We start from the raw sequence: 51,619 nt of genomic DNA, 5'->3' as shown, positions 1-51,619 counted from the left end.
CAGGGCGTGATGCGCCACGGTCTGCGCGCACAGGGCGTATTCGGTGGCCTGGATGATGGTGTCTTCGAGGGAGTGGTGGTTGTGGGGTGGATCGGGGACTATCTTTAGCATCTTCTTATTCCTTATTGGGACTGCCACCTTTCTGCTGTCAAACAGAAGGGTGGCAGCTGTACGTGGGTTGACAGACCGGCGGAATAAGCAAAGTTCCGGCGCACGCAAGCGTGCCCGCACGTACAGCTACCATTGAGGGCTAGCCGTATGCTTAATACCGTTGCGACCTGTCAAAGTCGATCGCTGATTTCAGCGACTTGCTGAGACTAGGCGGATGCCAGGGTGGCCGCAACGAAAAAAAGGCGTTGAGAGGATATTTGGGAAATGGACTACAAGGAAGAGGGTAAGTCTGATTTATGTTGTTTTTATGTGGATTTGCAGTATGCCTGATCTTTGTATGGTTCAAGTAAATATGTTCAGCTTTACCAATAGTTTGCAAAGGTTGGTTGGAATTATTGCACCTCCATCGAAGCCGCCGTTGTTTTTTCCTAGTCCGGCGTTTACGAATGTAAGCAAGAGGGATTCATCCATTTTTACTGATTCTTGAATCGTTGCCTTGGAAAATGGTATTAGCTTGTCAAAATCGAATGATGGGAGTCGCTCGAGGGCAAACAAGATGCGTCGAAGCTCTTCGAATGAAATTTCATCTTTCGCATAAGCTGAAAATGCTTTGGCGGCAATTTCCGGCTTTTTTGCGCTTTCCATTCTGTCTAGAACTTCAATGATGACGGAGCCAGCTTTCCCAGCGAATTTGTCATCTTCATTCAGTTTGTCTGTCATTGCTATCCGCTCTTTGGTTGAAAGCTCGGATAGCTGATTGATAAATCTGATTATTTTTGAAGTAAGCAGGGAGTCTCTTATCGTGCCTGCAAAGCTGAACAATCCAACAACGGTGTTCACAATCGGGATGTCTCGAAGGATGCCCGACTCAAGTGCGGAGTCTAACCCGATCTCTGCATAGTCTTTGCCTATGCTTTTCAAAGAGTCCGATCGTATGGTGTCGACGATGGTTGAGCCACGTGCGGTGTCTTTCTTGTTCATCATGCCCCCTTGGCGGTCGCATTCACTTCCAAAAACGCCGCCTCCAACAACTGCCTCGTATACCCATGCTTCGGCTCCTGAAATATAGCCCCCGCATCCCCCTGTTCCACCACCTGCCCATGCTTGATCACCATCAACTGATGACTCAACGCCTTGACCACCGCCAGGTCATGGCTGATGAACAGGTAGGTGAGGTTGTACTTAACCTGCAAATTCCGCAAAAGCTCCACCACCTGCCGCTGCACCGTCCGATCCAGCGCCGAAGTCGGCTCATCCAGCAAAATCAGCGCGGGCTTCAACACCAACGCCCGAGCAATCGCAATCCGCTGCCGCTGCCCCCCAGAAAACTCATGGGGATACCGATGCCGCGTCCTCGGATCCAGCCCCACTTCCTCCAACGCCGCAATAATTGCCGCTTCTTGCTCAGCCGGTGTACCGATCTTGTGAATCCGTAACCCCTCGCCAACGATATCCGCCACGCACATGCGCGGGCTCAAGCTGCCAAAGGGATCCTGAAACACCACCTGCATCTCCCGCCGCAGCGGTCGCACGGCTTTCTGGTTCAGCCCTTCAAGACTCTGCCCACGGAAGCGAATCCCACCCTGGCTGGAAATCAACCGCAAGATGGCCAACCCCAAGGTGGACTTGCCCGACCCACTCTCGCCAACAATCCCCAGCGTCTGCCCCTGGGGCAGGCTGAAGTTCACTCCATCCACCGCCTTCACATGGTCCACGGTCCGGCGCAGCAGCCCCTTCTTGATCGGGAACCACACCTTCAGATCCTTGACCTCCAGCAACGGCGCTCCTTCGGCGTTCGCGGCGGGCGCGCCACTGGGCTCGGCGTTGATCAGCATCTGCGTATATGGATGCTGCGGCTTGCTGAACAACGTGGCGCAATCGGCCTGCTCGACGATCTTGCCGCACTGCATCACGCACACGCGGTGGGCGATACGGCGCACCAGGTTGAGGTCGTGGCTGATCAACAGCAGGGCCATGCCGAGGCGCGCCTGCAGCTCCTTGAGCAGGTCGAGGATCTTCAACTGCACGGTCACGTCGAGCGCCGTGGTTGGCTCGTCGGCAATCAGCAGTTCGGGCTCGTTGGCCAGGGCCATGGCGATCATCACCCGCTGGCGCTGGCCACCGGACAGTTCATGGGGCAGGGCTTTCAGACGCTTTTGGGGCTCGGGAATACCAACCAGCTCCAGCAGCTCCAGCGTGCGCGCAGTGGCGGCCTTGCCGGTCAGCCCCTTGTGCAGCAACAGGATCTCGTTGATCTGCTTCTCGATGCTGTGCAGCGGGTTCAGCGAGGTCATCGGCTCCTGGAAGATCATCGCGATGCGGTTGCCGCGAATCCGCTGCATGGGCTTCTCGCCCAGGTGCAGCAGGTCCTTGCCGCCGTACTGGATGGTGCCGGAAGGATGCCGCGCCAGTGGGTAGGGCAGCAGGCGCAAAATCGAATGCGCGGTCACCGACTTACCCGAGCCGCTTTCGCCCACCAGAGCCAGGGTCTCGCCCTTGCGGATGTCGAAGCTGATGCCGTCGACCACGCGGTTGACCTGCTCGCCAGTGACGAACTCCACCGCCAGGTCGCGGACTTCGATCAGGGTGTCTTGGCTCATGTCATTTCCTCGGGTCGAAGGCGTCGCGGGCGGATTCGCCGATGAATACCAGCAGGCTCAGCATCACCGCCAGCACGGCGAAGGCGCTGATGCCCAGCCAGGGGGCTTGCAGGTTGGACTTGCCCTGGGCGACCAGTTCGCCCAGCGACGGCGAACCGGCGGGGAGGCCGAAACCGAGGAAGTCCAGGGCGGTGAGGGTGCCGATGGCGCCGGTGAGGATGAACGGCATGAAGGTCATGGTCGAGATCATGGCGTTGGGCAGGATGTGGCGGAACATGATCGGGCCGTTGCGCATGCCGAGCGCGCGGGCGGCGCGCACGTACTCGAGGTTGCGCCCACGGAGGAACTCGGCGCGCACCACGTCCACCAGGCTCATCCACGAGAACAGCAGCATGATGCCCAGCAACCACCAGAAGTTGGGCTGCACGAAGCTGGCAAGGATGATCAGCAGGTACAGCACAGGCAGGCCGGACCAGATCTCCAAAAAGCGCTGGCCGGCCAGGTCGACCCAGCCGCCATAGAAGCCCTGCAAGGCGCCGGCGATCACGCCGACGATGGAGCTGGCAATGGTCAGCGTCAGGGCGAACAGCACCGAGATACGGAAGCCATAGATCACCCGTGCCAGCACGTCGCGGCCCTGGTCGTCGGTGCCCAGCAGGTTGTCGGTGGAGGGCGGCGCGGGGGCAGGCACCTTCAGGTCGTAGTTGATGCTCTGGTAGCTGTAGGGGATCGGCGCCCACAGCACGAAGGCGTCCTTTTTCTCCAGCAGCTCGCGGATGTATGGGCTCTTGTAGTTGGCCTCCAGCGGGAACTCGCCGCCGAACGTCGTCTCGGGGTAGCGCTTGAAGGCGGGGAAGTACCACTCGCCGTCGTAGCGCACGGCAATCGGCTTGTCGTTGGCGATGAACTCGGCGCCCAGGCTCAGCACGAACAGCACCAGGAAGATCCACAGCGACCACCAGCCGCGGCGGTTGGCCTTGAAGCGCTCGAAGCGCCGGCGATTGAGGGGGGACAGGGCCATGTCAGTGCTCCCGGCTGGCGAAGTCGATGCGTGGATCGACCAGGGTGTAGGTGAGGTCGCCGATCAGCTTCACCACCAGCCCGAGCAGGGTGAAGATGAACAAGGTGCCGAACACCACCGGGTAGTCGCGGTTGATCGCCGCTTCGAAACTCATCAGGCCCAGGCCGTCGAGGCTGAAGATCACCTCGATCAGCAGGGAGCCGGTGAAGAAGATGCCGATGAACGCCGAAGGGAAGCCGGCGATCACCAGCAGCATGGCGTTGCGGAACACATGGCCGTACAGCACGCGGGTGCGGCTCAGGCCCTTGGCCTTGGCGGTAACCACGTACTGCTTGTTGATTTCGTCGAGGAAGCTGTTCTTGGTCAGCAGGGTCATGGTGGCGAAGTTGCCGATCACCAGCGCGGTGATCGGCAGCACCAGGTGCCAGAAGTAGTCGAGCACCTTGCCGGTGGTGCTCAGCTCGTCGAAGTTGTTGGAGGTCAGCCCGCGCAGCGGGAACCAGTCGAAGTAGCTGCCGCCGGCGAACAGCACGATCAGCAGGATGGCGAAGAGGAACGCGGGGATGGCGTAGCCGACGATGATCGCCGAGCTGGTCCACACGTCGAAATGGCTGCCGTGGCGCACGGCCTTGGCGATCCCCAGGGGGATCGACACCAGGTACATGATCAGCGTGCTCCATAGCCCTAGCGAAATGGACACGGGCATCTTCTCGGCGATCAGGTCGATAACCTTGGCGTCGCGGAAGAAGCTGTTGCCGAAGTCCAGCTGGGCGTAGTTCTTGACCATGATCCACAGCCGCTCGGGCGCCGACTTGTCGAAGCCGTACATGCGCTCGATCTCGGCGATCAGCGCCGGGTCCAGGCCTTGCGCGCCGCGGTAGTTGGAGCCGGCCACCGAGACCTCGGCACCGCCGCCGGCGATGCGGCTGGTGGCGCCTTCGAAGCCTTCGAGCTTGGCGATCATTTGTTCGACCGGGCCACCAGGGGCGGCCTGGACGATGATGAAGTTGATGATGAGGATGCCGAACAGGGTCGGGATGATCAGCAGCAGGCGCCGCAGGATATAGGCCAGCATGTCAGTGGGCCTCTTCCGTCACGGGGGCGGCGGTGACGGCGGGCGTCACGTTGGGTTTGATCCACCAGGTGTCGATGCCGATGTCGTACTTGGGCGACTTCTCCGGGTGGCCGATGTGGTTCCAGTAGGCCACGCGGGAGGTCTTGATGTGCCAGTTGGGGATCACGTAGTAGCCCCACAGCAGCACCCGGTCCAGGGCGCGGCAGTGGTCGACCAGGCTCTGGCGCGAATCGGCGTTGATCAGTTCTTCAACCAGTTGGTCGATGGCGGGGTCGCGCAGGCCGATGAAGTTGCGGCTGCCGGGGTTGTCGGCGGCGGCGCTGTTCCAGTATTCACGCTGCTCGTTGCCGGGCGAGTTCGATTGCGCGAAGCCGCCGACGATCATGTCGTAGTCCCGCGAGCGCAGGCGAGTGATGTACTGCGACACGTCCACGCGGCGGATCTCGAGGTTGATGCCCAGGTCCGCGAGGTTGCGCTTGAACGGCAGCAGCACGCGCTCGAACTGGGTCTGGGCCAGCAGGAACTCGATAGTCAGCGGTTTGCCGTCCTTGTCGACCATCTTGTCGTCGACGATCTTCCAGCCGGCTTCCTGCAGCAGTTTGTACGCTTGGCGCTGCTGGTCGCGGATCATGCCGCTGCCGTCGGTGACGGGGTTGTGGAAGGCGTCGTTGAACACCTCATCGGGCACCTTGCCGCGCAGCGGTTCGAGGATCTTCAGCTCGGCGGGCGTGGGCAGGCCGCTGGCGGCCATCTCGGAGTTCTCGAAGTAGCTGCCGGTGCGGGTGTAGGCGCCGTTGAACAGCTGCTTGTTGGTCCACTCGAAGTCCATCAGCAGGCTGATGGCGTGGCGCACGCGGGCGTCCTGGAACATGGGTTTGCGCAGGTTGAAGATGAAGCCCTGCATGCCCACCGGGTTGCCGTTGGGGATCTCTTCCTTGATCAGCCGGCCGTCGCGCACGGCGGGCACGTCGTAGGCGGTGGCCCAGTTCTTCGCGCTGACTTCCAGGGCGTAGTCGAACTGGCCGGCCTTGAGCGCTTCGAGGGCGACGGTGTTGTCGCGGTACGAGTCGAAGGTCATCACATCGAAGTTGTAGAAGCCGCGGTTGATCGGCAGGTCCTTGGCCCAGTAGTCCTTCACCCGCTCGTAGCGGATCGAGCGGCCGGCCTTCACCTCGGCGACCTTGTACGGGCCACTGCCCAGCGGGATTTCCAGGTTGCCGCGGTTGAAGTCGCGGTTTGCATACCAGTGCTTGGGCAGCACCGGCAGCTGGCCGAGGATCAGCGGCAGTTCGCGGTTGTTGGTGTGCTTGAACTTGAACAGCACCTTGAGCGGGTCTTCGGCGACCACTTCGGCGACGTCGGCGTAGTACTGGCGGTACAGCGGCGCGCCGTCCTTGATCAGGGCGTTGAAGGTGAACACCACGTCTTCGGCGCGCATCGGGTGGCCGTCGTGGAAGCGCGCCTCGGGGCGCAGGTAGAAGCGCACCCAGCTGTTGTCGGGGGCCTTCTCGATCTTGCCGGCCACCAGGCCGTACTCGGTGAAGGGCTCGTCCAGGCTCTGGCGCATCAGGGTGTCGTAGATGCTGCCGACGTTGTCGGCGGGCACGCCCTTGTTGATGAACGGGTTGAGGCTGTCGAAGCCGCCGAAGCTGGACTGGCGGAAGGTGCCGCCCTTGGGCGCGTCGGGGTTGACGAAGTCGAAGTGCTGGAAGTTGGCCGGGTATTTTGGCGCCTCGCCGTACAGGGTCAGGGCGTGTTGCGGGGCGGCCACGGCCGGGAGCGTGAGGCAGGCCAGCAGCAGGCTGGCGGCCAGGCGGCGCAGGGTGGGCGTCATTTGGCTTTCTCCGAAGTCTTCTTGATCCACCAGCTGTTCAACCCGAGGGTGTAGGGCGGCGTGGTGACGAAGGCGAACCGGTTGCGGTAGGCCAGGCGGTGATTGTCGAGGTACCAGTTGGGGATCATGTAGTACTGCCATGAGAGCACGCGGTCCAGGGCGCGCGCGGCGGCGATCTGGTCATCGCGGCTGCGGGCGGCGAGCAGGGTGTCGAGCAGGTGGTCGACCACTGGGTCCTTCACGCCAGCATAGTTCTTGCTGCCCTTGGTGGCGGCTTGGCTGGAGTGGAAGTACAACCATTGCTCGAGGCCCGGGCTCAGGGTCTGGTTCAGGGTCATCAGGATCATGTCGAAATCGAACTGGTCGAGCCGTTGTTTGTACTGGGCGCGGTCGACGGTGCGCAAGCGCGCATCGATGCCGATGCTGGCCAGATTTTCGACATAAGGTTGCAGGATGCGTTCGAGGTTGGGGTTCACCAACAGCAGCTCCATGCGGAACTGCTGGCCCTTGCCGTCCACCAGGCGCTGGCCGTTGAGCTTCCAGCCGGCCTGGGCGAACAGGCCGAGGGCCTGGCGCAGGGCCGGGCGGCTGATGCCGCTGCCGTCGGTGTGGCTGACCTGGTAGGGCTGGGTGAACAGTTTTTCCGGCAACTGGTCGCGGAACGGCTTGAGCAGCAGCCACTCCTTGCCGGTGGGCAGGCCGCTGGCGGTGAACTCGCTGTTGGGGTAGTAGCTGGTGGCGCGCCGGTAGGCACCGTTGAACAGGGCGCGGTTGGTCCACTCGAAGTCGAGCATCAGGCCCAGCGCCTGGCGTACCCGTGGGTCGCTGAAGGCGGCGCGGCGGCTGTTCATGAACAGGCCTTGGGTTTGCGTGGGGATCTGGTGCGGGATCTGCGCCTTGATCACCTCGCCCCGGCGCACGGCGGGGAAGGTGTAGCCGTTGGCCCAGTTCTTCGCCTGGTGCTCGATGTAGATGTCGAACTCACCGGCCTTGAAGGCTTCGAAGGCCACGGTGGTGTCGCGGTAGAACTCGTACTCGACGCGGTTGAAGTTGTACTTGCCGCGGTTCACGGCCAGGTCCTTGCCCCAGTAGTCCTTCACCCGTTCGAACACCACGCGCCGGCCGGGCTGTACTTCGGTGATGCGGTAGGGGCCGCTGCCCAGTGGCGGTTCGAAGGTGGTGGCCTTGAAGTCGCGCTTTGCCCAGTAGTGCTTGGGCAGCACCGGCATCTCGCCCAGGCGCAGGATCAGCAGCGGGTTGCCGGCGCGCTTGAACACGAAGCGAATGCGCAGCGGGTTGAGGATGTCGACCCGGGCCACTTCCTGCAGGTTGGTGCGGTAGATCGGGTGGCCGTCCTTGAGCAGGGTGCGGTAGCTGAAGGCGACGTCGGCCGAGGTAATCGGCGTGCCGTCATGGAAGCGCGCTTCAGGGCGCAGGTTGAACACCACCCAGCTGCGGTCCTCGCTGTACTCGACGGAGCGGGCGATCAGGCCGTAGCTGGAGGTGGGTTCGTCGCCGGAGGGGTCGTACATTCCGGTGCCGACCATCAGCGTCTCGTTCAGCTCGCTGATGCCGTACTGCAGGAAATTGGGCGTGGTGACCGGGCTCGAGCCCTTGAAAGTGTAGGGGTTGAGCGTGTCGAAGGTGCCGAACGCCATGGCCCGCAAGGTGCCGCCTTTCGGGGCTTGCGGGTTGACCCAGTCGAAGTGGGTGAAGGTGGCTGGGTACTTGAGCGTGCCGAACTGCGCGTATCCGTGGCTTTCGCTCACCATCGCGACGGCGGGGAAGCTCAAGGCCAGGCTGAGAGACAGCAGGAGGGGACGTATCACGTCGGCATCCGATCCAGAGGGCGTTGGGCTTGGTCGGGGTACAGTAACAGCTTGTACAGGCTCGAAAAAGAGTCGTTCCCTATTGCGGGGCGAGCTTGGCAGGGGCGTGGTTTGGGGGCGCTTTGCGCCCCATCGCCGGCAAGCCGGCTCCTACAGGTAAAACGGCGGTCGCCGTGCCGTAGGAGCCGGCTTGCCGGCGAACATTCCGATCAATGCGACAGGTAGACGGTCAGGGTCTGGCCCGGCTTGAGGGCATGCCCGCTGCGCGGGTTCCAGCGCTTGAGGTGCTTCATCTCGACATTGAAACGCTTGGCGACGAGGTAGTACGAATCGCCCTGGCGCACCTTGTACTGGGTGGCGCGCTGTTTCGAATCGGCGCTGCGGTTGGCTGCTGGGCTTGGTGCGTTGCCGCCGCGCAGGGCGAGCACCTGGCCGACTTTCACGTTCTTGCCAGACAGGCGGTTCCAGCGCTGGATGTCCTTGACCGCCACGCGGTTGGCCTTGGCGATGCTGCCCAGGTTGTCGCCACGCTTGACCCGGTAGCTGCGCGAAGCCGGCGCTTTGTTCTCAGCCAGCGCGGCCTGGAACACGGCCTTGTTCGGTTGCAGGCTGACCAATTCCTCGGGCTTGAGGTTGGACATGCGGTCGGTCAGCAGTTGCGCCTTGGCGGTCGGTACCAGCAGTTGCTGCGGGCCGTCCACGGTCATGCGTTTCTTGAACGCGGGGTTGAGCTGGATCAGCTCGTCTTCGTCGATGTCGGCGAAGGCCGCCACGCGCGACAGGTCGAGGCGGTCGTTGATGGCGACGGCTTCGAAGTAGGGCTCGTTGGCGATCGGGTTCAGGTTGATGCCATAGGCGTCAGGCGTGCTGACCACCTGCGACAGGGCCAGCAGCTTGGGCACGTAGTCGCGGGTTTCCTGCGGCAGCGGCAGGTTCCAGTAGTCGGTGGGCAGGCCCAGGCGCTCGTTGCGCTCGATGGCGCGGCTGACAGTACCTTCGCCGGCGTTGTAGGCCGCCAGGGCGAGCAGCCAGTCGCCGTTGAACATGTCGTGCAGGCGGTTCAGGTAGTCCAGCGCGGCGTTGGTCGACGCGGTGATGTCGCGGCGGCCGTCGTAGAAATTCGTCTGGCGCAGGTTGAAGTGGCGCCCGGTGGACGGGATGAACTGCCACATGCCGGCGGCATGCGCGCGCGAGTAGGCCATCGGGTTGTAGGCGCTCTCGATGGCCGGCAGCAGCGCGAGCTCCAGCGGCATGTCGCGTTCTTCGAGGCGCTCGACGATATAGTGCAGGTAGAGGCTGCCACGCTCGCCGGCGTTCTCGAGGAACGACGGGTTGCTGGCGAACCACAGGCGCTGCTGCTCGATACGCGGGTTGACGTCGATGCCGTCCTGCAGGGCGAAGCCCTGGCGCATGCGCTCCCAGACGTCCTGCGGCGGTGCCTGCTCCTTCGGTTTGACCACCAGCGGCGCGGGTTTGTGCTTGATCCGCGCCTGGTAGTTGTGCGCGCGAACGCTGTCTGCTTCGTCGAGCTGACGGGTGCTCTGGCAGCCGACCAGGGTGGCGGCCAGCGCCAGTGCACTGATCTGGGCCAGTCGCGTCAAAGCGACCGAATGAGAGGTTCTGCGGCTACGGGAAGACATCGGCTGGGACGGGTATCCGGGCAAAAAAGTTCGGCGATTCTAAAAACCGGCCCCGGCCTGGTCAACCTTTGCGCTCATGGCGCGATATATCTTGAGGTTATCAAAAGACGTCTTTCCAAGACCTCAAGGCAGCAAAAACAGAGGCTTGGGTGGGGTTGGAATGCCCCTTCCATTCGTCTGCTTTTTGTTTAACGGATGTTTCAGCTGTGCGAAGAAATGGATTCGTCTGGCGTTCGATACCGATGGTCGAAGGCAGGCTGATGCGGTTCTCGGCACGCAGTCGGGTGACCGCTTCGAAGCGTTGTTGCACGGGCTCGCTGTGCGGCTCGACGGCCTTGGCAAAGCGCAGGTTGCTCAGGGTGTACTCGTGGGCGCAGTACACCTGGGTCTGCTCGGGCAGGGCGGCCAGGCGCTGCAGCGAATGGTGCATCTGCTCCGGGGTGCCCTCGAACAGGCGCCCGCAGCCGGCGGCGAACAGGGTGTCGCCACTGAACAGTAGCGGCGTGGTCGATTGCGCAGTGTAATAGGCGATGTGCCCGAGGGTGTGGCCTGGCATGGCCAGGACGTCGAACGCCAGGCCCAGCACGTGCGCCTGGGCGCCGTCCTCGAGGGCGACATTGCGGGCCGGAATGCGCTCGTTGGCCGGGCCGAACACTTGGGCGCCGGTGGCCTGCTTCAGGGCCTCGACGCCACCGACGTGGTCGTGGTGATGGTGGGTGACCAGGATTGCTTCCAGCACCCAGCCGGGATGCTTGCCCAGCCAATCGAGCACCGGGGCGGCGTCGCCGGGGTCGACCACCGCGCAGCGGCGATTGGCAGTATCCTGTAACAACCAGATGTAGTTGTCGGAGAAAGCGGGTAGGGCGTCGATCTGTATCATGGTGCGGATTCGCCAAGCCTGGACATTGAGGGCATCTTAGCCGCGATGGCGCGGCCGGAGAACCTTCGAGGGAGAACGCAATGACCGACCAAGCCTTTGCCCAGGCCGACCCCGACTGGGTCGAACTGATCAGCCTGGCCCGCGACTGGTTCGAGGGCCCTCTTGGGCAGTTGATGCTCAAGGAAGAGGAAAAGTTGCTCGAAGAAGAGCTGCGGCGTTTCTTCGGCGGTTACCTCGTGCACTACGGCTCTTGCGCCGAACCCCCGCCCAGCGCCCCGCAGGTGCAGCGCAATGTGCGCCTGGGGGCGCCGCTGCCGGGGGTGGAGATCGTCTGCGAGGAGCAGGCTTGGCCGCTCTCGGAGCACGCCGCCGACGTGGTGGTGTTGCAGCATGGCCTGGATTTCAGCCTTTCACCCCACGGGCTGCTGCGCGAAGCGGCCAGCGCCGTGCGCCCGGGCGGGCACCTGCTGATCGTCGGGATCAACCCCTGGAGCGGTTGGGGCATTCGCCACCTCTTCAGCCATGGTGCCTTGCGCAAGGCCCGTTGCATCTCGCCGTCGCGGGTCGGCGACTGGCTCAACCTGCTGGGCTTCGCGCTGGAGAAACGCCGTTTCGGGTGTTATCGTCCGCCGCTTGCCTCGCCCGCCTGGCAGCAGCGCCTGGCCGGTTGGGAGCGGGTGGCTGGGGGCTGGCAGAGCGCCGGTGGCGGCGTCTACCTGCTGGTGGCGCGCAAGATGGTGGTCGGCCTGCGGCCCCTGCGCCTGGAGCGCCGCGAGCCCATGGGCAAGCTGCTGCCGTTGCCGCTGGCCAAGGTCAACCGCACGGCCAGCAATCCCGATACTGACAAGCACTGAACATGAGTGGTACATGAGCGATAGCGTCGAGATCTACACCGATGGTGCCTGCAAGGGCAACCCTGGCCCGGGTGGCTGGGGTGTGCTGATGGTTTTCAAGGGCGTCGAGAAGGAGCTGTGGGGCGGCGAGCGCGAAACAACCAACAACCGCATGGAACTGATGGCCGCGATCGAAGGCCTGAAGGCGCTCAAGCGCGAGTGCGAGGTGGTGCTGACCACCGACTCGCAGTACGTGATGAAGGGCATCAACGAGTGGATGGTCAACTGGAAGAAGCGTGGCTGGAAGACCGCCGCGAAGGAGCCGGTGAAGAACGCCGACCTGTGGATGGCCCTCGATGAACAGGTCAACCGGCACAAGGTGACCTGGAAGTGGGTGCGCGGGCATATCGGCCACCCGGGTAACGAGCGGGCCGACCAGTTGGCCAACCGTGGGGTCGACGAGGTTCGGGCGCAGCGTTGATCCGATTGGGGCTGCGGTGCAGCCCATCGCGGCTGAAGCCGCTCCTACCCGGTTCCGCGCGGCCTCTGTAGGAGCGGCTTCAGCCGCGATGGGCCGCAAAGCGGCCCCGATTCCGGTATACTCCCGCGCCATATTCAAGCAGCGCAAAGTTGGAGTCACCCCGTGGAGCAGCAGCAAGATCAACGGCTGGTCATTCTCGATACCGAAACCACCGGTATGCCGGTGGGTGATGGCCACCGCATCATCGAGATCGGTTGCGTCGAGGTCATGGGCCGGCGCCTGACCGGGCGGCACTTCCACGTCTACCTGCAACCAGACCGCGAGAGCGACGAGGGCGCCATCGGCGTCCACGGCATCACCGACGCCTTCCTGGTCGGCAAGCCGCGCTTCGGCGACGTAGCCCAGGAGTTCTTCGAGTTCATCGAAGGCGCCACCCTGGTCATCCACAACGCGGCGTTCGACGTCGGTTTCATCAACAACGAGTTCGCCCTGCTGGGCCAGCACGATCGCGCCGACATCTCGCAGCACTGCAGCATCCTCGACACCCTGATGATGGCGCGCTCGCGCCATCCGGGGCAGCGCAACAGCCTCGACGCGTTGTGCAAACGCTACGGTATCGACAACTCCGGCCGTGAGCTGCACGGCGCATTGCTCGACTCGGAACTGCTGGCCGACGTCTACCTGGCGATGACCGGCGGGCAGACCAGCCTGTCGCTGGCGGGCGATGGCGCGCAGAGCGAGGATGGGCAGGGTGGCACGGGCAGCGAGATCCGACGGATTACCGGGCGTGCGGCCGGGCGGGTGATCATGGCCAATGAGGAAGAACTGGAAGCTCACGCCGAACGGTTGGCGGCCATCGCCAAGTCGGCGGGTGGGCCGGCGATGTGGCAGGCATTGACCGAGCCTGCCGCCAGTTGATGTGAACGCAGTGCGGGCCCTTTCGCCGGCAAGCCGGCTCCTACAGAGGGCTCGTAGGGCCCTGGCGAATGGGCTTGATCAACTACCCTGTGGGAAAAGCCCCCGCAGAGGTAGCCGCCCGATGTACAAGGACCTCAAGTTCCCCATACTGATCGTCCACCGGGCCATCAAGGCCGACAGCGTCGCCGGCGAGCGGGTGCGCGGCATCGCCGATGAACTGGCCCAGGACGGCTTCGCCATCCTCGCCGCCGCCGACCAGGCTGAAGCCCGCCTGGTCGCCGCCACTCACCACGGCCTGGCCTGCATGCTGATCGCCGCCGAAGGCGCTGGTGACAATTCTCACTTGCTGCAGAACATGGCCGAGCTGATCCGCCTGGCTCGCTTGCGTGCGCCCAACCTGCCGATCTTCGCCCTGGGCGAGCAGGTCACCCTGGAAAACGCCCCCGCCGAAGCCATGGGCGAGCTCAACCAGCTGCGCGGCATCCTCTACCTGTTCGAAGACACCGTGCCCTTTCTTGCCCGCCAGGTGGCGCGGGCCGCGCACAACTACCTCGACGGGCTGCTGCCGCCGTTCTTCAAGGCGTTGGTGCAGCACACCGCACAGTCCAACTACTCCTGGCACACCCCAGGCCACGGTGGTGGCGTGGCCTACCGCAAGAGCCCGGTGGGGCAGGCGTTCCACCAGTTTTTCGGTGAGAACACCCTGCGTTCGGACCTGTCGGTGTCCGTGCCGGAGCTGGGCTCGCTGCTCGACCACACCGGCCCCCTGGCCGAAGCCGAGGCACGCGCCGCGCGCAACTTCGGCGCCGACCACACGTTCTTCGTCATCAATGGCACCTCCACCGCCAACAAGATCGTCTGGCACGCGATGGTCGGGCGCGACGACCTGGTACTGGTTGACCGCAACTGCCACAAGTCGGTGGTGCACGCGATCATCATGACCGGGGCGATTCCGATCTACCTGTGCCCTGAGCGCAACGAGCTGGGGATCATCGGGCCGATCCCGCTCAGTGAATTCAGCCCGGCGTCGATCCAGGCGAAGGTCCAGGCCCACCCGCTGGCCCAGGGGCGCACGCCGAGGATCAAGCTGGCCGTGGTCACCAATTCCACCTACGACGGCCTGTGCTACCACGCCGGGCTGATCAAGCAGGCCCTGGGCGCCAGCGTAGAGGTGTTGCATTTCGATGAAGCCTGGTTCGCCTATGCCGCCTTCCATGATTTTTTCGACGGCCGCTATGCCATGGGCACGCCGCGGGCGGCGCACGACCCGCTGCTGTTCAGCACCCACTCCACCCACAAGCTGCTGGCCGCGTTCAGCCAGGCGTCGATGATCCATGTGCAGGATGGCGCGGCCCGCCAACTGGACCGCGACCGCTTCAACGAAGCGTTCATGATGCATATCTCCACCTCGCCGCAGTACAGCATCCTCGCCTCGCTGGATGTGGCCTCGAGCATGATGGAAGGGCCGGCCGGGCGTTCGCTGCTGCAGGAGATGTTCGACGAGGCCCTGAGCTTTCGCCGTGCCCTGGCCAACCTGCGCCAGCACCTTGCGGCGCAGGACTGGTGGTTCAGCATCTGGCAGCCACCGGCCACCGAGGGCATCGAGCGCCTGGCGGCCGCGGACTGGGTGTTGCAGCCGGGGGCCGACTGGCATGGCTTTGGCGAGGTGGCCGACGACTACGTGCTGCTCGACCCGCTCAAGGTAACCCTGGTGATGCCAGGGCTCGATGCCGGGGGAAAATTGGGCGAGCAGGGCATACCGGCCGCGGTGGTCAGCAAGTTCCTCTGGGAGCGCGGGCTGGTGGTGGAGAAGACTGGCCTCTACAGCTTCCTGGTGCTGTTCTCGATGGGCATCACCAAGGGCAAGTGGAGCACCTTGCTCACCGAATTGCTGGAGTTCAAGCGCCATTACGATGGCAACACACCGCTCGATCAGTGCCTGGCGAGCGTGGTGGCGGCGCAGCCACTGCGCTACTGGGGCCTGGGCCTGCGCGACCTGTGCGATCAGTTGCACGCTTGCTACCGCACCAACGCCACCGCCAAGCAACTCAAACGGTTGTTCACGCGGCTACCCGAAGTGGCCATGAGCCCGGCCCAGGCCTATGACCGGATGGTGAAGGGGGACGTGGAGGCGGTGCCGATCGAACAACTGCTGGGGCGGGTTTCGGCGGTAATGCTGGTGCCTTATCCGCCGGGAATTCCGCTGATCATGCCAGGCGAGCGTTTCACCGAGGCGACCCGCTCGATCATCGACTACCTGGTATTCGCCCGGGCCTTCGACGAAGGCTTCCCGGGTTTTGTCGCCGATGTGCACGGCCTGCAGCATGACGCAGCGCTGTACACGGTGGATTGCGTCAGGGAATGCGGATGATCTCGACGCCGGTCTGGGCCAGCTCGAAGCGGTCCTCGCCCAGGTGGTTGACGCGGTCGCCGATGGCCAGCCGGTAGGTGGTGACGGGCGCGCCCAAGGTGCTGCCGTCGGCCTGGAGGGTGGACTCCTGGAACTCGTGAACGGGGTAGATACGGCCTTCGGCGTCGCGGGCGTGGAACTGGCCGACCATTACTGCTGCCATTTTGGGTGGAAACCTCGGAAACGTGTAGGAAATGTCTGTACCCATAGACCAGCAAAAGGCGTGGGAAGTTTTCAGCCAGATGGAAAAAAATCCCGGGGGCCGAGGAACGGTCATCTATAACTAGTTACGTCCCTTTTCCAGCACAGGAAGTTTATCGCCATGAGCCAGGTCTATTCGGTAGCGGTCGTCGTCGGCAGCTTGCGCAAGGACTCCTACAACCGCAAGGTGGCCCGCGCGCTGTCTGAGCTGGCGCCGTCCAGCCTTGCCCTGCGGATCGTCGAGATTGGCGACCTGCCGTTGTACAACGAGGATGTCGAGCCCGAGGCGCCGGAGGCGTGGAAGCACTTTCGCGACGAGATCCGCCGCAGCGACGCGGTGCTGTTCGTCACCCCGGAATACAACCGTTCGGTGCCAGGCTGCCTGAAGAACGCCATCGACGTGGGTTCGCGGCCCTATGGCCAGAGTGCCTGGAGCGGCAAGCCGACGGCGGTGGCCAGCGTGTCGCCGGGGGCCATCGGCGGGTTCGGCGCCAACCATGCGCTGCGTCAGTCTCTGGTGTTTCTCGACATGCCGTGCATGCAGATGCCCGAAGCGTATATCGGCGGGGCGGCGACGCTGTTCGACGACAGCGGCAAGCTCAATGACAAGACCCGGCCGTTCCTGCAGGCGTTCATCGACAAGTTCGCGTCCTGGGTGAAGCTGAACCGGGCGGTCTGATAGGGGCGGTTCGCCGGCAAGCCGGCTCCTACGGGTATCGTGCAGGAGCCGGCTTGCCGGCGAACCGCTCATGTACCGCGATCAAACGGCTTGCGGCATCTCGCCCTTGGCCAGGCGCCGGTTGATATCGGCGATCACTTCGGGCAGTTCATTGATGGTGTCGATCAGGTAGTGCGGCCGCGATGCTGCGAACATCCCGTGGATGCGCTTGCGCTCGCTTTCCAGTTTTTCCGCGCTCAGCGCCCGGTAACCTTCCCAGGTCAGTCCCAGGGCATTGCCCGAGCACACCAGGGCCACGGTCCACATCCCGGCGCGGCGCCCCTCGAGAATTCCCGGCACGGTGTCGTCGACCTTCACGCACGCCGCCACATCGTCGATGCCCAGGGCGATCACGTTGGCCAGGGCCTGAGCCGGCCATGGGCGGCCGTTAGGGGTTTCGTCGGTGGCCACTACATGGTCGGCCACGTAGCCGTTCTGCGCGGCCAGCTCGACCACCTTGTCCATCACCACCTTCGGGTAGCCCGAGCAGGAGCCGATCTTCAAACCGTCCTTGCGCAGCCCGGTCAAGGTGTCCAGTGCGCCGGGAATCAGCGCCGAGTGCACGGCGATCTTCTCGATCTGCAACGGCATGAAGCGTTCGTAGATGGCGGTGACGTCATCGTCGGTCGGGGTGCGGCCGAACACCTTGCGATAACGCTCGGCGATCTCCGGCACATCGCACAGGGTGCGGATATGGTCCCACTTGCCCATGCCCATCGGGCCACGGGCTTCTTCGATGGACACCTGTACGTCGAACTCGGCGAAGGCTTCGACGAAGATCTGCGTTGGGGCGAAGGAGCCGAAATCGACCACGGTACCGGCCCAGTCGAGGATGGCGGCTTGCAGCTGGGTGGGGTTGCTGTAGTTCATGTGCGCGTTTTCCTTCAATTCGGTGGGCAGAGGGTCAGATGTCCAGCACTTCCATTTCCCGCAGCACTTCAGCCACGGCGTCCACGGCGGCCTGCATGCCGGCCGCGCCGACCACGCCGATGCAGCCGACGCGGAAGGTCTCGACTTGGGTCAGCTTGCCGGGGTAGAGGATGAAACCCTTGGCCTTGACCCGTTCGTAGAAGTCCTTGAACTGGTAGCGTGGGCTGTTTGGTGCGTGGAAGGTGACGATGATCGGCGCTTGGATCTCGGTGGGCAGGAAGCTTCGCAGGCCGATCTTCGCCATGCCGTCGAGCAAGGTCTGGCAGTTGTCTTTGTAGCGCTGGTGGCGGGCAGGCAGGCCGCCTTCCTCGTTGTATTGCAGCAGGGCTTCGTGCAGGGCGGCGACCACGTGGGTCGGCGGGGTGAAGCGCCATTGGCCGGTCTTGGCCATGTACGTGTGCTGGTCGTGCAGGTCCATGGCCAGGGAGTGGGCGTTGCCTTCGGCGGCGGCCAGGGCGGTTTTCTCGGCGAATACGAAGCCCATGCCCGGCACGCCCTCAAGGCACTTGCCGGAGGCGGCGATCAACGCTTCGAAGGGGACCTCGCGGGCATCGATCGGCAGCGCGCCGAACGAGCTCATGGCGTCGATGACCAGGCGCTTGCCGTGGCGCTTGATCACCTGGGCGATCTCGGGCAGCGGGTTGAGGATGCCAGTGCTGGTCTCGCAGTGGATCAGCGCCACGTGGGTCACGGCAGGGTCGGCAGCCAGCAGGCGGTCGACGTCTTCGGCGGTGGTCGGCTGGTCCTCGGCGGTTTCGAAGGTGCTGTAGTCGCGCCCCAGCACCTTGCAGATCTTCGCCAGGCGCTGGCCATAGGCACCGTTGATCAGCACCAGCACCTTGCCGTCGCGTGGTACCAGGGTGCCGATGGCGGCCTCGACGGCGAAGGTGCCGCTACCTTGCAGGGGCACGCAGTGGTGGCTGGCGCTGGCGTCGAGGATGGCCAGCAACTGTTCGCATACGCTGGCAGTCAGCTGGTTGAAGTCGCGGTCCCAGGAACCCCAGTCCACGAGCATGGCCTGGCGGGTGCGGATCGAGGTGGTCAGTGGACCGGGGGTCAGCAGGATCGGGGCGTTGCTCATTCCGTGGTTCCTCACTTGCGGTGGGCTGGAAACTAGTGGGGCTAGGTTGCAATTCGCCGAGCCATCAATCAAATTGTTTGTAGATATGCCAGCCATAAGCAGGGCCGATAGATATGAACCTGTTCCAGCTCCGCGCCTTCGATGCCGTCGCCCGAGAGGGCAGCTTCACCCGTGCCGCCGAACGGCTGTTCATCAGCCAGCCGGCGGTTACCGGGCACGTGAAGGCGTTGGAGGAGCACTACCAGATCACCCTGTTGCGGCGCACCGCACGGCGGGTCGAACTGACCGAGGAGGGCACGCGCCTGGCGGCCATTACTCGGGCGATGTTCGGCCTGGCCGAAGAGGCCCAGGCCATGCTCGAGGCCAATCGGCAGTTGCTGACCGGGCGCCTGGAGGTGGCGGCGGATGGCCCACACCGGGTGATGCCGATGTTGGCGCAGCTGCGTGAACGCTATCCCGGCATCACCGTCAACCTGCGCCTGGGCAACGCTCAGGAAACCCTGGCTGCGCTGCTGTCGGAGCATGCCGACGTCGCCGTGCTGACCGAGATCGAACCACGCAAGGGCTTGCATTTGCAGGGCTTGTGCGCGTCGCGCTTGTGCGCGTTGCTGCCAGTGGGGCATGCCTGGGCGGCGGCCGCGGGCGACTTGCCATTGGCTGAATTGGACAAGCAGATCATGGTGCTGCGCGAGCCGAGTTCGACCACGCGCCGCACCTTCGACAAGGCCTGCCATGAAGCGGGTGTGCAGCCGCGGGTGCTGCTGGAGCTGGACAGTCGCGAGGCGGTGACCGAGGCGGTGGCGGCCCAGCTGGGCATTGGCGTCGTCTCATCGACCGAGGTGGCCCATGACCCGCGTGTGGTGGCTCGCCCCCTGGCCGGCAGCGGGCTGGTCAACCAGCACATGGTCGGCTGCCTGGAGCGCCGTCGTGAGTTGCGGCTGATCCAGGCCTTCCTGAGCCTGGCCGAAGGCCTGTGAGCGTGGGCTGGCGTTTTCCTCCCGCCGGCCTAAGATGGCCGGCACAGAGCAGACGGGATTGCCGATGAGCGACAAGGACACCATTTCCATGCAGCTGGTGCGTGAAGCCCTGCTGCAGACCTGCCCGGCCGGTGCGCCCGACGCCGCCTTGCTGGCGCGCGCCGGTATCGACGCCGGCCAGCTCGACCTGCCGTCGGCACGGGTCGGCGCCGATGCCTACGCCCGGCTCTGGCGCCTGCTGGCGCGGCGTTGCAACGACGAGTTCTTCGCCATGGACCGGCGTGGCCTGCGCAGTGGCAGCCTGGCGTTCATCGCCCGCAGCGCCATGGCCCAGCCCACCCTGGGGGCTGCCCTCGACAGCATGCTGGCGTTCCTGTCGCTGATGCTCGAAGACTTGCAACCAAGCCTGGTGCGCCAGCAGAGCCTGGCCGAGATCGTTATCAATGAGCCCAGCGACCAACCACGGCGAGCATTCACCTACTTCACCTTCTGGATGATCGTCCACGGCGTGGCCTGCTGGCTGGCCGGGCGGCGCATTCCGATCCTGGCCATCGACCTGCGCTGCGCCGAGCCGCCGTTCTGCGACGACTACCGGGTGATGTTTTCCGAGAACCTGCAGTTCGAGCGCCCGCGCACGCGGATGATCATCGCCGCTGAATGCCTGGAGCTGCCGGTGCGCCGCGGCGACGAGGAGTTGCAGCGTTTCCTGGCCGAGGCCCCGGGCAACATCCTGGTCAAGTACCGCGACCCGGCCAGCCTGGCGCGGCATATCCGCCACCAACTGCTGGGCCTGCAGCCCGGGGCGTGGCCGGATGCCGAGCAGGTGGCGGGAACCCTGCACATGTCGGTGTCGACGTTACGTCGGCGTTTGTCGGAAGAGGGCCAGCACTACCAGGGCATCAAGGATGGCGTGCGCCGTGAACTGGCCATCGCCTGGCTGGCCGAGGCGCAGCTGGGCCTGGGGGAGATCGCCGAACGCCTGGGGTTTGCCGACGGCAGCTCGTTCTACAAGGCGTTTCGCAAGTGGTTCGGCTGCAACCCCGGGCACTACCGTTCGTTGGTCACGCGTGAGGAGAGCACGCGGGATGGGTGAGGCTTCCCGCTGAAGCGGCCGGGGCGGCCTCTTCACTGTGAGGCACCTTCAACAACAGGGCCTCACTTGATGAAACCGACTTCCTCCTCGCAACCGGCCGCTATCACGGCCGAGTCGTTCCACACCTGGACCGACAACCTCATTGCCAATCAACTGCCGGCCTGGTTCAAGCAGGCTTCCTTGGAACGCCTCAAAGCCTTGCACGGGGCTTTCAAAGCCCACGAAAGCAGTCGCAAGCGCCTGGCGCAGGCCACTTCCGGGCTGGTTTCGGCGCAAGCCTTCGCCGAACAACAGTTCACATCGCTGGTCGAGGCGCTGCTGCCCAATGGTCCGGCGTTGGATGGCCTGGAATGGCTCGAGTCGTGGTACGAAGTGTCGCCGATCATCTCCACACCCAGTCTCGAAGAGCGCTATAGGCGCTCTGCGGCACGCTTGAGGCTGATGCAGAATTTTCCGGCGGATGCGTCGTTCTTCGTGAACACTGGCTTGGTCGCTACCGGCGCCTCAACGGTGCTGGCAGCCCCGGACCCGATCGTCAGTCAATGCCGCAGGATCGATGCCGGTAAACACTACCAGCGCTTGCTTGGGCAGATCCTCACCGCGTCCAACTGCGCACTGCTTGCCGAGCATAAGCGCGATGCGTTCACCCTGATGTGTGAGCTGGCCCTGTGTCGAGGGCAGGTCACCGATGACCAGTATCGCGCCTTGAGCCAGTTGGCGAGCAAAGCGGCGAACGCGCCAGGCCAGGCCCTGTTCGCCGAGGCAAGCGAGCTGCGCATGCTCGGTTGCACGGTCGAGAACGCATTGAAGATCCAGTTGCTCGATGGCGACAAGAAAGAACAAGGGGTGTTCCTTTACCTGCCGGACGATGCTCAGCCGGCCCTGCGCCGGTTTGACTCAATGCAACAGATGGCGCTGACGTTGGTGAGCGAGCTTGCAAGCAACGCCGTTCGTCGTGACTTCCACGAGCGAGTCCGGCTGCGTGATCGCGATTCGTTCAGTGTGAAACTGAAGAAGCGCTTGGCCGACCCTGTACCTGATCTCGAACTGGCTGGGGGCGAGTCAGCCGATCAAGTGTTCACCACCATGGCGGACACTCAGGTTGCGCGGCTCAAGGATGATGGCCGGCTGCTGCTGGTGTCTAACGCGGACGCCGACCAGCGTGCCGCCAACCAGCGGCTGGAACGTTGGTCCGAAGTCGGTTACCTGGCATTGGGCCTGGCCGGCCTGGGTATCCCGATCGTGGGTGTGGTGCTGTTCGGTGCCGTGGTGGTGGATACGCTCAAGCATGTGTACGAAGGCGTGGTGGACTGGAGCGAGGGGCATCAGCATGAGGCGCTGGAGCACCTCTTCCATGTGGCTGAGACGGTGGCGCTCACGGCGGCCATGGTGGCGGGGGGCACGCTGGTGGCGAGGGCTTTCGCCCGAAGCGATTTCGTCGATGAGCTGGAGCCTGTGACCGTTGGCAAGAACAAGCGTTTGTGGAACGCAGGCCTTGAGGGCTACCGGTCGGATCCTGGTTCGGCGCGGCTGCTGGATAACGGTCTGTATGCCGATGACTCACGCCGTTGGCTGCGTATCGACGAGCATTACTATGAAATCCACCAGCAAGCCCAGGGCGAGGCCTGGCGACTGCGCCACCCCTTGCGCGAGGACGCCTATGGGCCGCCTGTCGACTTCAATGGCGAGCGCAGTTGGCGCATACGCCTGGAGCGGCCGTTGGAGTGGGATGACAGCACGCAAATGCTCAACCGCCTGTGGCCGATGGAGCCACCGTTGTCTGCCGAAACTGCCGACAACATCCTGCGGGTTGCCGGGATCGACAAGGATGAACTGCGTGGCGTGCTGGTGGAGAACCGCCCGGCGCCGGTGAGCCTGCGCGATACGCTGCGGCGCTTCACCGCGGCTGGCCGGGTTTCGGCGGTTCTTGACGCCCTGGATGCCCCTGAAGCGGTTGTCGACGACGCCGAGGTGCTGGCCTGGTGCAGGAAGCGCTCGGATATGCAGGGGCTGGATGACAAGGCCACCAGCGTTTTGCTGCGTCAGCAGCGCGGTAAGTTAAGAGGTGCGCTGCAAAGGCACTTTTCCGAAGAGCGGGCACTGGAGGACGACCTGCTGGACACGGCGCCTGAGCAATCGCCGGAGCCGGACAAGCTGCTTGAACGTTTGAACCGCGAGTTTCCAGGCTTGCCCAATGTCTATGCCGAGCAATTGCTGCGCGAGGTCGAGCCGGGCGTGCGTGAGGCGGTGCGCCTCGGTTCGCGCTTGCCGCTGTCGATACAGACTCGAGCTCGGTCGCTGCTGTCTCACGCACGGCTGACACGTGCCATGGAGGGGCTCTTGCTCGATACCAGCTATAGCCAGGGCACCGGTGAATTGGTGCTGGCTTTGCTGCCCAGGCTCGAGAACTGGCCTGGCTCGATCAACTTCGAGTTACGCGAAGGTTCCGAGCATGGCCGGTTGATCAGTGTCCTGAACCCCCAGGGCGCGGCCAAGGACCGAACTGTCCTGGCCCGCAAGGACGGGGAGTTTCACCTCTATGACAATCAGGGGATCGAGCTCGATCAGGACATCGAGGCGCCAGGTGGGATCTTCCAGGCAATCGTGGCGCGCATGAGCACTGAAGACCGGCAGAAGCTCAAGCTCGCCAAGGGCGATGTTGCCGAAGCATTGCGCAAGGCGGTCATCAGGCAGTTGCCGCACAAGCGCAGTCAGGTCGAGAGCCTGCTTGGCTGGAGAGCCTCCACACCTTGGTTCAACCCAGGCAAACGGCTGCCCGACGGTCGTGTCGGCTACACCCTTGGTGGTTCCCCGTCACGCCTCGCGGAACCCGGGGAAGCGCTCAGGCGTCGGGTCCGTGCGCTGTACCCTTCCTTGAGCCTGGCGGAAGTCGACAGGTTGATCACCGAGTGGAGCGATCGCGCCGGTGATGCCATCGTCGAACTCTTGTCCCAGGAGACCAACTTCAATGCACTCAACCATGCGCTGGATGCCTGGGAGCGAGAACCGCTCAGTCGTCACATGCGCAGCAGGCGCAGGCAGTTCTCCAGTCGCTTGCGTGCCGCCTGGCGCTACGAAGGTGAAACTGTCAGGAGCTGGGATGACCGTTCGGTTGGGCGGGTGTTGAGCCTGGAGGGTTGGCATGTGGGTACGCTGCCGGCGTTGCCTGCCGAAGTCGATCTGAGCCACATCTATGAACTGCGCATGTCTGGCATGGACCTGCAGGCGATCCCCAGCGAGTTCCTTGAGCGTTTCGACGCGCTGGAACGGTTGAACCTCAACAACAACCGGCTGGCCCGGGTGCCGGCGGGCATCTCCAGGCTGCCCAAGTTGAGGTCATTGCAGATGAAGTCGAACCAGATCGTGATGGATGAAGCGGGTGTCGAGACGTTGTCCGGGCTTGAGTCGTTGTTGACTTTGGTCCTCGATTTCAACCCGTTGGAGTCTCTCAACCTGGATTTCACGCGTATGAGGGAGCTTGAAGTGCTGAGGGCCAACCGGTGCTCCCTGCAGGCCGTGCCGGCGGGGCTCGAGCGTTGCGAGCGGCTCAGGCTGGCTGACCTGCGGTTCAACGAGATCAGGACGATACCAAGGGCGCTGCTGGCGATGCCGCGCAGGTTCAGGCGTCGAGTGAACCTCGAGGGAAACTCGCTGCCTGTGCAGAGCATCCTGGTGTACCTCAATGCCAATACTGAGGAATCCCCGGTTGAAACCGTGCCCAGCGCCGAGATGGCCGAGCAGAGCTGGATCGGCACAGGTGACAAGACCGAGCAGGATGCGCGTCGTGAACGATGGCAGCGTGTCCAACGACAGGCCGGGAGCGCGGAGCTGTTCCGCTTGCTGGCGAGGCTCTCCTCGACCCAGGATTTCGTCCAGGCGCACACCTATCTCGACGAGCTGGTCTGGCAATTGCTGGAGGACCTCGACACGGATGCCGCCTTGCGCGACGACATTTTCAACCAGGCGGGTATCCAGCTCACCTGCCACGACAGCGTGGCGGAGCGTTTCAGCCGGCTCTGCCTGCGCAGCCTGGTGCATCATGCGGAGGCCGAGGGCAAGGCCGGCAAGAGTGGCGCCAGCCTGCTGAAACTTGGGCGGGCGCTGTTCCGCCTCGATCGCCTGGATGAGTTCGCCCGCCATGAAGTCAATCGGCGCGAGGCCGGAGGCATCCAGGTCGATGAACTGGAGGTGGTGCTTGGTCTGCGGGTCAAGTTGGCGGACAGGCTTGGGCTGGTCGGGCAGCCCAAGTCCATGTTGTTCGCCGGGGTCGCCGACATCACGCCAGCGCTCGAGGATCAGGCCGTGGCTGCGGTCGAGGCGGACGAGGCCGCTGGGCACCTGGTGCAGAGCCTGAGCAATCGCGAGTTCTGGCGCAGCTACCTGAAGGTACGCCATGCGGCGGTGTTCACTGCCCACGCCGATGAGTTCGCCGACAAGCTCGAGGCCATCGATGAGAAAGCACTCACCAGTGAAGCCTACCTCCAGGCCTGCAATGCCGTGGCGGCGGAGCGTGAAGCCAGTGAACAGGCCTTGATGCTCATGTTCAGCCAGGACGCTCTGGACATGGAGACGGCTGGTGTAGCCCTTGATGAGGACTCTGGCGATTCCGATCAGTCCGATTGACAGCTTTGGCCATTGCCGGACGCGCCGGCCGGCGCGAACATCGTCAGACCAATGGTGCACTCCAACAATAAGAAACCAGGAGTCTGACGATGCGCGATTACGCCGAGGCCGCTCGTTCGTTCGACCATGCCCGGGCCGCCGCCGCGGCGCTGCATGGCAACCTCGAGGCCCTCAATGCCTGTGTCGAGTGCTGCGACCGTCACGCCGGCACGGGCCAACCCGCCCTGGTCTGGGAAGACCGCGATGGCAACGGTGGGCGCTACAGCTTCGACCAGTTGCAGGCCCTGGCCGCACGCTTTGCCAATGTACTCAAGGACCAGGGGGTAGCGGCGGGTGACCGGGTCGCGGGGCTGATGCCGCGTACCCCCGAACTGCTGGTGACGATCCTTGCCACCTGGCGCCTGGGCGCCGTCTACCAGCCACTGTTCACCGCCTTCGGGCCCAAGGCCATCGAGCACCGCCTTGAGCAGTCCCACGCCAAGGTGGTGGTCACCGACCGTGGCAACCGGCCCAAGCTCGACGAGGTGGCGGGCTGCCCGACCATCGTGACCGTCGGCGCTGCCGCCGGTGAGCTCGATTTCCACCCTGCGCTGGAGGCTGCGGACAGTGTCTGCGAACCGGTCATGCGACGTGGCGACGACCCCTTCCTGCTGATGTTCACCTCCGGCACCACCGGGCCGGCCAAACCGCTGGAAGTGCCGCTGCGCGCCATCGTCGCGTTCCAGGGCTACATGCGCGACGCCATCGACCTGCGCCCGGAGGACAACTTCTGGAACCTGGCCGACCCGGGCTGGGCCTATTGCCTTTATTACGCTGTCACCGGGCCGCTGTCCCTGGGCCATGCCACCACCTTCTACGACGGCCCGTTCAGTGTCGAAAGCTGTGCGCGGGTCATCGACAAGCTGGGCATCACCAACCTGGCGGGTTCGCCGACGGCCTATCGCCTGTTGATTGCCGCAGGGGGCGCGTTCTCGACGCCGATCAAGGGCCGCCTGCGGGTGGTCAGCAGTGCCGGCGAGCCGCTCAACCCGGAGGTGATCCGCTGGTTCGCCGACGAGCTTGGGGTGACCATCCACGACCACTACGGCCAGACCGAGCTGGGCATGGTGCTGTGCAACCACCATGCGCTGGCGCACCCGGTGCACCTGGGGTCGGCTGGTTTCGCCATCCCCGGCCACCGCATCGTGGTGCTGGACGAGCAGGGCAACGAACTGCCTGCCGGACAGCCAGGCATCCTGGCGGTGGACCGCGAGCAGTCGCCGCTGTGCTGGTTCGCCGGCTACCACGGCCTGCCGACCAAGGCCTTTGTCGGCCAGTACTACCTCTCCGGCGACACCGTCGAGCTCAACCAGGATGGCAGCATCAGTTTCGTCGGCCGCAGCGACGATGTGATCACCACCTCCGGCTACCGGGTCGGCCCGTTCGATGTGGAAAGTGCGCTGGTCGAGCATCCGGCGGTGGTCGAGGCAGCGGTGATCGGCAAGCCCGACCCGGAGCGCACCGAGCTGATCAAGGCGTTCGTGGTGCTCGGCCAGGGCTACCAGGGCAGCGCGGAGCTGGAAGAAACCCTGCGCCAGCACGTGCGCCAGCGTCTCTACGCCCATGCCTATCCCCGTGAAATCGAATTCGTCGGCGAGCTGCCCAAGACCCCGAGCGGCAAGCTGCAACGTTTCATCCTGCGCAACCAGGAAATCGCCCGACAACAAGCCGCGCAGCCTGCCGCTGCCGGCGCCTGAAGGAATACCGACATGCACATCAGCAACAAGCACTTCATCGTCAGCGGCGCGGCCTCGGGCCTGGGCGCCGCCACCGCGCAGATGCTCATCGAGGCCGGCGCCAAGGTCATGCTGGTCGACCTGAATGCTGGCGCAGTCGAGGCCAAGGCAACCGAACTGGGCGCCAATGCCCGCTTCGCGGTAGCCGACATCAGCGACGAACAGGCCGCCAAGGCGGCGGTCGACGCCGCCGTCAGCGCCTTCGGCAGCCTGCACGGGCTGGTCAACTGCGCCGGCATCGTCGGCGCCGAGAAGGTCCTGGGCAAGAACGGCCCACATGCCCTGGGCAGCTTCGCCAAGGTCATCAACGTCAACCTGATCGGCAGCTTCAACCTGCTGCGCCTGGCCGCCGCGGCCATGGCCGAAGGGCAGGCGGACGAGGGGGGCGAGCGTGGCGTGATCATCAATACCGCCTCCATCGCCGCCTACGATGGCCAGATCGGCCAGGCGGCCTACGCCGCTTCCAAGGGCGCCATCGCCAGCCTCACCCTGCCGGCCGCCCGTGAGCTGGCGCGTTTCGGCATCCGGGTGATGACCATCGCCCCCGGCATTTTCGAAACCCCCATGATGGCCGGCATGACCGAGGAAGTACGTGCCTCGCTGTCCGCTGGCGTGCCGTTCCCGCCACGCCTGGGGCGCCCGCAGGAATACGCGGCGCTCGCCCGCCATATCATCGAGAACAGCATGCTCAACGGCGAAGTGATCCGTCTCGACGGCGCGCTGCGCATGGCTGCCAAGTAAGGAGAACCGAACATGAGCCTGAACCACGATCCGATTGTCATCGTCAGCGCCGTGCGCACGCCCATGGGCGGCCTGCAGGGCGACCTCAAGAGCCTGACCGCGGCGCAACTGGGCAGCGCGGCCATTCGTGCCGCCGTCGAGCGCGCCGGCATCGACGCCGCCAGTGTCGAGCAGGTGCTGTTCGGCTGTGTGCTGCCGGCGGGGCAGGGCCAGGCACCGGCGCGTCAGGCCGCACTCGGCGCCGGCCTGGACAAGCACACCACCTGCACCACCCTGAACAAGATGTGCGGTTCGGGCATGCAGGCCGCGATCATGGCCCACGACCAGCTGCTGGCCGGCAGCGCCGACGTGATCGTCGCCGGTGGCATGGAAAGCATGACCAACGCCCCGTACCTGCTGGACAAGGCCCGTGGCGGCTACCGCATGGGCCACGGCAAGATCATCGACCACATGTTCATGGACGGCCTGGAAGACGCCTACGACAAAGGCCGCCTGATGGGCACCTTCGCCGAGGATTGCGCGCAGAAGGGCGACTTCAGCCGCGAAGCCCAGGACGCTTTCGCCATCGCTTCGCTGACCCGTGCCCAGGAAGCGATCAAGAGCGGCCGTTTCGCCGCCGAGATCGTCCCGGTGGAAGTCACCGAGGGCAAGGAAAAGCGCGTCATCAAGGATGACGAGCAGCCGCCCAAGGCGCGCCTGGACAAGATCCCGCAGCTCAAGCCGGCCTTCCGCGAGGGCGGCACCGTCACTGCCGCCAACTCCAGCTCCATCTCCGACGGCGCCGCCGCGCTGGTGCTGATGCGCCGCTCCGAGGCCGAGAAGCGCGGCCTGAAACCACTGGCCGTGATCCATGGTCACGCGGCCTTCGCCGACACGCCGGCCCTGTTCCCCACCGCGCCCATCGGTGCCATCGACAAGCTGCTCAAGCGTACCGGCTGGAACCTGGCCGAAGTGGACCTGTTCGAAATAAACGAGGCTTTCGCCGTGGTCACCCTGGCGGCGATGAAGCAGCTCGACCTGCCCCACGACAAGGTGAACATCCACGGTGGTGCCTGCGCCCTGGGCCACCCGATCGGTGCCTCGGGGGCGCGCATCCTCGTGACCCTGCTGTCGGCCCTGCGCCAGAACAACCTGCGCCGTGGCGTGGCGGCCATCTGCATCGGCGGTGGCGAAGCGACCGCCATGGCCGTCGAGTGCCTGTACTGAGGTGAACCATGCTGGTAACTGAAGAGCAACAACAGATCGCCGACGCCGTGCGTGCCTTCGCCCAGGCGCGCCTGAAGCCGTTCGCCGAGCAATGGGACAAGGCGCACCTTTTCCCCAAGGACGCGATCAGGGAGATGGCCGACCTCGGTCTGTTTGGCATGCTGGTGCCTGAACAGTATGGCGGTAGCGACACGGGCTACGTGGCCTACGCCATGGCCCTGGAAGAGATCGCCGCCGGCGACGGCGCCTGCTCGACCATCATGAGCGTGCACAACTCGGTGGGCTGCGTGCCGATCCTCAAGTTCGGCAGCGAGGCGCAGAAGCAGCAGTTCCTGGCGCCATTGGCCAGTGGCGCGATGCTCGGCGCGTTCGCCCTGACCGAACCCCAGGCCGGTTCCGACGCCAGCAGCCTGAAGACCCGCGCCCGCCTGGACGGCGATCACTACGTGCTCAACGGCAGCAAGCAGTTCATCACCTCCGGGCAGAACGCCGGGGTGGTGATCGTCTTCGCCGTCACCGACCCGGACGCCGGCAAGCGCGGAATCACCGCTTTTATCGTGCCCACCGATGCACCCGGCTACCAGGTGGCGCGGGTCGAGGACAAGCTTGGCCAGCACGCCTCCGACACCTGCCAGATCGTTTTCGATAACGTGCGCGTGCCGCTGGCCAACCGCCTCGGTGAAGAAGGGCAGGGCTACAAGATCGCCCTGGCCAACCTCGAGGGCGGTCGTATCGGTATCGCCTCGCAGTCGGTGGGCATGGCCCGTGCCGCCTTCGAGGTGGCCCGCGACTACGCCAACGAGCGCCAGAGCTTCGGCAAGCCGTTGATCGAGCACCAGGCGGTGGCGTTCCGCCTGGCTGACATGGCGACGAAGATCGCCGTGGCCCGGCAGATGGTGCTGCACGCCGCCGCATTGCGCGATGCAGGGCGCCCGGCGCTGGTGGAAGCATCGATGGCCAAGCTTTTTGCCTCGGAAATGGCCGAAAAGGTCTGTTCGGATGCCTTGCAGACCTTGGGGGGTTATGGCTATCTGAGCGACTTCCCGCTGGAGCGCATCTACCGCGACGTGCGGGTCTGCCAGATCTACGAAGGCACCAGCGACATTCAGCGCATGGTCATTGCGCGCAATCTTTGAAGGAGCAGTCTGCATGGCATTCGAAACCATCCTGTTGGACATCCACGGCAAGGTCGGCCTGATCACCCTCAACCGGCCGCAGGCGCTCAATGCGTTGAACGCGCAGATCGTCGGCGAGATCAACCAAGCCCTGGACCAGCTCGAACGTGACCCGAACATCGGCTGCGTGGTGCTCACCGGCTCGGCCAAGGCCTTCGCCGCAGGTGCCGACATCAAAGAGATGGCGGACCTGAAGTACCCGCAGATCTACGTCGAGGACCTGTTCAGCGACGCCGACCGCATCGCCAACCGGCGCAAGCCGATCATCGCTGCGGTGTCGGGCTTCGCCCTGGGCGGTGGCTGCGAGCTGGCGATGATGTGCGACTTCATCCTCGCCGCCGACAATGCCAAGTTCGGCCAGCCGGAAATCAACCTGGGCGTGCTGCCGGGCATGGGCGGCACCCAGCGCCTGACCCGTGCGATCGGTAAGGCCAAGGCCATGGAGCTGTGCCTGACCGGCCGCCTGATGGGCGCCGAGGAAGCCGAGCGCGCTGGCCTTGTGGCGCGTATCGTGCCGCAGGCCGAGCTGGTGGAGGAGGCGCTGAAGGTAGCCGCGACCATCGCCAGCAAGTCGATCCCGGTCAGCATGATGGTCAAGGAGAGCGTCAACCGCGCCTTCGAGGTCACCCTGAGCGAAGGCGTGCGTTTCGAGCGCCGGGTGTTCCACGCGGCGTTCGCCACCGAGGACCAGAAGGAAGGCATGGCTGCGTTCATCGCCAAGCGCGAGGCGCAGTTCAAGGACCGTTGAGGGAACAGGGGCGCTGCCTTGGCAGCGCCCTTGAACCGGTTACTGCAGGTCGAAGAAGTAGCGCTTGGCCGCCGCGGCGGTGATCGGCGCCCGATAGACGTCGACTTCCTTGCCATGGGCATCGGTGTAACGCCCGCCAGCGGCATGACGCTGGGCGGCGGTCTTCAGGTGGCCGGCGGTGAAGTCGGCCTTGGCCGTGTCCAGGGCCGGATAGTGGAAGTGCGCATACCACAGCACCTGGTCCGCATGGCTGATGCTGTACTCGTCGATGAAGTCGGCGGGGCGGCCCTTGACCTTGGCCAGCCGGGTGCGGGCACCGACCACGGCGATGCGTACCTCGCCCTTCTCCAGCAGAAACTGCACTTCGCCCATCCTGGGCTTCTGCGCGATGGCCGCTTCGATGCGCAACTGCGTTGCTTGGGTCGTCAGTGTGCCAGCAAGCTCGCGCAGCCCCTTGGCGACCCCCTCGGCATCCTTGCCTTGGCGCGCTTCGTCGGTTTCGTTGTCGGCGGTCAGGCGCTCCTCGATGCCATCGACCATCGCGAGTACCCGGTCGCGCAGGTGCAGCACGGACTCCTCGACCTCCACCGGCAGGTAGCGCTCGGAAGCGCGTCGCAGCCGCTCCACTTCCCGCGTCGCCTCGGCGGTCAGCCCATCGCTGTCCTTGAGCAGGCGCTTGAGGCTGAGGCCGCTGGGCAGGTTGGGCGTCGGGGCGGGGCCGACCTCGATCCATTCACCCTCCTTGAGGTGGTAAGTCTGGCCAGGGGTCTTGTTGTCCGGGCCGGGAATGTCGACGGTATTCGCGTCGTCGGCGCGAGGGTCGGACAGCAGCAGGCCGTGTTCGGTGGTCTCGATCAGGCCGGGGACTTTATTGCCCAGTTGCTTCAGGGTGCTGACGGGTGGGTAGTCGGGCAGGTTGGCGAGGTCCTGGGCGATCAGGGTCTGGACCTGCTCCAGCTCATCCTGCAGGCGGCGCAGGGTGTGCTGGGCGGCATCGCCCTGGATCATCTCGGCGAGGTTGCCAAGCTGGCGGCTGGCGGCCTGGAATTGCCCCTGGATGCTGCGCAGCAGACGAACAGTCAGTTCCTGCTCGTTGTCGACAAGCTTGTACAGCTTGCTGCGCTGGACGATGCCGAGCTGGAAATTGCTCCAGAAGCGATCACGCCAATAAGCCGCTTCGCTGCTTAGGCCATGCACCAGTGTCAGGCGATTCAGCAGGCTTTCCAGGTGCAGGAAGCGCAGGATCAGCTCTTGTTGCGCGGTGGCGGCGGGCACGGCCATCAGGTCGCGCCACTTGACGATGTCGGGATGGCGCTGGCTGGCGAGCCTGGCCAGCTCCTCCTGGCGTTGGCGCAGCAGGGTGTTGTTGGCGATCATCTGTTCGAGCAGCGGCGTCAGCGCGTCCAGGCGCTGGGTGGCGATGCGGATGTCGGCGCGGGTCAGTTCCTCGCCGGAGCGCAGCTGCTGCTTGGCTATGTGCAACAACTGCTCGCGATTGGGTTGGTAGCGCTTTTGCAGGAGCGTGCGGGTCAGGTGCAGGCAGGAGCCGTCCTGGTACAGCGCAAAGGCATGCACCTTCTTGAACTCCTTGACCGGTTGCATGGCATTGCGGGCCTTGAGGTGTTCGATGTGCGTGGTCCAGAACTGCGAGAGGGCCTGGAGCTTGCCCAGGCAACGTGCCAGGTTGCCATCGTCCAGCGTGGTCTTGGCCAGTTTGTCGATCGTGCTGAACTCCTGGATCTTGCCGGTCAGTAGCGGTTTGTCCGCCTTGATCGCTTCGTTGGCCACGCGCAGGGCGTCTTCCTTTTCCAGGCGCATCTTCTGGATCTGCGCCGACAGTGGCATGCCGCCCTTGAGCCCCAGGCGCAGGTCCAGCTGCCAGCGGCCGACCTCATCGCGGCGCAGCCACGGGCCTGGGGTCAGGTCTTGGCCGATGATGCGCAGTTTCTGCGGCAAGACCAGTTCCACTTGGTAGACCTTGCTGTCGAGCACCGTGAAAGTGCGCGTCCCTTGCAGGTACAGGCCTTGCAGCGTGCCAGCCGGTATCGGCTCACCCAGGGTGTTGAGCGTGACCGTGGCCTGCAGGGTTTCCAGCGTTGTGCGCTGCGAGGCGCTGAGCGTACGGCCGGGGCGTGCCCAGGTGAATTCGAGCTGCGTGCCTGGCGTTTGCGTAACGGTGGGCAAGGGGAGGCTGGGCTCAGGGTTGACCGGTGATGGTGCCTCGGCAGGTACTGCCGGAACCTGGCCTTGCTCCAGATGCAGGCGGAAGATCGAGTGGGAAAACAGCAGCAGGGCGATGTTCACCAGCAGGTTGACCAATGCCAGCTCATGCCGGGTCGGGTTTTGCTGGGCGTCGGATTCGACGAACTCGGCCAGGGCCACCTCCATCTGCGCCAGCCAAGCCACTTTGCCCAGTGTGCTGCCCGCCAGGGGCAACAGGGTGTTGAACAGCAGCCAGCCCAGCGCTTTCCAACTGTTCCAGCGCGTTTGCGCCGTGGTGGTGGACTGTGCCGCGAAGCGTTGGATCGATTCACTCACGCAACCGTCGTACAGCGCCTTGCCCACACTGGCGACAGCGGGTTCGACCGAAAGGGCGACAGGCGCGGGTGTCCACCAGGGCACGGCGCTGGTGTCGTCCAGCGGTTGGAACAAGTGCGGTTCGAGAAACCCGCCGTGCTTGTAGAAGCGGCGGTCCTCGGCTGGCAGGCGTTGCAGCAGGTCATCCTGCAGGTCGCCTGCGCTGCTGAGCGCGGTGAACAGGGCCATGCGGTCGTTGAAGTGCAACAGCGGCTCCTGGTGCAAAGGGCGGTACAGCAGGCAGCCTTCGGTGCCCGGGGTTTCGGGCTCGATCAGCCACGTGTTGAGCGGATGATCCGGCGATGATCCCGGCGCCTTGATGAACCCCAGCGGCCGCAGGATCCAGTGCGTCGTGCCCTGGTGGGGGCCAGGGGCGAACACCTGGGCGATGTGGCTGGCCCAGGCCGGGTCGGGCAGCTTGCCGCGCAGGTACAGCTCCATGGCCAGCGCCGGCAGTTGCGCTTGCAACTGGTCGCCCAGCAGGCGTTGACGTTGCTGGCGTCGCTGCGGATCGTCCAGCAGCCTGGCGCGCAACATGGCGGGGTAGGTGCTGGCGATGTCCAGCTCGGCGACCAGGCGACGCAGGTAGGCTTCGTCCATCCAGTCGGGCAAGGCGTCCTTCGTCGTGCTGCTCAACACAACGCGCCCGGGCTTGAGCAGGCCCACATTGCCGATCGCCAGTTGGGCGAGCGTGTAGTCCACCGGCGTGATTTCGCCCGAAGTGATGAGGTTGTCCTGGCCGGCCAGGGCCGTGGCGGTGGTCTGATAGTTGGTGACCACGACATCTTCTGGCTTGAATGCCAGGTCTGGATGGTCGCTGGTCATGCGGGTGACCAACTGCCGGTTGGCGAAGGTGACCGCGTCGTCGATGCCATCGAGCCAGAACTGCCCCTGCGTGTCACGGTACTGTTCGGCGACATCGATCAGCAACTCGCTGTATTGCAGCAAGGAGTGGCTTTGCGCGTCGCGCAGCCATTCAGGGAGTTGTTCGCTGAGTGACCGACGCTGAGCGATCTCGACCTCGTCGCACAGGTCTATCAGCGAGGTCAGGCGATCCAGGTCGCGGCCCATGGCGATGGCGTCGAGCCGGCTGTGGTAGCGGCCGGCGCGGTGTTCGATGAGGCGCAACAGCTGGTTCAGCAGGCCCAGGGCCTGCACTTCGAAGACCGAATCGGTGGATGCCGCGATCTCGACCTGGCGGGGGCCGTTGTTCAATGAAAGCGGCCAGGACTGGTTGAGGGCCTCCAGCAGCGCCTGACGCGATTCAAAGCGCAACAGCCGGCCGGTCAGGGTACAGAGCAGTGTCAGCTGGCGTTGCGGGTCGCCATCGTCGTGTTCGATCAGCACGGCGCTGGCCAGGTCGGCGTCGAGCTTGTCGCAGGCCGACAGGTCCAGGCCCATGTTGAGTGCCTTGACGCCTTTGGTGTTCGACCAGGTGCCGCGTTGATCTGACGCGGGATGGTCATGCACCAGGCGCAGGATGGCTCGGGCGAAACCGGGCAGGTTGGCCGCCTTGCCCTGAGCCTTCAGCAATTGCTCGCGCAGGTAGCCGGAGTACCAATCCCAGGGGGTCTGGCCAGTGCTGTCGTAGCGGCTCCAGTAAGCCACCAGTTGTTGAAGATAACGGTCCAGCAGCAGCGGGCCTGCCTCATTGACCAGTTCTTCGACGGCATGCAGGTCGATGTCCGCTTTCCAGGCCGGGTCGGCGTCCGGCCGGGTGGTCAGGAAGTCCTCGTCGATGGTCAGGTTCAGGGTGGCGCGCTGGCAGTAACGCTCCACCAGCGCTTGTGACAGCGAGCGCACCCAGGGTGCGCCCGGTTGCGCCTGCTCGCTCACCAGGAGCAGGCTCAGAGGGTCGTGGGCGTCGCTCAGCTGGCGTTGCTGCCACTGTTCACGCAGGATATCGTCGGCGACGTCGAGTAAGGTAGGGCGGTCACTGAAGCGCTTGGCGACCTTGCAGTCCAGGTTGCTGAAACTGGCCAGGCGCTGGTGCAGGTTGTCATTCATGGCGAAAACCTTGGGCGAGTTGAAAGAATGCTTATGAGGCGATCTTTCGCGGCTGCGGGTGCAGTAGCCGACTACTACCGAGGGCGTCGCGATTGTTGCTGCATATTGCCCCGCAGCGCCTGGCAAGCGCGCAGGGCGGGGGATTCACGGCACCAATGGGCGGATTCCTGGCCATTTCGGTCAAATCTGCCGTCATTTATGTTGCCCCTTGCCGCGTGGCACCTTAGACTGCCGCCCCCTGTAAAAGAGTGCCGGTTGGCGCTTGAAGAATTCCGCTGCCGGCGAAGCATCGCCGGCGGCACCCGAATCGCCCAAATGCACATTTTTTCATAGAGAAATCGATGACCAAGGAACAGTTGCTGGCCATGTCGGCCGATGACTACATGAACGCCGAACAGCTCGCGTTCTTCACCAAGCTGCTGCAAGCGATGAAAGTCGAAACGCACGAGCGCATCGAACTCAGCCGCACGTCCATCGAAAGCCTGGACAGCCCCTCGGATCCTGCTGATGTAGCATCGGTCGAGGAAGAGCGCACCTGGCTGGTCAACGCCATTGACCGCGACCAGCGCCTGCTGCCGCAGCTGGAAATGGCCCTGGACCGCATCGCCGACGAAAGCTTCGGCTGGTGCGACGACAGCGGCGAGCCAATCGGCCTGAAGCGCCTGCTGATCAGCCCGACCACCAAGTACTGCATCGAAGCCCAGGAGCGCCACGAACAGCTCGACCGCCACCAGCGGCAGATCTGATCCCGCACCCTGCGCCAAGGCCCCACGGAGCGATCCCTGGGGCCTTCGTGTTTTCTTGCCCTGTATCAACGGGGAGCCGGCTTGCATCCAAGTGAGCGTGGATAATGGCGTTATAGTGGCGTTTAATGACGACACAATAACGACATGCGGATGGACCACGACGATGATGCGAGAAGGATCTCTGGCGGCCGGCGAAATGCCGCGCCGGACACCCGCGCGGGGAATGCTGAGCTCGGCGCTGCAGGCACTTGCCCTGTGCGCCGTGCTGTCGGCCATGGCCTTCGCCGGGCTGGCCCTGTACGTTGCCTTGCCACTGGCGTTGCTGGTGCTTTGCCTGCCCCATTGGAGGCGGGTACCTGCACCTGCGCCGGTCGAAACAGCAACGCAGGGCAGTGACCTGATCCAGGAACTGGCTCGCGGCACCAGCCATAACGCCTTGTCGGCTGCCGCTGTCGCGCATTCCGTGCAGCAACTGGCCGCGCGCGTGCAGTCACAGCTCAGTGCGGCCCAGGACATAGTCGGCAGCGCCGAGGCCATGATTGTCACTGAGCAGGCCGCCGCCCAGCTCAGCCAACAGGCCCTGGACGCCGCCCGCTCGGCCCATGGCAGCAGTGTTGCAGGCAGCGCGGTGCTGGCCGAGTCCATCCAACGCATGCGCGACCTGAGCGAGCGTGCAACCACCAGCCGCGAATTGATCGAAGCACTGCATCAGCGCAGCGATGATATTGCCCGGGTGACCCTGGTGATCCAGTCCATCGCCAGCCAGACCAACTTGCTGGCGCTCAACGCCGCCATCGAGGCCGCCCGTGCCGGCGAGCACGGGCGCGGTTTTGCGGTGGTCGCCGACGAAGTACGCGGGTTGGCTGGGCGCACTGCCAGTGCCACCGAAGAAGTCGGGCAGATGGTGGCGGACATCCAGGCGCGTACTGCCCAGGTGGTGGGTCAGATCCGTGAGTTGGCCGATGACCTGGGCAGTGGTGTCGAGCAGGTCGAGCAGACCGGCGGGCAGTTGCAACAGATCGCCAGGCTTGCCGCCAGCGTCGAGGGGCAGGTGAGCGAAATCGCCGAGGGCACCCAGACCAACCGCGCCCAGCTCGATACCTTGTTCCAGGCGGTGGCCCAAGTGCGTGGTGATCTGGAGGTCAGCGACCAGCAAACCCGCCGGCTGGCCAAGGCGGCGGTGCAGATGGAAGGGCAGGTGGAGAATCTCAGCGAGCGTTTGGCTGAGGTGGGCCTGGACGCCTACCACCAGCGGGTGTTCGAGCTGGCTCAGGCAGGCGCCCGGCAGATCGCGGAACGTTTCGAGGCGGATGTCGCCCAGGGGCGCGTCACACTGGATGACTTGTTCGACCGTCATTACCGGCCTATCGCGGGCATGCAGCCACCGCGCTTCACCACGCGTTTCGACCATTACACCGATACCGTGCTGCCGCAGATCCAGGAGCCATTGCTGCAACAGCACGATGGATTGGTGTATGCCATCGCCTGTACCCAGCAGGGTTATGTGCCCACCCACAACAATGCCTTCAACCAGCCACTGACCGGCGACTCGCAGCACGACACCGCTCACAATCGCAGCAAGCGCACGTTCGACGACCGCACGGGTATTCGCTGTGGCAGTCACCAGCAACGGGTCCTGCTGCAAACCTACACGCGCGACACGGGCGAACTGATGCATGACCTGTCGGTGCCGATCATCGTTCAGGGCCGGCACTGGGGCGGTTTGCGCCTGGGGTATCGGCCTGAGCCGGGGCTCGACTGATTCGATTTGTTGCTCACCCTGCAATACAGCTGTACCAAACCATGCTTTTTTCCAGAGAGGGCGGGGCGTACCATACGCACATCGTTAGGTTGCTAATTAAATTCCGGAGGGGATGATGAATAGCCGAGTCGATGTAGCTGTAATGATCGGTAGCGGAGTACCGGCGACATTGCAGGCGTTGGGCGTTCGTGTGTGCTGGGTGGTGCTGGTCAACGGCGAGCGCCGCGGAACGGCCTTTGCCAGCCGTACCGAGGCGTTGGAGTGCCAGGCGGCCTGAACGGCTTGGTCAATGCTGCGTCGAGGCAAGAAATGTGTCTTGCCTCTCGACGGGTTTCGGTCTTTTCGTGCATATTCGTCACCCAGTAATGCGCGACTTACGTTCAGCCCCCCTTTTGCGCGGGATGCTGATCAGGCTTTGTCGCCTCCAACTGACGCATTCACGTCAGGCATTACGTATCTTTTTTGACGGAATCATGCCGAAGAACACACGAAGGCCTCGGCCCGCGTGCAGGAGAAACCCTTCCTGCTGAACGCGTGGCCCATTTGCGTGGATCTTTGTGCATGAATTTCACGGTCCTTGGGACTTCGACTTGAAATGGCGGCCGCCAGGTGCCCGATGGGGCATGGCGGCGTGGCCGGTTGTAATTGATGTAAGGAGCTTTTCATTGGCAGTCAGTACTCTGGATACCCATGCGTTGTTTGCCCTGGGCGATTTGCGCGCCAAGTTGGTCAAGCTCTTCCAGGGGCGTTTCATCTACGTCACCGAGCAGAACCCTGAAGGCCTGTACATGGCCGAGATCGATACCGACGGCGCGATGGTGGTCGATGACAAGCAGCGCCTGGAACTGAAAGTGGGCGACCATTTTCGTGCGGCGGTACTGCCCAGCCGCGAAGGCGGCAAGCTCGAACTGCGTTTTCGCGAGATCAAGTTCAATGTCTACGGACAGGGCGATTACGCATTCGTCTCGGTGCCAGAAGGTGATGCCATCGTTTTCCGTGAAGGGCACGGGGTGATGATGGTGTTCGCGGCCCAGCAGCAGGTTCAGGAAGGCCTGGGCAAGCTGCTCAAGGCAGTCACCGGCAAAGTCGCCAAATGGCGCAAGGGTGAGCTCACCACGTTCAAGGCCAGCGAATGAGCGAGGCGGGCACCCGCGCCGACTTTCATCGAGAGCACCAAGCCCGGGCCATCGAGCAGGCCGAGCGCTTGCTGGCGCAACGGGAAGCGCTGCAAGGCGCATGGCTGGGCTGGGTGGCAAGCCAGCTCTATGCGCTCAGCCCGGCCCCCTACGCGGCGATGGTTCGCCGGGAGCTGCAACGCCTGACCCAGGCGTGAGCAGGCGTGCAGGTACGCTCAGTTGCCGCTGTCGCGGCCGCTGCTGACTTCCTCCGGTACGTTCTCTCCCGAAGTGCGCTTGCGAAATAGCGCCGCCCTGGCCAGTAGTAGCGTGGTGACGGGCACGGTGATCGACAGCAGGATCGGTATCAGCCAGGCGTGCAGCACCGGGGTTTGCTTGAGTACCGAGAAGTAGAGGATTGACGCCAGCGACACGCACCAGGCGCCGATGGTCGAAGCCAGTGCGGGCGGGTGCATGCGTTGGAAGAACTCCTTCAGTCGCACCAGGCCGATGGCACCGATCAGCGCGAACAGGCTGCCGATAAGCAGCAGCGTGGAGACGACCAGCTCCAGCCAGAACGGCAAGACAACAATATCGTTCATTCGATCACCTCGCCTCGCAGCAGGAATTTGGCCAGGGCGAACGAGCCAACGAAGCCGAACAGGGCAATCAGCAGTGCGCCTTCGAAGTAGGTGTCGCTGGCGTAGCGGATGCCCAGCACCAACATCATCAGCATCCCCAGGATGTACAAGTAGTCCAGGGCCAGCACGCGGTCCTGGGCGGAAGGGCCGCGGAACAGCCGGATCAGCGCCAGCCCCATGGCCAGGGCGAAGATGAACAGGCTGGCGAGGACGGCGTTGGCAAGCAGGCCGCTCATTCGAAAATCTCCATCAGCGGGCGTTCATAGGTGTGCTTGAAATGCTCGACGAACGCTGCTTCGTCGTCCAGGTCGAACACGTGCAGCAACAGTACACTGCGGTCCAGGGCCAGTTCCGACCAGATGGTGCCCGGCACCACAGTGGTGATCATCGAGAGCGCCGCCAAGCCGTGCGCGTCGCGCAGGGCGAGGGGGATGTGCACGAAGGCCGAGCGCGGTGGCGTGGTGCTGGCTCGCAGTACCCCCCGTGCCACTTGCAGGTTGGAAACTACCACATCGATACCCACACGGCCGATCAAGCGGGCGATCACCAGTGGGCGACGCACGTGGGCGTGTTGCGGGCGCAGCGGCGCCATCAGGATCGGGGCGAGGATACCCAGTGCGGCGCCCAGCAGCAGGTTGCCCGGGCTGATCGACAAGTTGAGCAGCAGCCACAGCGCGAACAGCGCCACGGACAGCAAGGGGGCGGGGAACAGTCGGTTCATGGCTGTGCCTCGGCATTGAGCGTGGTCGGGCCAGGCAATGGTCGGGTCGCCATCACCGCATTGATATAGGTGTCGGGTGCCTGCAGGCTGGCGGCGGTGTCCTGTGTGTAACGCAACAGCGGCTCGGCCTTGAGGCTGAGGAATATGCACAGGGCCAGCAGGATGGCGACGGGTATGCACTCGTAGCCCCTCAGTACCGGCGAGGGGCGCTCCTCGGGCTTCCAGAAGCGCTGGATGCCGACCCGACCGAAGGCGATCAGCGAGGCCAGGCCCGAAAGCACCAGCAAGGTGACCAGGGTCCAGCCAGCGGCACCGACGGGTTTCTCCGCGGCGACACCCAGCCCTTCGGGGTTGAAGAGCGCGCTGATCAGGTTCAGCTTGCCGATGAAGCCCGACAACGGTGGCATGCCGATCACCAGCAGGGCGCAGGCGATGAAGCTCAGGCCGAGGAAGGCCATGGTCCAGGGGATGACCTGGCCGATCACGGCTTTCTGGTCGTCGTCCAGGTTGACTCCCTTGGCTGGGTGCGCGGGAGGCATCGCATCTTCCTCTTCGTCCAGTGGGGCTTCGTTGACCGAGCGCGAGCGCTCGATCAACTCGGCCAGCAGGAACAGCGCACACAGCGCCAGGGTCGAGCTCGCCAGGTAGAACAAGGCGGCACCGGTCAGTACGGTTTGGCCAAAGCCGACCGCTGCCAGCAAGGTGCCAGCTGTAACCAGGATGCTCAGTGCTGCCAGGCGTTCGACGCGCTGGGCGGCAAGGATGGAAGTGGCTGCCACGGCCAGCGTCACAAGCCCACCGTACACCAGCCAGTCGCCACCGAAGAACGACGAGGCGCCGGCCTGGCCGGAGAACAGCAAGGTCCACAGGCGCAGCACCGCATACAGGCCGACTTTGGTCATGATTGCGAACAGCGCAGCCACGGGCGCACTGGCGGACGAGTAGGCGGGTACCAGCCAGAAGTTCAGCGGCCAGATCCCGGCCTTGGCCAGGAAGGCGATCGCCAGGATGGCCGCACCGGCATGCAGCAAGCCGCGGTCGGCTTCAGGCACCAGCGGGACTTTCAGGGCCAGGTCGGCCATGTTCAGGGTGCCGGTCACACCATAGAGCATGGCCGCACCAACCAGGAACAGCGACGAAGCGAACAGGTTGATGGCGATGTAGTGCAGCCCGGCCTTGACCCGCGCCCGGCCCGAGCCGTGCAGCAGCAGGCCGTAGGAGGCCGCCAGCAGCACTTCGAAGAACACGAACAGGTTGAACAGGTCGGCGGTCAGGAAGGCGCCGTACAGGCCCATCAGCTGGATCTGGAACAAGGCGTGGAAGCTGGCACCGGCGCCGTCCCAGCGCGCCCGGGCGAACAGCAGTGCGCTGCTGCCGACGATACCGGTCAGCACCAGCAGCAACGCCGACAGGTGGTCTACCACCAGCACGATGCCGAACGGCGCCGGCCAGTTGCCCGGCAGGTAGACACCGATGGACTCGGCCTGCCCCTGGGTGCGTACCCACATCAGCAGCGAAACGGCGATGGCCAGGCCGGCGAACGTGGAGAGCAGGTTCAGGCGCGCCTTCAGCCAGCGGTGCTTTTCACCGATCAGCAGCATCAGCGCGGCGGTCACCAGTGGCAGCAGAATCGGTGCGATGACCAGTTGACTCATGGTGCTCATTCCTCACGCTCCCGGCCGTCGACATGGTCGGTGCCTGTGAGGCCGCGCGAGGCCAGCAATACCACCAGGAACAACGCGGTCATGGCGAAGCTGATGACGATGGCGGTCAGCACCAGTGCCTGTGGCAGCGGGTCGGTGTAGTGCAACAGATCGTGGGGCACCCCCTCCTTGATGATCGGTTCCTTGCCGATGAACAGGCTGCCCATGCTGAAGATGAACAGGTTGACCCCGTACGAGAGCAGGCACAGGCCCATGATCACCTGGTACGTGCGGGGGCGCAGGATCAGCCAGACCCCGGAGGCGGCCAGTACACCGATGGCAACTGCAATGACTTCTTCCATCAGGCGGCTCCTGCTTGGCTGGACTTGGCGGGGCGGTAGGCGCGCACCGACTGGTGGGCCAGTGCGGTCAGGATCAGCAGTGTCGAACCAACCACCACGGTGTACACCCCGATGTCGAAGAACAGTGCGCTGGCCACGTGCACGTCACCCAGCAGCGGCACGTACAGGTGGGCAGTGTGGGTGGTCAGGAACGGGTAGCCGAGCAGCATCGCCCCGGCGCCGGTGAGGGTGGCGCAGAGCAGGCCGGTACCCATCCAGCGCAATGGCCGCAGGCTCATCTGTGCCTCGACCCACTGGGTGCCGGCAACCATGTACTGGAGGATGAACGCCACCGACATCACCAGGCCGGCGACGAACCCGCCGCCCGGTTGGTTGTGGCCACGCATGAACAGGTACATCGACACCAGCAGGGCGATGGGTAGCAACAGGCGTACCAGCGCAGCGGGCACCATCATGAAGCCCAGGGCGGTGTCGGTGGCATGGCGCGGGTTGACCAGGTCGGTGACCACGTCCGGTGCCAGCTGGCGCTGCTGGGCGGGGAGCTGCATGCTTTCCTTGGGCGGGCGGAAGCGGCGCAGCAGGGCGAACACGGTGAGCGCAACGGCCACCAGCACCGTGACCTCGCCCAGGGTGTCGAAGCCGCGGAAGTCCACCAGCATCACGTTGACCACGTTGGTACCGCCACCTTGCGGCAGGGCACGGCTGAGGTAGAACGAGGAGATGTCGTTGGGGGTGGGGCGGGTCAGCATGGCGTAGGAGAGCAGTGCCATGCCGCCACCCACCAGCACGGCCAGGACCAGGTCGCGCAGGCGCCGCAGGCGCGCGCGTTCCTGTGTGCCGGCCAATGGCGAGACACCCTCGATACGCCGTGGCAGCCAGCGCAGGCCGAGGAGGATCAACACGGTGGTCACCACCTCGACCGCCAACTGTGTGAGCGCCAGATCCGGTGCAGAGAACCAGACGAAGGTGATGCAGGTCATAAGGCCACAGACACTGACCATGATCAACGCGGCCAGACGGTGGTACTTGGCTTGGTAGGCCGCGCCGATGGCGCAGGCAATGGCTATCAGCCAAAGCGCGACGAACACCCCGGAGCCGGGGATCTTCGGCCGGTCACCCCAGCTCAGGCCGCTGTACAGCAGGGGTACCAGGCCGGCGATGAACGCCGCCAACACCAGCATGAACAACTGCTTTTGCAGGCGCCGGGTAGTCAGCAGTCGCTCGATGCGCCGAGCCAGCAGCATCAGGCGCACCAGACCGTGCTCGAACAGGCGCTTGCCATTGAAGCGCTCGATCAGCGGCGGATGGGGGAAACGGCCACGTTGCAACTGCTTGCGCAGTAGCAGGTAGAGCGCGATACCGCCGGACATGGCGATCAGGCTCATCATCAACGGGGCGTTCCAGCCATGCCAGATGGCCAGGCTGTACTCTGGCAATGTGCCGCCGACCACTGGCAGCGCGGCGGCGGCCAGCAACGGGCCGACCGATTGCGCGGGGAAGATGCCAACCACCAGGCAGGTGAGCACCAGCAGTTCGACCGGTGCGCGCATCCAGCGTGGTGGCTCGTGGGGCGTGTGCGGCAGGTCCTGGGCGGGCGGGCCGAAGAACACGTCGACAGTGAAGCGCAGCGCGTAGGCCACGCTGAAGGTCCCGGCGAGCGTCGCGATTACTGGCAGGGCGGCCTCGACCCAGGCGCTGGAGGTGATGAACACGGTCTCGGCGAAGAACATTTCCTTCGACAGGAAACCATTCATCAGTGGCACGCCTGCCATCGAGGCGCTGGCGACCATGGCCAGCGTGGCGGTGAAGGGCACCAGGCGGAACAAGCCGCTCAGGCGACGGATGTCACGGGTGCCGCTTTCATGGTCGATGATCCCCGCAGCCATGAACAGCGAAGCCTTGAATGTGGCGTGGTTGAGGATGTGGAACACGGCGGCCACGGCCGCCAGTGGGCTGTTCAGGCCCAGCAGCAGGGTGATCAGGCCCAGGTGGCTGATGGTCGAGTAGGCCAGCAGGCCCTTGAGGTCGTTCTGGAACATCGCGGCGAAGGCGCCCAGCAGCAAGGTGGCCGCGCCGGCACCGCCGACGATCCAGAACCACTCCTCGCTGCCCGACAACGCCGGCCACAGCCGGGCGAGCAGGAACACCCCGGCCTTGACCATGGTCGCCGAGTGCAGGTAGGCCGATACGGGGGTGGGCGCCGCCATGGCGTGGGGCAGCCAGAACTGGAAGGGGAACTGTGCGCTCTTGCTCAGCGCGCCGACAAGGATGAGAGGCAGCAGCACCGGGTACAGCGCATGCTGGCGGATAGTGTCACCGGCAGCCAGGACCTTGTCCAGGTCGTAGCTGCCGACCACATGGCCGAGCAGCAAGGCCCCGACCAGCAGGCACAAGCCCCCGGCGCCAGTGACCATCAGCGCCATGTAGGCGCCGCGACGGGCGTCGGCGCGATGGTGCCAGTAGCCGATCAGCAGGAACGAGAACAGGCTGGTGAGCTCCCAGAAGAACACCAGCTGGATCAGGTTGCCGGAGATGACCAGGCCGAGCATGGCGCCCATGAACGCCAGGAAGAAGGCGAAGAAGCGCGGTACCGGGTCCTGTGGCGACATGTAGTAGCGGGCATACAGCGAGACCAGGGTGCCGATGCCGAGTACCAGCAGGCTGAACAACCAGGCGAAGCCGTCCATGCGCAGGACCAGGTTCAGGCCCAGGCTGGGCAGCCACAGCAGCTCCTCGCGTATGACGCCGCCGTCGGCGACTTGCGGATACAGCAACGCTACCTGGACGGTGCCGACCAGGGCCACGAGTCCGGCGAGAATGGACTCGGCGTTACGTGCGTTGTGCGGCAGGACCGCCGCCAGGCAACTGCCTAGGAAGGGCAGAAGCAATAGCACAATCAATGACATAGCGTTCTGTTCTGAGAAGTTTGCCAAGGATCATACGTGCCGGGCCGTTGATCACCAACACGCGAGCAGTTGCAGAATCCTACAAATGTGCTGTGACAAGCTGTTTTTTTATAACAGTTTCTTTCAGAGCATAGCGTGTGCTGGCACCTTCACAGCCCTGCTTCACGTTGGCGTTGTGCATCGTCATCGGCAACGGCGGCTTCGTCCGCGCGGCGAATTTTCAGCTCGCTCACCACCACCGCCAGGACAATCAGCAACCCGCCGAGCAGGGCCACGCCCGGCAGGCGCTCGCCGGCGATACGCCCGACAATGCCTGCCCACACTGGTTCGCCGGCGTAGATCAGGGTGGCGCGGGTGGGCGAGACCGACTTCTGGGCCCAGTTCATCGCCACCTGGATCACTGCGCTCATCGCGCCCAGCCCCACAGCGCTGACCAGTAGCAGCCAGGAAAAGTCGGGAAGGCGTTCCTGGGTGGGTACGATCATCAGGAATGCCAGCACCGAGGCGGTCGCCAGCTGGACCACGGTCACCCGGCGCACATCGACCTTGCCGGCGTAGCGGCTGATCAGGATGATCTCGCCGGCAATCGCCACGGCACTGACCAAGGTCACCAGCTCACCTTCACTGAAGCGCAGCGCGCCGCCCTCGGGGCCGGCCAGCAGCATCAGGCCCGCGAAAGCCAGGCCGATCCCCAGGCTCGGCATCAGGCCAGGGCGGCGCCCCAGCACCAGCCACTGCAGCAGGGGCACGAACGGCACGTACAGCGCGGTGATGAATGCGGACTGGCTGCTGCTGATGGTTTGCAGGCCCATGGTCTGCAGGCCGTAACCCAGCATGATCGACACGCCGATGAGCACGCCGGCCTTCAATTCGGTGAAAGTCAGCCCCGGCAGTGAGCGCGCCGAGACCAGCCCGACAAACAGCGCGGCAGCCGCGAAACGCAGGCCGACGAAGAACATCGGGCCGCTGACGGTCATGACGTTGTGCACGATCAGGAAGGTGCCGCCCCAGAGCATGGTGATGAACACCAGCACCAGTTCGGCCTTGCTCAGGCGGAAGGTGACGGCGGGGTTGCGGCTGGGGGCTTGGTTCATGGTCTTGCACACTCGGCAGGGGCGGCGCACAATCCGCCGCAAAGTGGGCAGTATACTGCGCAACCTCTATCAGTGAGCAATATAGTGCACAAAGATTCCGAGCACCGGGCTTCGGTGTTGCAGCATGTCAGCCAGAATGTCCGCCGCTTGCGCAGTGACGCAGGCTTGAGTCAGGCAGCCCTTGCTGAACGATCCGGAGTGAGTCGGCGGATGCTGGTGGCCATCGAGGCGGGCGAGAAGAATGTCAGCTTGACCACGCTAGATTTGATCGCCGAGGCGCTTGGCGTGGCGTTCAGCACCTTGATTCAGGCGCCCGATCAACGCGATCCCAGCCGTATCGACGAGTTGGCCTGGGCCGGTGAGCACCCTGGCAGCAGGGCGGTGTTACTTGGCAGCAGCCCCGCGCGGCGCGAGGTGGAGCTATGGGAGTGGACTCTGGCACCCGGCGAGCGTTACGCCAGTGAAGCGGACGCGGCGGGCTGGCGCGAACAGATCTACGTCGCCGAAGGTTGTTTGACCCTGGTGATCGAGGGGCATGAGCAGCGCCTGCACACGGGCGAATTCTTCGTATTCCCCAGCGATTGCCGTTATGCCTATCGCAATGATGGGGACGTGGCAGTGCGCTTTGTGCGCAATGTGGTGATCTGACAAACCTGTCACGCCACCGAGGGGTGCGGGCCAGGTCCATCCTCCGCCAGATGATCGTGATGATTGCGCAGCGGGCACTCTTTCAATGACATGCAGCCACAGCCGATGCAGCCATCGAGTTGGTCGCGCAGCAGTATCATCTGGTCGATGCGCCGATCGAGATCGGAACGCCATTGCGCGGAAAGTCGCTGCCAGTCTGCGGCTGTCGGCGTGTGATCGCGGGGCAGGGTGGCCAGTGCCTCGGCGATGTCCGACAGGGGGATGCCCAGGCGTTGCGCCATCTTGATCACCGCTACTCGGCGCAGCACGGCACGTGGATAGCGACGCTGGTTGCCGGCGTTGCGCATGCTGTGGATCAGGCCTTTGGTTTCGTAGAAATGCAGTGCGGTCACTGCCACGCCACTGCGCGCGGCCAGCTGACCGACGCTGAGCAATCGCTCCGGGGTATGGGGTGTCTTCATGCAGAAAGTCCTTGACCTTGAGTTAACTGGAGGTTTTACCCTCCGCGACAACTGGCTGCAAGTGCCGGAATCAAGGAGACAGTCCATGGCGATCCATAACCATTCCCTGTGGTTCACCCAGATGATCGAATACGATGTGCCGCCTGGGCGGCAGGAGGCGCTGGCCCAGGCCCTGGTTGCCCGAAGCGAGCACCTGGCGCAGCATTGCGAAGGGTTGCAGGGCATCAGCATCCAGGCTAGTGAAGATGGGTGCCGGGTGTTGCAGTATCTTCAATGGCAATCGCGCCAGGCGTGGACCGCCGCCGCAGACTGCTTTGGCGAGGAGCCGTTCCTGGAACTGATGAGACAGCACCAGGCGCGCGGTCTTAACTTTGCCGCGTACCAGACCCTGCGCAGCCTGGTGCGTGGTGCCGATGGCGGCCTGCACTGCCAGGTGGGTACCACGGCGCGATAAGTTCGACTATGCGGTCACAGGGTACATGGGGCAAAGCGTGCCCTGTATGCGCCGGGAAGATTGCGGGCGCCCGCAGGCTGTACCATTATCCTTGGCCTGGATCAGTCGAGATGTGTTCGCAGGAGTGCGCATGAATAGTCAGTCCCCCCTTCTGGAAACCGTGCCGGCGCGCCTGGCCCGTGTGCGTGAGGTAATGGCCAGGGAGGGTGTGGACGCCCTGCTGGTGCCGTCGGCCGACCCGCATCTGTCCGAGTACCTGCCAGGGTATTGGCAAGGGCGCCAATGGTTGTCCGGGTTCCATGGTTCGGTGGGCACATTGGTGGTCACGGCGGATTTTGCCGGTGTATGGGCCGATAGCCGTTATTGGGAACAGGCCGAGAAAGAGCTGGCGGGCAGCGGCATCGAGTTGAAGAAGCTGCGCCCAGGACACCCTGGGGCGCTTGAGTGGCTTGGCGAACAGGCCAAGGGAAATGTCGCGGTCGATGGGGCGGTCATGGCGCTGGCTTCGGCGCGCCAACTGGGTGAGCGCCTGGAGGCCCGTGGTGTTCGCCTGCACACCCAATGCGACCTGCTGAAGGACGTCTGGGCGGATCGGCCTGGGTTGCCAAGCAATCCGGTGTACCAGCATCTGCCGCCCCATGCCACGGTCAGTCGCTCGCACAAGCTCGCGGGCTTGCGTCAGTCATTGAAGGACAAAGGTGCCGACTGGCATTTCATCGCAACCCTCGACGATATCGCCTGGCTGTTCAACCTTCGGGGGAGTGACGTCTCCTATAACCCGGTGTTTGTCTCGTTCGCCCTGATCAGTCAGGACAAGGCCTACCTGTTCGTCGGCAAGGACAAAGTCGATGAACACCTGCGCAAGGTACTCGCGGCCGATGGCATTGAAGTCCGTGACTATGACGAGGTGAGCGCGGCCCTTGCGGCGATCGAGCCAGGTAGCAGCCTGCAGGTCGACCCGGCGCGGGTCACGTGTGGCCTGCTCGCGCATCTGAACAAGGAGGTGCGTCTGGTCGAGGGCATCAACCCGACCACGTTGAGCAAGTCGCGCAAGGACGAGGGGGACCTCAAGCATATTCGTCAGGCCATGGAGCAGGACGGCGCGGCCTTGTGCGAGTTCTTTGCCTGGTTCGAGGCGAACCTGGGCAAGGAACGTATCACCGAATTGACCGTCGACGAACGACTCAGTGCCGCCCGTGCCCGGCGTCCGGATTTCGTTTCGCTGAGCTTCTCCACCATTGCAGCCTATAACGCCAACGGCGCGATGCCCCACTACCGGGCCACTGAAGAGTCCCATGCAGTGATCGAAGGTGATGGTTTGCTGCTGATCGACTCGGGCGGCCAATACCTGGGGGGCACAACGGATATCACCCGGATGATACCCATCGGCCAGCCTAGCGAAGCACAGAAGGCTGATTGCACACGAGTGCTCAAGGGCATGATCGCCTTGTCACGGGCGAAATTCCCGCGAGGTATCCTCTCGCCACTGCTTGATGCGATTGCCCGGGCGCCGATCTGGGCGGATCAGGTCGATTACGGCCATGGCACAGGTCATGGGGTGGGCTATTTCATGAATGTGCATGAGGGGCCGCAAGTCATTGCCTACCAGGCGGCCACCACGCCACAGACGGCGATGCAGCCCGGGATGATCAGTTCGATCGAGCCGGGTACCTACCGCCCCGGCGAGTGGGGCGTGCGTATCGAAAACCTGGTGGTCAATCGTGAGGTGGGGAGCAGTGAGTTCGGCGACTTCCTGGCGTTCGAGACGCTGACCTTGTGTCCAATCGATACCCGCTGCCTCTTGCCGGCGCAGCTCGGGGCGGACGACATTGCCTGGCTCAACGATTACCACCAGACGGTCCGAGAGCGCATCTCGCCATTGCTCCAGGGCGCTGCGCTGGATTGGTTGGTGGAACGTACCGCAGCTCTGTGACCTACCGATGAAAAAGGGCAGCCATTGGCTGCCCTTTTTGTTTACTTGCAGATCACGATCATGCTGCGGCTGGTATAGCCTGCGGGGTTGATGCCGAAGACGTAATCCCCGGGTTCTTCGTCACTGTCGCCCGAGCGGGCAATGACCTTGTAGCCTTTGTTGCCACACGATGCGGCAGCTTTGCTATAGCATTTTTCCCACGATGAAGAGAGGCCGGAGCAGTTGATATGCAGGCCTTTCTTTCCCCGCTTCACCTCTGTCTTGGCTGTAGCGGCGCATCCAGCAATGGCCAAGATGGCCAGGATGAGCAAAATACGTTTCATTCCTGTCCTTATACTGACCCGACTGCTTGAACGGGCCTTTCATCAGCGCTTCGAGGCTTCCTTGCGTGTTTCCTGCGTCCTTTTGCTGCCAGTAGATAGCGTTGAGATGATGATTTTGTGACAGCTTAATCAGCCTGGGAGGAGGCTACAAGGCTGAAGGTTGTTTAAATGAAAATATTTCTCAATTCAGTCGGCGGCCACAGGGGGCGTCACTTCCCGTTTCATGGAGAGGGTCGCGCCGACCGACGCGGTGATGATGGCAAGGATGGCGAGCCATTGCCACAGTGTCAGTTGCTCCCCCAGGAACATTAGCCCAGACAGGGCGCCAAAGGCGGGCTCGATGCTCATCAAGGTGCCGAATGTGCGTGCGGGCATGCGTGTCAGGGCAACCATCTCCAGACTATAGGGCAGTGCTGTCGACAGGATGGCGACGCCCAAGGCGACAGGCAGCAGAGCGGGGGTGAGCAAGGCGCTGCCGGCATGCACGATGCCGATGGGGGCCACGAACAAGGCGGCGATCACTACGCCCAGAGCAGCTGTCTGGATGCCATTTTCTGCGCCGGCACGTTGGCCATATAGAATGTACAGCGCCCAGCAGACACCTGCGCCCAAGGCATAGGCGGCGCCCACCGGGTCGAGCCCGCCGCCTGCCTGGCCGACTGGTATCAACAGCAACAGGCCGATGACTGCCAGGACAATCCAGACAAAATCCAGCGCTCGGCGAGAGGCCAGCAGTGCCACGGTGAGGGGGCCTGTGAACTCCAGTGCCACGGCAATGCCCAGCGGGACGGTGCGCAAGGACATATAGAAGAGGAAGTTCATACCGCCCAGGGCCATGCCATAGATGATGACGCTGCGCAGGGTGCTGGTGTCCAGGCGTGCTCGCCATGGGCGCAGCAGCAACAGCATGATGATGCTGGCGAAGATCAGCCGCAGCGCAGTTGTGCCCTGGGCGCCTACGATGGGGAACATGCTCTTGGCCAGCGAGGCGCCGGACTGGATGGAAGCCATGGCGATCAGCAGCAGGCCGATGGGGAAGAGCGTCGCGGCCAGACTGCGTGGGGCGGTGTTCATTTGGGGGTGGTCCGTGATTGTGCGTGCGTGGGTGAGCAATATAGTGCGCAATGTGTTTGGGGGTGTGCAAGGGGGTTGATGGGGCAGGGGGTATGTCGGGGGGGCTAGTGGGCGGTCGGGCCGGTCTTGAGATTGTGTTGGCATTGAGAGGTGCCCGCCTTTGTTTCTCCGGCGCTCTCTAGATCGAGCGCCGCCTTGCGGCGCATCGCGGATAAATCCGCTCCTATATCAGTTGCAGCGTGCCGCACCTGT

43 protein-coding genes are annotated in these 51,619 nt (G+C 64.1%); 21 read left to right on the top strand and 22 right to left on the bottom strand.

Features of this window, described 5'->3' with window-relative positions; translation table 11 throughout:
• Nucleotides 1–453: 453 nt before the first annotated feature.
• From NGM28_RS24840 to gloB, 8 genes are all read right to left on the bottom strand, one after another.
• Nucleotides 454–1,092 carry a hypothetical protein gene (locus tag NGM28_RS24840; protein ID WP_240066417.1) on the bottom strand — a complete coding sequence of 213 codons (639 nt, stop codon included), beginning with the start codon at nucleotides 1,090–1,092 and terminating at the stop codon, nucleotides 454–456.
• Complete coding sequence (locus tag NGM28_RS24835; RefSeq protein WP_252091951.1) at nucleotides 1,092–2,711, bottom strand: ABC transporter ATP-binding protein; 1,620 nt, start codon at nucleotides 2,709–2,711, stop codon at nucleotides 1,092–1,094. Before NGM28_RS24835 ends, NGM28_RS24840 begins: the two co-directional genes overlap by 1 nt.
• A gap of 1 nt (nucleotide 2,712) precedes the next feature.
• Nucleotides 2,713–3,732, bottom strand: a complete 1,020-nt coding sequence (locus tag NGM28_RS24830; protein ID WP_028690523.1) for an ABC transporter permease — start codon at nucleotides 3,730–3,732, stop codon at nucleotides 2,713–2,715.
• Between the two features lies 1 nt (nucleotide 3,733).
• Nucleotides 3,734–4,807, bottom strand: coding sequence for a microcin C ABC transporter permease YejB (locus tag NGM28_RS24825; protein ID WP_046854817.1), 1,074 nt, complete (start codon nucleotides 4,805–4,807; stop codon nucleotides 3,734–3,736).
• Nucleotide 4,808: 1 nt separating this feature from the next.
• Nucleotides 4,809–6,641: an extracellular solute-binding protein gene (locus NGM28_RS24820; RefSeq protein WP_252091949.1), complete on the bottom strand. Its 1,833-nt coding sequence runs from the start codon at nucleotides 6,639–6,641 to the stop codon at nucleotides 4,809–4,811.
• The gene (locus tag NGM28_RS24815) at nucleotides 6,638–8,470 is read right to left on the bottom strand and encodes an extracellular solute-binding protein (protein ID WP_252091947.1); all 1,833 of its coding nucleotides are present in this window, start codon (nucleotides 8,468–8,470) and stop codon (nucleotides 6,638–6,640) included. The genes NGM28_RS24820 and NGM28_RS24815 overlap by 4 nt, the downstream gene beginning before the upstream one ends.
• A 209-nt stretch (nucleotides 8,471–8,679) precedes the next feature.
• Nucleotides 8,680–10,110 carry a lytic transglycosylase domain-containing protein gene (locus NGM28_RS24810; RefSeq protein ID WP_252091945.1) on the bottom strand — a complete coding sequence of 477 codons (1,431 nt, stop codon included), beginning with the start codon at nucleotides 10,108–10,110 and terminating at the stop codon, nucleotides 8,680–8,682.
• Nucleotides 10,111–10,210: 100 nt separating this feature from the next.
• Nucleotides 10,211–10,990 carry a hydroxyacylglutathione hydrolase gene (gene gloB / locus NGM28_RS24805; RefSeq protein WP_252091943.1) on the bottom strand — a complete coding sequence of 260 codons (780 nt, stop codon included), beginning with the start codon at nucleotides 10,988–10,990 and terminating at the stop codon, nucleotides 10,211–10,213.
• Nucleotides 10,991–11,070: 80 nt separating this feature from the next.
• On the opposite strand from gloB, the gene NGM28_RS24800 reads away from it, so the two are divergent.
• The 4 genes from NGM28_RS24800 to NGM28_RS24785 all read left to right on the top strand — a co-directional run bounded on the left by NGM28_RS24800 (nucleotide 11,071) and on the right by NGM28_RS24785 (nucleotide 15,593).
• On the top strand, nucleotides 11,071–11,844 hold the full coding sequence (locus tag NGM28_RS24800; protein WP_252091941.1) for a class I SAM-dependent methyltransferase: 774 nt from the start codon (nucleotides 11,071–11,073) through the stop codon (nucleotides 11,842–11,844).
• Between the two features lie 13 nt (nucleotides 11,845–11,857).
• Complete coding sequence (gene rnhA / locus NGM28_RS24795) at nucleotides 11,858–12,304, top strand: ribonuclease HI (protein WP_011534678.1); 447 nt, start codon at nucleotides 11,858–11,860, stop codon at nucleotides 12,302–12,304.
• A gap of 162 nt (nucleotides 12,305–12,466) precedes the next feature.
• Nucleotides 12,467–13,222 carry a DNA polymerase III subunit epsilon gene (gene dnaQ / locus NGM28_RS24790; protein ID WP_240066410.1) on the top strand — a complete coding sequence of 252 codons (756 nt, stop codon included), beginning with the start codon at nucleotides 12,467–12,469 and terminating at the stop codon, nucleotides 13,220–13,222.
• Nucleotides 13,223–13,343: 121 nt separating this feature from the next.
• Complete coding sequence (locus NGM28_RS24785; protein WP_252091939.1) at nucleotides 13,344–15,593, top strand: Orn/Lys/Arg family decarboxylase; 2,250 nt, start codon at nucleotides 13,344–13,346, stop codon at nucleotides 15,591–15,593.
• Here NGM28_RS24785 and NGM28_RS24780 read toward each other — a convergent pair.
• Nucleotides 15,577–15,795 carry a hypothetical protein gene (locus NGM28_RS24780; protein WP_011534675.1) on the bottom strand — a complete coding sequence of 73 codons (219 nt, stop codon included), beginning with the start codon at nucleotides 15,793–15,795 and terminating at the stop codon, nucleotides 15,577–15,579. The two genes, NGM28_RS24785 and NGM28_RS24780, sit on opposite strands and share 17 nt — an antisense overlap.
• A 159-nt stretch (nucleotides 15,796–15,954) precedes the next feature.
• Here NGM28_RS24780 and NGM28_RS24775 point away from each other — a divergent pair, with 159 nt between their 5' ends.
• The gene (locus NGM28_RS24775; protein ID WP_011534674.1) at nucleotides 15,955–16,512 is read left to right on the top strand and encodes an NADPH-dependent FMN reductase; all 558 of its coding nucleotides are present in this window, start codon (nucleotides 15,955–15,957) and stop codon (nucleotides 16,510–16,512) included.
• An 81-nt stretch (nucleotides 16,513–16,593) separates the two neighbouring features.
• Here the strand turns inward: NGM28_RS24775 and phnX are convergent, their stop codons facing one another.
• Together phnX and NGM28_RS24765 are read right to left on the bottom strand one after the other, a co-directional pair.
• Nucleotides 16,594–17,421 (bottom strand): phosphonoacetaldehyde hydrolase, encoded by an 828-nt coding sequence (gene phnX, locus NGM28_RS24770; RefSeq protein ID WP_252091937.1) that lies wholly within the window; start codon nucleotides 17,419–17,421, stop codon nucleotides 16,594–16,596.
• Nucleotides 17,422–17,455: 34 nt separating this feature from the next.
• Nucleotides 17,456–18,562: a 2-aminoethylphosphonate--pyruvate transaminase gene (locus tag NGM28_RS24765; RefSeq protein WP_252091936.1), complete on the bottom strand. Its 1,107-nt coding sequence runs from the start codon at nucleotides 18,560–18,562 to the stop codon at nucleotides 17,456–17,458.
• 113 nt (nucleotides 18,563–18,675) lie between these two features.
• Here NGM28_RS24765 and NGM28_RS24760 point away from each other — a divergent pair, with 113 nt between their 5' ends.
• The 8 genes from NGM28_RS24760 (at nucleotide 18,676) to NGM28_RS24725 (ending at nucleotide 30,900) form a co-directional block, all read left to right on the top strand.
• Entirely contained in the window at nucleotides 18,676–19,539 is an 864-nt protein-coding gene (locus NGM28_RS24760) for a LysR substrate-binding domain-containing protein (RefSeq protein ID WP_252091935.1), read from the top strand.
• Between the two features lie 64 nt (nucleotides 19,540–19,603).
• Nucleotides 19,604–20,632, top strand: a complete 1,029-nt coding sequence (locus tag NGM28_RS24755; protein WP_252091933.1) for an AraC family transcriptional regulator — start codon at nucleotides 19,604–19,606, stop codon at nucleotides 20,630–20,632.
• A 69-nt stretch (nucleotides 20,633–20,701) separates the two neighbouring features.
• Nucleotides 20,702–25,255: an NEL-type E3 ubiquitin ligase domain-containing protein gene (locus NGM28_RS24750; RefSeq protein WP_252091931.1), complete on the top strand. Its 4,554-nt coding sequence runs from the start codon at nucleotides 20,702–20,704 to the stop codon at nucleotides 25,253–25,255.
• Between the two features lie 89 nt (nucleotides 25,256–25,344).
• The gene (locus NGM28_RS24745; protein WP_252091929.1) at nucleotides 25,345–26,991 is read left to right on the top strand and encodes an AMP-binding protein; all 1,647 of its coding nucleotides are present in this window, start codon (nucleotides 25,345–25,347) and stop codon (nucleotides 26,989–26,991) included.
• Nucleotides 26,992–27,003: 12 nt separating this feature from the next.
• Complete coding sequence (locus NGM28_RS24740) at nucleotides 27,004–27,771, top strand: SDR family NAD(P)-dependent oxidoreductase (RefSeq protein ID WP_240066401.1); 768 nt, start codon at nucleotides 27,004–27,006, stop codon at nucleotides 27,769–27,771.
• A gap of 12 nt (nucleotides 27,772–27,783) precedes the next feature.
• Complete coding sequence (locus tag NGM28_RS24735; RefSeq protein WP_240066400.1) at nucleotides 27,784–28,977, top strand: acetyl-CoA C-acyltransferase; 1,194 nt, start codon at nucleotides 27,784–27,786, stop codon at nucleotides 28,975–28,977.
• A gap of 8 nt (nucleotides 28,978–28,985) precedes the next feature.
• A complete protein-coding gene (locus NGM28_RS24730; protein WP_240066399.1) occupies nucleotides 28,986–30,113 on the top strand; it encodes an acyl-CoA dehydrogenase in 1,128 nt (375 codons plus the stop codon).
• Nucleotides 30,114–30,126: 13 nt separating this feature from the next.
• On the top strand, nucleotides 30,127–30,900 hold the full coding sequence (locus NGM28_RS24725) for an enoyl-CoA hydratase (RefSeq protein ID WP_240066398.1): 774 nt from the start codon (nucleotides 30,127–30,129) through the stop codon (nucleotides 30,898–30,900).
• Between the two features lie 39 nt (nucleotides 30,901–30,939).
• Here NGM28_RS24725 and NGM28_RS24720 read toward each other — a convergent pair whose 3' ends face one another.
• The gene (locus NGM28_RS24720; RefSeq protein WP_252091927.1) at nucleotides 30,940–35,484 is read right to left on the bottom strand and encodes a coiled-coil domain-containing protein; all 4,545 of its coding nucleotides are present in this window, start codon (nucleotides 35,482–35,484) and stop codon (nucleotides 30,940–30,942) included.
• A gap of 341 nt (nucleotides 35,485–35,825) precedes the next feature.
• On the opposite strand from NGM28_RS24720, the gene NGM28_RS24715 reads away from it, so the two are divergent.
• The 5 genes from NGM28_RS24715 to NGM28_RS24695 all read left to right on the top strand — a co-directional run bounded on the left by NGM28_RS24715 (nucleotide 35,826) and on the right by NGM28_RS24695 (nucleotide 39,325).
• The gene (locus NGM28_RS24715; RefSeq protein ID WP_050704989.1) at nucleotides 35,826–36,230 is read left to right on the top strand and encodes a TraR/DksA family transcriptional regulator; all 405 of its coding nucleotides are present in this window, start codon (nucleotides 35,826–35,828) and stop codon (nucleotides 36,228–36,230) included.
• Nucleotides 36,231–36,393: 163 nt separating this feature from the next.
• Nucleotides 36,394–37,992 (top strand): methyl-accepting chemotaxis protein, encoded by a 1,599-nt coding sequence (locus NGM28_RS24710; protein ID WP_502943898.1) that lies wholly within the window; start codon nucleotides 36,394–36,396, stop codon nucleotides 37,990–37,992.
• A gap of 115 nt (nucleotides 37,993–38,107) precedes the next feature.
• Nucleotides 38,108–38,269 (top strand): hypothetical protein, encoded by a 162-nt coding sequence (locus tag NGM28_RS24705; protein ID WP_252091925.1) that lies wholly within the window; start codon nucleotides 38,108–38,110, stop codon nucleotides 38,267–38,269.
• A 388-nt stretch (nucleotides 38,270–38,657) separates the two neighbouring features.
• Nucleotides 38,658–39,128 carry a hypothetical protein gene (locus NGM28_RS24700; RefSeq protein ID WP_240066395.1) on the top strand — a complete coding sequence of 157 codons (471 nt, stop codon included), beginning with the start codon at nucleotides 38,658–38,660 and terminating at the stop codon, nucleotides 39,126–39,128.
• Nucleotides 39,125–39,325 carry a hypothetical protein gene (locus NGM28_RS24695; RefSeq protein WP_240066394.1) on the top strand — a complete coding sequence of 67 codons (201 nt, stop codon included), beginning with the start codon at nucleotides 39,125–39,127 and terminating at the stop codon, nucleotides 39,323–39,325. The genes NGM28_RS24700 and NGM28_RS24695 overlap by 4 nt, the downstream gene beginning before the upstream one ends.
• Before the next feature lie 18 nt (nucleotides 39,326–39,343).
• Here NGM28_RS24695 and NGM28_RS24690 read toward each other — a convergent pair whose 3' ends face one another.
• The 7 genes from NGM28_RS24690 to NGM28_RS24660 form a co-directional block, all read right to left on the bottom strand.
• Nucleotides 39,344–39,709, bottom strand: a complete 366-nt coding sequence (locus tag NGM28_RS24690; RefSeq protein WP_240066393.1) for a Na+/H+ antiporter subunit G — start codon at nucleotides 39,707–39,709, stop codon at nucleotides 39,344–39,346.
• Nucleotides 39,706–39,984 (bottom strand): K+/H+ antiporter subunit F, encoded by a 279-nt coding sequence (locus NGM28_RS24685; protein WP_186660462.1) that lies wholly within the window; start codon nucleotides 39,982–39,984, stop codon nucleotides 39,706–39,708. Before NGM28_RS24685 ends, NGM28_RS24690 begins: the two co-directional genes overlap by 4 nt.
• The gene (locus NGM28_RS24680; RefSeq protein WP_240066392.1) at nucleotides 39,981–40,469 is read right to left on the bottom strand and encodes a Na+/H+ antiporter subunit E; all 489 of its coding nucleotides are present in this window, start codon (nucleotides 40,467–40,469) and stop codon (nucleotides 39,981–39,983) included. The genes NGM28_RS24685 and NGM28_RS24680 overlap by 4 nt, the downstream gene beginning before the upstream one ends.
• Entirely contained in the window at nucleotides 40,466–42,133 is a 1,668-nt protein-coding gene (locus tag NGM28_RS24675; RefSeq protein ID WP_252091923.1) for a monovalent cation/H+ antiporter subunit D, read from the bottom strand. The genes NGM28_RS24680 and NGM28_RS24675 overlap by 4 nt, the downstream gene beginning before the upstream one ends.
• Nucleotides 42,130–42,474, bottom strand: a complete 345-nt coding sequence (locus tag NGM28_RS24670; protein ID WP_240066390.1) for a Na+/H+ antiporter subunit C — start codon at nucleotides 42,472–42,474, stop codon at nucleotides 42,130–42,132. Before NGM28_RS24670 ends, NGM28_RS24675 begins: the two co-directional genes overlap by 4 nt.
• The gene (locus NGM28_RS24665; protein WP_252091921.1) at nucleotides 42,474–45,380 is read right to left on the bottom strand and encodes a monovalent cation/H+ antiporter subunit A; all 2,907 of its coding nucleotides are present in this window, start codon (nucleotides 45,378–45,380) and stop codon (nucleotides 42,474–42,476) included. Before NGM28_RS24665 ends, NGM28_RS24670 begins: the two co-directional genes overlap by 1 nt.
• A gap of 149 nt (nucleotides 45,381–45,529) precedes the next feature.
• Entirely contained in the window at nucleotides 45,530–46,474 is a 945-nt protein-coding gene (locus NGM28_RS24660; RefSeq protein WP_252091919.1) for a DMT family transporter, read from the bottom strand.
• 84 nt (nucleotides 46,475–46,558) lie between these two features.
• Here NGM28_RS24660 and NGM28_RS24655 point away from each other — a divergent pair, with 84 nt between their 5' ends.
• Nucleotides 46,559–47,122, top strand: a complete 564-nt coding sequence (locus NGM28_RS24655; protein ID WP_240066387.1) for a helix-turn-helix domain-containing protein — start codon at nucleotides 46,559–46,561, stop codon at nucleotides 47,120–47,122.
• An 8-nt stretch (nucleotides 47,123–47,130) separates the two neighbouring features.
• Here the strand turns inward: NGM28_RS24655 and soxR are convergent, their stop codons facing one another.
• On the bottom strand, nucleotides 47,131–47,583 hold the full coding sequence (gene soxR, locus NGM28_RS24650; protein WP_252091916.1) for a redox-sensitive transcriptional activator SoxR: 453 nt from the start codon (nucleotides 47,581–47,583) through the stop codon (nucleotides 47,131–47,133).
• A gap of 85 nt (nucleotides 47,584–47,668) precedes the next feature.
• Between soxR and NGM28_RS24645 the strand changes: the two genes are divergently transcribed.
• A complete protein-coding gene (locus tag NGM28_RS24645; protein ID WP_240066385.1) occupies nucleotides 47,669–48,037 on the top strand; it encodes an antibiotic biosynthesis monooxygenase family protein in 369 nt (122 codons plus the stop codon).
• Nucleotides 48,038–48,167: 130 nt separating this feature from the next.
• The gene (locus tag NGM28_RS24640; RefSeq protein ID WP_252091914.1) at nucleotides 48,168–49,970 is read left to right on the top strand and encodes an aminopeptidase P family protein; all 1,803 of its coding nucleotides are present in this window, start codon (nucleotides 48,168–48,170) and stop codon (nucleotides 49,968–49,970) included.
• 41 nt (nucleotides 49,971–50,011) lie between these two features.
• Here the strand turns inward: NGM28_RS24640 and NGM28_RS24635 are convergent, their stop codons facing one another.
• Nucleotides 50,012–50,293 (bottom strand): hypothetical protein, encoded by a 282-nt coding sequence (locus NGM28_RS24635; protein ID WP_240066383.1) that lies wholly within the window; start codon nucleotides 50,291–50,293, stop codon nucleotides 50,012–50,014.
• A 186-nt stretch (nucleotides 50,294–50,479) separates the two neighbouring features.
• The gene (gene rhtA, locus NGM28_RS24630) at nucleotides 50,480–51,367 is read right to left on the bottom strand and encodes a threonine/homoserine exporter RhtA (RefSeq protein ID WP_252091912.1); all 888 of its coding nucleotides are present in this window, start codon (nucleotides 51,365–51,367) and stop codon (nucleotides 50,480–50,482) included.
• Nucleotides 51,368–51,619 lie beyond the last annotated feature (252 nt).

This window comes from Pseudomonas sp. MWU13-3659, from assembly GCF_023757525.1.
In the GTDB taxonomy this organism is placed as follows: Bacteria; Pseudomonadota; Gammaproteobacteria; order Pseudomonadales; family Pseudomonadaceae; genus Aquipseudomonas; species Aquipseudomonas entomophila_E.
The sequence above is the reverse complement of the archived record's forward strand: the minus strand, read 5'-3'. Positions and strand labels throughout refer to the sequence as shown.

What these genes read in the sequence shown, in the direction of transcription:
- NGM28_RS24840 (WP_240066417.1), bottom strand. Translation starts at nt 1,092, where the DNA reads ATGAACAAGAAAGACACCGCACGTGGCTCAACCATCGTCGACACCATA.
- NGM28_RS24835 (WP_252091951.1), bottom strand. Translation starts at nt 2,711, where the DNA reads ATGAGCCAAGACACCCTGATCGAAGTCCGCGACCTGGCGGTGGAGTTC.
- NGM28_RS24830 (WP_028690523.1), bottom strand. Translation starts at nt 3,732, where the DNA reads ATGGCCCTGTCCCCCCTCAATCGCCGGCGCTTCGAGCGCTTCAAGGCC.
- NGM28_RS24825 (WP_046854817.1), bottom strand. Translation starts at nt 4,807, where the DNA reads ATGCTGGCCTATATCCTGCGGCGCCTGCTGCTGATCATCCCGACCCTG.
- NGM28_RS24820 (WP_252091949.1), bottom strand. Translation starts at nt 6,641, where the DNA reads ATGACGCCCACCCTGCGCCGCCTGGCCGCCAGCCTGCTGCTGGCCTGC.
- NGM28_RS24810 (WP_252091945.1), bottom strand. Translation starts at nt 10,110, where the DNA reads ATGTCTTCCCGTAGCCGCAGAACCTCTCATTCGGTCGCTTTGACGCGA.
- gloB (WP_252091943.1), bottom strand. Translation starts at nt 10,990, where the DNA reads ATGATACAGATCGACGCCCTACCCGCTTTCTCCGACAACTACATCTGG.
- NGM28_RS24800 (WP_252091941.1), top strand. Translation starts at nt 11,071, where the DNA reads ATGACCGACCAAGCCTTTGCCCAGGCCGACCCCGACTGGGTCGAACTG.
- rnhA (WP_011534678.1), top strand. Translation starts at nt 11,858, where the DNA reads ATGAGCGATAGCGTCGAGATCTACACCGATGGTGCCTGCAAGGGCAAC.
- NGM28_RS24785 (WP_252091939.1), top strand. Translation starts at nt 13,344, where the DNA reads ATGTACAAGGACCTCAAGTTCCCCATACTGATCGTCCACCGGGCCATC.
- NGM28_RS24780 (WP_011534675.1), bottom strand. Translation starts at nt 15,795, where the DNA reads ATGGCAGCAGTAATGGTCGGCCAGTTCCACGCCCGCGACGCCGAAGGC.
- NGM28_RS24775 (WP_011534674.1), top strand. Translation starts at nt 15,955, where the DNA reads ATGAGCCAGGTCTATTCGGTAGCGGTCGTCGTCGGCAGCTTGCGCAAG.
- phnX (WP_252091937.1), bottom strand. Translation starts at nt 17,421, where the DNA reads ATGAACTACAGCAACCCCACCCAGCTGCAAGCCGCCATCCTCGACTGG.
- NGM28_RS24765 (WP_252091936.1), bottom strand. Translation starts at nt 18,562, where the DNA reads ATGAGCAACGCCCCGATCCTGCTGACCCCCGGTCCACTGACCACCTCG.
- NGM28_RS24760 (WP_252091935.1), top strand. Translation starts at nt 18,676, where the DNA reads ATGAACCTGTTCCAGCTCCGCGCCTTCGATGCCGTCGCCCGAGAGGGC.
- NGM28_RS24755 (WP_252091933.1), top strand. Translation starts at nt 19,604, where the DNA reads ATGAGCGACAAGGACACCATTTCCATGCAGCTGGTGCGTGAAGCCCTG.
- NGM28_RS24750 (WP_252091931.1), top strand. Translation starts at nt 20,702, where the DNA reads ATGAAACCGACTTCCTCCTCGCAACCGGCCGCTATCACGGCCGAGTCG.
- NGM28_RS24745 (WP_252091929.1), top strand. Translation starts at nt 25,345, where the DNA reads ATGCGCGATTACGCCGAGGCCGCTCGTTCGTTCGACCATGCCCGGGCC.
- NGM28_RS24740 (WP_240066401.1), top strand. Translation starts at nt 27,004, where the DNA reads ATGCACATCAGCAACAAGCACTTCATCGTCAGCGGCGCGGCCTCGGGC.
- NGM28_RS24735 (WP_240066400.1), top strand. Translation starts at nt 27,784, where the DNA reads ATGAGCCTGAACCACGATCCGATTGTCATCGTCAGCGCCGTGCGCACG.
- NGM28_RS24730 (WP_240066399.1), top strand. Translation starts at nt 28,986, where the DNA reads ATGCTGGTAACTGAAGAGCAACAACAGATCGCCGACGCCGTGCGTGCC.
- NGM28_RS24725 (WP_240066398.1), top strand. Translation starts at nt 30,127, where the DNA reads ATGGCATTCGAAACCATCCTGTTGGACATCCACGGCAAGGTCGGCCTG.
- NGM28_RS24720 (WP_252091927.1), bottom strand. Translation starts at nt 35,484, where the DNA reads ATGAATGACAACCTGCACCAGCGCCTGGCCAGTTTCAGCAACCTGGAC.
- NGM28_RS24715 (WP_050704989.1), top strand. Translation starts at nt 35,826, where the DNA reads ATGACCAAGGAACAGTTGCTGGCCATGTCGGCCGATGACTACATGAAC.
- NGM28_RS24710 (WP_502943898.1), top strand. Translation starts at nt 36,394, where the DNA reads ATGATGCGAGAAGGATCTCTGGCGGCCGGCGAAATGCCGCGCCGGACA.
- NGM28_RS24705 (WP_252091925.1), top strand. Translation starts at nt 38,108, where the DNA reads ATGAATAGCCGAGTCGATGTAGCTGTAATGATCGGTAGCGGAGTACCG.
- NGM28_RS24695 (WP_240066394.1), top strand. Translation starts at nt 39,125, where the DNA reads ATGAGCGAGGCGGGCACCCGCGCCGACTTTCATCGAGAGCACCAAGCC.
- NGM28_RS24690 (WP_240066393.1), bottom strand. Translation starts at nt 39,709, where the DNA reads ATGAACGATATTGTTGTCTTGCCGTTCTGGCTGGAGCTGGTCGTCTCC.
- NGM28_RS24685 (WP_186660462.1), bottom strand. Translation starts at nt 39,984, where the DNA reads ATGAGCGGCCTGCTTGCCAACGCCGTCCTCGCCAGCCTGTTCATCTTC.
- NGM28_RS24680 (WP_240066392.1), bottom strand. Translation starts at nt 40,469, where the DNA reads ATGAACCGACTGTTCCCCGCCCCCTTGCTGTCCGTGGCGCTGTTCGCG.
- NGM28_RS24675 (WP_252091923.1), bottom strand. Translation starts at nt 42,133, where the DNA reads ATGAGCACCATGAGTCAACTGGTCATCGCACCGATTCTGCTGCCACTG.
- NGM28_RS24670 (WP_240066390.1), bottom strand. Translation starts at nt 42,474, where the DNA reads ATGGAAGAAGTCATTGCAGTTGCCATCGGTGTACTGGCCGCCTCCGGG.
- NGM28_RS24665 (WP_252091921.1), bottom strand. Translation starts at nt 45,380, where the DNA reads ATGTCATTGATTGTGCTATTGCTTCTGCCCTTCCTAGGCAGTTGCCTG.
- NGM28_RS24660 (WP_252091919.1), bottom strand. Translation starts at nt 46,474, where the DNA reads ATGAACCAAGCCCCCAGCCGCAACCCCGCCGTCACCTTCCGCCTGAGC.
- soxR (WP_252091916.1), bottom strand. Translation starts at nt 47,583, where the DNA reads ATGAAGACACCCCATACCCCGGAGCGATTGCTCAGCGTCGGTCAGCTG.
- NGM28_RS24645 (WP_240066385.1), top strand. Translation starts at nt 47,669, where the DNA reads ATGGCGATCCATAACCATTCCCTGTGGTTCACCCAGATGATCGAATAC.
- NGM28_RS24640 (WP_252091914.1), top strand. Translation starts at nt 48,168, where the DNA reads ATGAATAGTCAGTCCCCCCTTCTGGAAACCGTGCCGGCGCGCCTGGCC.
- NGM28_RS24635 (WP_240066383.1), bottom strand. Translation starts at nt 50,293, where the DNA reads ATGAAACGTATTTTGCTCATCCTGGCCATCTTGGCCATTGCTGGATGC.
- rhtA (WP_252091912.1), bottom strand. Translation starts at nt 51,367, where the DNA reads ATGAACACCGCCCCACGCAGTCTGGCCGCGACGCTCTTCCCCATCGGC.